At 68.6% G+C, this 57,097-nt stretch carries 54 protein-coding genes (1 of these 54 cut by a window edge); 36 read left to right on the forward strand and 18 right to left on the reverse strand.

Translation table 11 applies throughout. The annotated features are described in order from the left end of the window. The 6 genes from nusA to truB form a co-directional block, all read left to right on the forward strand. On the forward strand, positions 1–540 hold the 3' portion of the coding sequence (gene nusA, locus ACIBAG_RS30300; protein WP_399109317.1) for a transcription termination factor NusA. 447 nt of this gene lie to the left of the window's left edge; the window shows 540 of its 987 coding nt (coding positions 448–987); the start codon falls outside the window, past its left edge; it ends in the stop codon at positions 538–540. Positions 541–642: 102 nt separating this feature from the next. After that, complete coding sequence (locus ACIBAG_RS30305; protein WP_399109319.1) at positions 643–939, forward strand: YlxR family protein; 297 nt, start codon at positions 643–645, stop codon at positions 937–939. 146 nt (positions 940–1,085) lie between these two features. Then, the gene (gene infB / locus ACIBAG_RS30310; protein WP_399109320.1) at positions 1,086–4,184 is read left to right on the forward strand and encodes a translation initiation factor IF-2; all 3,099 of its coding nucleotides are present in this window, start codon (positions 1,086–1,088) and stop codon (positions 4,182–4,184) included. A gap of 283 nt (positions 4,185–4,467) precedes the next feature. Further along, a complete protein-coding gene (locus ACIBAG_RS30315) occupies positions 4,468–4,764 on the forward strand; it encodes a DUF503 family protein (protein ID WP_019755573.1) in 297 nt (98 codons plus the stop codon). A gap of 47 nt (positions 4,765–4,811) precedes the next feature. After that, positions 4,812–5,267, forward strand: a complete 456-nt coding sequence (gene rbfA, locus ACIBAG_RS30320; RefSeq protein ID WP_399109322.1) for a 30S ribosome-binding factor RbfA — start codon at positions 4,812–4,814, stop codon at positions 5,265–5,267. Further along, on the forward strand, positions 5,264–6,169 hold the full coding sequence (gene truB / locus ACIBAG_RS30325) for a tRNA pseudouridine(55) synthase TruB (RefSeq protein WP_399109324.1): 906 nt from the start codon (positions 5,264–5,266) through the stop codon (positions 6,167–6,169). The genes rbfA and truB overlap by 4 nt, the downstream gene beginning before the upstream one ends. Before the next feature lie 304 nt (positions 6,170–6,473). On the opposite strand, the gene ACIBAG_RS30330 is transcribed toward truB, so the two are convergent. Continuing rightward, entirely contained in the window at positions 6,474–6,881 is a 408-nt protein-coding gene (locus tag ACIBAG_RS30330; RefSeq protein WP_399109433.1) for a hypothetical protein, read from the reverse strand. Here ACIBAG_RS30330 and ACIBAG_RS30335 point away from each other — a divergent pair. Together ACIBAG_RS30335 and ACIBAG_RS30340 are read left to right on the forward strand one after the other, a co-directional pair. After that, entirely contained in the window at positions 6,801–10,406 is a 3,606-nt protein-coding gene (locus tag ACIBAG_RS30335) for a trypsin-like peptidase domain-containing protein (protein ID WP_399109326.1), read from the forward strand. The two genes, ACIBAG_RS30330 and ACIBAG_RS30335, sit on opposite strands and share 81 nt — an antisense overlap. 145 nt (positions 10,407–10,551) lie before the next feature. Next, a complete protein-coding gene (locus ACIBAG_RS30340; RefSeq protein WP_399109328.1) occupies positions 10,552–11,499 on the forward strand; it encodes a bifunctional riboflavin kinase/FAD synthetase in 948 nt (315 codons plus the stop codon). 65 nt (positions 11,500–11,564) lie between these two features. Here ACIBAG_RS30340 and ACIBAG_RS30345 read toward each other — a convergent pair whose 3' ends face one another. The 4 genes from ACIBAG_RS30345 to eccE all read right to left on the reverse strand — a co-directional run bounded on the left by ACIBAG_RS30345 (position 11,565) and on the right by eccE (position 17,661). After that, positions 11,565–14,582: an SCO5717 family growth-regulating ATPase gene (locus ACIBAG_RS30345; RefSeq protein ID WP_399109330.1), complete on the reverse strand. Its 3,018-nt coding sequence runs from the start codon at positions 14,580–14,582 to the stop codon at positions 11,565–11,567. Between the two features lie 223 nt (positions 14,583–14,805). Beyond that, entirely contained in the window at positions 14,806–15,123 is a 318-nt protein-coding gene (locus tag ACIBAG_RS30350; RefSeq protein WP_031484933.1) for a DUF397 domain-containing protein, read from the reverse strand. Positions 15,124–15,505: 382 nt separating this feature from the next. Next, positions 15,506–16,333: a hypothetical protein gene (locus ACIBAG_RS30355; RefSeq protein ID WP_399109332.1), complete on the reverse strand. Its 828-nt coding sequence runs from the start codon at positions 16,331–16,333 to the stop codon at positions 15,506–15,508. After that, a complete protein-coding gene (gene eccE / locus ACIBAG_RS30360; protein WP_399109334.1) occupies positions 16,333–17,661 on the reverse strand; it encodes a type VII secretion protein EccE in 1,329 nt (442 codons plus the stop codon). Before eccE ends, ACIBAG_RS30355 begins: the two co-directional genes overlap by 1 nt. A 195-nt stretch (positions 17,662–17,856) precedes the next feature. Between eccE and eccB the strand changes: the two genes are divergently transcribed. The 7 genes from eccB (at position 17,857) to mycP (ACIBAG_RS30395) (ending at position 25,051) form a co-directional block, all read left to right on the forward strand. Beyond that, a complete protein-coding gene (gene eccB / locus ACIBAG_RS30365) occupies positions 17,857–19,413 on the forward strand; it encodes a type VII secretion protein EccB (protein ID WP_399109336.1) in 1,557 nt (518 codons plus the stop codon). 246 nt (positions 19,414–19,659) lie between these two features. Then, positions 19,660–19,980, forward strand: coding sequence for a WXG100 family type VII secretion target (locus tag ACIBAG_RS30370; protein WP_031484925.1), 321 nt, complete (start codon positions 19,660–19,662; stop codon positions 19,978–19,980). A gap of 66 nt (positions 19,981–20,046) precedes the next feature. Beyond that, a complete protein-coding gene (locus tag ACIBAG_RS30375; RefSeq protein WP_399109337.1) occupies positions 20,047–20,340 on the forward strand; it encodes a WXG100 family type VII secretion target in 294 nt (97 codons plus the stop codon). 259 nt (positions 20,341–20,599) lie between these two features. After that, positions 20,600–21,895 carry a type VII secretion-associated serine protease mycosin gene (gene mycP, locus ACIBAG_RS30380; protein ID WP_399109339.1) on the forward strand — a complete coding sequence of 432 codons (1,296 nt, stop codon included), beginning with the start codon at positions 20,600–20,602 and terminating at the stop codon, positions 21,893–21,895. Between the two features lie 2 nt (positions 21,896–21,897). Continuing rightward, positions 21,898–22,212 (forward strand): WXG100 family type VII secretion target, encoded by a 315-nt coding sequence (locus ACIBAG_RS30385; protein WP_399109340.1) that lies wholly within the window; start codon positions 21,898–21,900, stop codon positions 22,210–22,212. Positions 22,213–22,250: 38 nt separating this feature from the next. Further along, positions 22,251–23,666 (forward strand): WXG100 family type VII secretion target, encoded by a 1,416-nt coding sequence (locus ACIBAG_RS30390; protein ID WP_399109341.1) that lies wholly within the window; start codon positions 22,251–22,253, stop codon positions 23,664–23,666. A gap of 86 nt (positions 23,667–23,752) precedes the next feature. Continuing rightward, complete coding sequence (mycP, locus tag ACIBAG_RS30395; RefSeq protein WP_399109342.1) at positions 23,753–25,051, forward strand: type VII secretion-associated serine protease mycosin; 1,299 nt, start codon at positions 23,753–23,755, stop codon at positions 25,049–25,051. 575 nt (positions 25,052–25,626) lie between these two features. Here the strand turns inward: mycP (ACIBAG_RS30395) and ACIBAG_RS30400 are convergent. Continuing rightward, entirely contained in the window at positions 25,627–25,917 is a 291-nt protein-coding gene (locus ACIBAG_RS30400) for a hypothetical protein (RefSeq protein WP_399109344.1), read from the reverse strand. 434 nt (positions 25,918–26,351) lie between these two features. Between ACIBAG_RS30400 and ACIBAG_RS30405 the strand changes: the two genes are divergently transcribed. The 5 genes from ACIBAG_RS30405 to ACIBAG_RS30425 all read left to right on the forward strand — a co-directional run bounded on the left by ACIBAG_RS30405 (position 26,352) and on the right by ACIBAG_RS30425 (position 31,582). Next, the gene (locus tag ACIBAG_RS30405; protein WP_399109346.1) at positions 26,352–27,218 is read left to right on the forward strand and encodes a helix-turn-helix domain-containing protein; all 867 of its coding nucleotides are present in this window, start codon (positions 26,352–26,354) and stop codon (positions 27,216–27,218) included. Beyond that, entirely contained in the window at positions 27,215–27,430 is a 216-nt protein-coding gene (locus ACIBAG_RS30410; RefSeq protein ID WP_399109347.1) for a DUF397 domain-containing protein, read from the forward strand. Before ACIBAG_RS30405 ends, ACIBAG_RS30410 begins: the two co-directional genes overlap by 4 nt. Before the next feature lie 350 nt (positions 27,431–27,780). Further along, a complete protein-coding gene (locus ACIBAG_RS30415; RefSeq protein WP_399109349.1) occupies positions 27,781–28,215 on the forward strand; it encodes a hypothetical protein in 435 nt (144 codons plus the stop codon). Positions 28,216–28,310: 95 nt separating this feature from the next. Next, a complete protein-coding gene (locus tag ACIBAG_RS30420; RefSeq protein ID WP_399109351.1) occupies positions 28,311–30,542 on the forward strand; it encodes a hypothetical protein in 2,232 nt (743 codons plus the stop codon). Positions 30,543–30,709: 167 nt separating this feature from the next. Further along, complete coding sequence (locus tag ACIBAG_RS30425) at positions 30,710–31,582, forward strand: hypothetical protein (protein WP_399109353.1); 873 nt, start codon at positions 30,710–30,712, stop codon at positions 31,580–31,582. Between the two features lie 14 nt (positions 31,583–31,596). Here ACIBAG_RS30425 and ACIBAG_RS30430 read toward each other — a convergent pair whose 3' ends face one another. Then, complete coding sequence (locus ACIBAG_RS30430; protein ID WP_399109355.1) at positions 31,597–31,773, reverse strand: hypothetical protein; 177 nt, start codon at positions 31,771–31,773, stop codon at positions 31,597–31,599. A gap of 194 nt (positions 31,774–31,967) precedes the next feature. Continuing rightward, positions 31,968–32,525, reverse strand: coding sequence for a hypothetical protein (locus tag ACIBAG_RS30435; RefSeq protein WP_399109357.1), 558 nt, complete (start codon positions 32,523–32,525; stop codon positions 31,968–31,970). Positions 32,526–32,825: 300 nt separating this feature from the next. Here ACIBAG_RS30435 and ACIBAG_RS30440 point away from each other — a divergent pair, with 300 nt between their 5' ends. The 7 genes from ACIBAG_RS30440 to ACIBAG_RS30470 all read left to right on the forward strand — a co-directional run bounded on the left by ACIBAG_RS30440 (position 32,826) and on the right by ACIBAG_RS30470 (position 38,879). Next, positions 32,826–32,951, forward strand: coding sequence for a hypothetical protein (locus ACIBAG_RS30440; protein ID WP_399109359.1), 126 nt, complete (start codon positions 32,826–32,828; stop codon positions 32,949–32,951). Positions 32,952–33,212: 261 nt separating this feature from the next. After that, on the forward strand, positions 33,213–34,499 hold the full coding sequence (locus ACIBAG_RS30445) for a hypothetical protein (RefSeq protein WP_399109360.1): 1,287 nt from the start codon (positions 33,213–33,215) through the stop codon (positions 34,497–34,499). Then, the gene (locus tag ACIBAG_RS30450) at positions 34,496–35,617 is read left to right on the forward strand and encodes a hypothetical protein (protein ID WP_399109361.1); all 1,122 of its coding nucleotides are present in this window, start codon (positions 34,496–34,498) and stop codon (positions 35,615–35,617) included. The genes ACIBAG_RS30445 and ACIBAG_RS30450 overlap by 4 nt, the downstream gene beginning before the upstream one ends. Positions 35,618–35,978: 361 nt before the next feature. Next, positions 35,979–36,251, forward strand: coding sequence for a hypothetical protein (locus ACIBAG_RS30455; RefSeq protein ID WP_399109363.1), 273 nt, complete (start codon positions 35,979–35,981; stop codon positions 36,249–36,251). Next, positions 36,251–37,537, forward strand: coding sequence for a WXG100 family type VII secretion target (locus ACIBAG_RS30460; protein WP_399109365.1), 1,287 nt, complete (start codon positions 36,251–36,253; stop codon positions 37,535–37,537). Before ACIBAG_RS30455 ends, ACIBAG_RS30460 begins: the two co-directional genes overlap by 1 nt. Beyond that, positions 37,534–38,247: a hypothetical protein gene (locus ACIBAG_RS30465; RefSeq protein WP_399109366.1), complete on the forward strand. Its 714-nt coding sequence runs from the start codon at positions 37,534–37,536 to the stop codon at positions 38,245–38,247. Before ACIBAG_RS30460 ends, ACIBAG_RS30465 begins: the two co-directional genes overlap by 4 nt. Then, positions 38,244–38,879 (forward strand): hypothetical protein, encoded by a 636-nt coding sequence (locus ACIBAG_RS30470; RefSeq protein ID WP_399109368.1) that lies wholly within the window; start codon positions 38,244–38,246, stop codon positions 38,877–38,879. The genes ACIBAG_RS30465 and ACIBAG_RS30470 overlap by 4 nt, the downstream gene beginning before the upstream one ends. Positions 38,880–38,961: 82 nt before the next feature. On the opposite strand, the gene ACIBAG_RS30475 is transcribed toward ACIBAG_RS30470, so the two are convergent. Next, positions 38,962–39,684: a dienelactone hydrolase family protein gene (locus ACIBAG_RS30475; protein WP_399109370.1), complete on the reverse strand. Its 723-nt coding sequence runs from the start codon at positions 39,682–39,684 to the stop codon at positions 38,962–38,964. A 256-nt stretch (positions 39,685–39,940) separates the two neighbouring features. Next, positions 39,941–40,414, reverse strand: a complete 474-nt coding sequence (locus ACIBAG_RS30480; RefSeq protein WP_399109371.1) for a hypothetical protein — start codon at positions 40,412–40,414, stop codon at positions 39,941–39,943. A gap of 582 nt (positions 40,415–40,996) precedes the next feature. On the opposite strand from ACIBAG_RS30480, the gene ACIBAG_RS30485 reads away from it, so the two are divergent. From ACIBAG_RS30485 to ACIBAG_RS30495, 3 genes are read left to right on the forward strand one after another with little or no spacing between them, the layout of a single operon-like run. Next, entirely contained in the window at positions 40,997–41,320 is a 324-nt protein-coding gene (locus ACIBAG_RS30485) for a type VII secretion target (RefSeq protein ID WP_399109373.1), read from the forward strand. Positions 41,321–41,322: 2 nt separating this feature from the next. After that, the gene (locus ACIBAG_RS30490; RefSeq protein WP_399109374.1) at positions 41,323–42,582 is read left to right on the forward strand and encodes an amidase domain-containing protein; all 1,260 of its coding nucleotides are present in this window, start codon (positions 41,323–41,325) and stop codon (positions 42,580–42,582) included. Beyond that, a complete protein-coding gene (locus ACIBAG_RS30495) occupies positions 42,582–43,025 on the forward strand; it encodes a hypothetical protein (protein WP_399109376.1) in 444 nt (147 codons plus the stop codon). Before ACIBAG_RS30490 ends, ACIBAG_RS30495 begins: the two co-directional genes overlap by 1 nt. Before the next feature lie 91 nt (positions 43,026–43,116). Here the strand turns inward: ACIBAG_RS30495 and ACIBAG_RS30500 are convergent, their stop codons facing one another. From ACIBAG_RS30500 to ACIBAG_RS30520, 5 genes are all read right to left on the reverse strand, one after another. Then, entirely contained in the window at positions 43,117–44,349 is a 1,233-nt protein-coding gene (locus ACIBAG_RS30500; protein ID WP_399109378.1) for a S8 family peptidase, read from the reverse strand. Next, positions 44,346–45,095 carry a hypothetical protein gene (locus ACIBAG_RS30505; RefSeq protein WP_399109380.1) on the reverse strand — a complete coding sequence of 250 codons (750 nt, stop codon included), beginning with the start codon at positions 45,093–45,095 and terminating at the stop codon, positions 44,346–44,348. The genes ACIBAG_RS30500 and ACIBAG_RS30505 overlap by 4 nt, the downstream gene beginning before the upstream one ends. 571 nt (positions 45,096–45,666) lie before the next feature. Further along, positions 45,667–46,014, reverse strand: coding sequence for a hypothetical protein (locus ACIBAG_RS30510; protein WP_399109382.1), 348 nt, complete (start codon positions 46,012–46,014; stop codon positions 45,667–45,669). Positions 46,015–46,333: 319 nt separating this feature from the next. Then, positions 46,334–48,061: a PQQ-binding-like beta-propeller repeat protein gene (locus ACIBAG_RS30515; RefSeq protein ID WP_399109384.1), complete on the reverse strand. Its 1,728-nt coding sequence runs from the start codon at positions 48,059–48,061 to the stop codon at positions 46,334–46,336. After that, positions 48,061–49,398 carry a hypothetical protein gene (locus ACIBAG_RS30520; RefSeq protein ID WP_399109386.1) on the reverse strand — a complete coding sequence of 446 codons (1,338 nt, stop codon included), beginning with the start codon at positions 49,396–49,398 and terminating at the stop codon, positions 48,061–48,063. The genes ACIBAG_RS30515 and ACIBAG_RS30520 overlap by 1 nt, the downstream gene beginning before the upstream one ends. 549 nt (positions 49,399–49,947) lie before the next feature. Between ACIBAG_RS30520 and ACIBAG_RS30525 the strand changes: the two genes are divergently transcribed. From ACIBAG_RS30525 to ACIBAG_RS30550, 6 genes are all read left to right on the forward strand, one after another. Continuing rightward, the gene (locus ACIBAG_RS30525) at positions 49,948–51,030 is read left to right on the forward strand and encodes a hypothetical protein (protein WP_399109387.1); all 1,083 of its coding nucleotides are present in this window, start codon (positions 49,948–49,950) and stop codon (positions 51,028–51,030) included. 111 nt (positions 51,031–51,141) lie between these two features. Beyond that, entirely contained in the window at positions 51,142–51,429 is a 288-nt protein-coding gene (locus ACIBAG_RS30530; protein WP_399109389.1) for a WXG100 family type VII secretion target, read from the forward strand. A gap of 63 nt (positions 51,430–51,492) precedes the next feature. Further along, on the forward strand, positions 51,493–52,710 hold the full coding sequence (locus ACIBAG_RS30535; protein WP_399109390.1) for a putative T7SS-secreted protein: 1,218 nt from the start codon (positions 51,493–51,495) through the stop codon (positions 52,708–52,710). A gap of 5 nt (positions 52,711–52,715) precedes the next feature. After that, the gene (locus tag ACIBAG_RS30540) at positions 52,716–53,837 is read left to right on the forward strand and encodes a hypothetical protein (protein ID WP_399109391.1); all 1,122 of its coding nucleotides are present in this window, start codon (positions 52,716–52,718) and stop codon (positions 53,835–53,837) included. A gap of 25 nt (positions 53,838–53,862) precedes the next feature. Next, the gene (locus ACIBAG_RS30545) at positions 53,863–54,753 is read left to right on the forward strand and encodes a hypothetical protein (protein WP_399109393.1); all 891 of its coding nucleotides are present in this window, start codon (positions 53,863–53,865) and stop codon (positions 54,751–54,753) included. 423 nt (positions 54,754–55,176) lie between these two features. Further along, positions 55,177–55,416 carry a hypothetical protein gene (locus ACIBAG_RS30550; protein ID WP_399109395.1) on the forward strand — a complete coding sequence of 80 codons (240 nt, stop codon included), beginning with the start codon at positions 55,177–55,179 and terminating at the stop codon, positions 55,414–55,416. A gap of 95 nt (positions 55,417–55,511) precedes the next feature. On the opposite strand, the gene ACIBAG_RS30555 is transcribed toward ACIBAG_RS30550, so the two are convergent. The 3 genes from ACIBAG_RS30555 to ACIBAG_RS30565 form a co-directional block, all read right to left on the reverse strand. Further along, positions 55,512–56,120: a hypothetical protein gene (locus ACIBAG_RS30555; RefSeq protein WP_399109396.1), complete on the reverse strand. Its 609-nt coding sequence runs from the start codon at positions 56,118–56,120 to the stop codon at positions 55,512–55,514. A 39-nt stretch (positions 56,121–56,159) separates the two neighbouring features. Continuing rightward, on the reverse strand, positions 56,160–56,693 hold the full coding sequence (locus tag ACIBAG_RS30560; protein ID WP_399109398.1) for a hypothetical protein: 534 nt from the start codon (positions 56,691–56,693) through the stop codon (positions 56,160–56,162). Positions 56,694–56,769: 76 nt separating this feature from the next. Continuing rightward, positions 56,770–57,084, reverse strand: coding sequence for a hypothetical protein (locus ACIBAG_RS30565; protein ID WP_399109400.1), 315 nt, complete (start codon positions 57,082–57,084; stop codon positions 56,770–56,772). Positions 57,085–57,097 lie beyond the last annotated feature (13 nt).

A 57,097-nucleotide genomic window follows, 5' to 3' on the forward strand; every position in this document is an offset into this window, starting at 1 on the left:
GGCGAGACGTACCCGCACGGGATGCGGCTTCGGTCGTACGTCGTTCGGGTGGCGAAGGGTGTGCGCGGACCGTCCGTCACCCTGTCGCGCACACACCCGAACCTGGTGAAGAAGCTCTTCGCCCTGGAGGTGCCGGAGATCGCCGACGGTTCGGTGGAGATCGCCGCCATCGCGCGTGAGGCAGGTCACCGCACCAAGATCGCCGTACGGTCCACCCGCAGCGGCCTGAACGCCAAGGGCGCCTGCATCGGCCCCATGGGTGGTCGGGTGCGCAATGTCATGGGCGAGCTGAACGGCGAGAAGATCGACATCGTCGACTGGTCGGACGACCCGGCCGAGATGGTGGCGAACGCGCTCTCCCCGGCCCGGGTCTCCAAGGTGGAGGTCGTGGACATGGCGGCCCGCTCCGCGCGCGTGACCGTGCCCGACTACCAGCTGTCGCTGGCGATCGGCAAGGAAGGGCAGAACGCCCGCCTCGCGGCCCGGCTCACCGGCTGGCGGATCGACATCCGTCCGGACACCGAGCAGGCCGGGGAATAGATCCAAGCCGCAGGGCGCTTAGATCACGTCACGTTATCGCCCGGCAACTGTTCGAATCCTGCCCCAAAGGGGTGAGGTCGGTACGGGGAGGTAGACTTAGCTGTGTCTGGCCGGACACGCGTCCGCGCATGCCCTGAACGCACCTGTGTGGGGTGCCGGGAGCGAGCGGCCAAGGCTGATCTGCTGCGGATCGTGGCGATCAAGGATGAGTGCGTCCCTGATCCTCGCGGTACGCTGCCCGGCCGGGGTGCGTACGTACACCTCGCCCTGGTCTGTCTCGATCAGGCGGAACGCCGCCGGGCGTTCACGCGGGCGCTGCGCGCCCCGGGAGCGCTCGACATTAAGGCGTTGCGCCGGTACGTCGAGCAGACAACAGTTGTCGAGCAGACAACACCGTAAGAAGCGTCGTACGGAACCCCGTGCGGCCCTGGTACCTCGCGAGTCGGAAGTAGGTCGAGATTGCGATGAGCACTCGATGAGTACGCGATGAGTACGCCCATGAAGTAGCGACGGTCCGGCCGCAACCCGGACCTAAAAGGAGCGAAGTGGCTAAGGTCCGGGTATACGAACTCGCCAAGGAGTTCGGTGTGGAGAGCAAGGTCGTCATGGCCAAGCTCCAGGAACTCGGTGAATTCGTCCGTTCGGCGTCTTCGACCATCGAAGCGCCCGTTGTCCGCAAACTGACGGACGCCCTCCAGCAGGGCAGCGGAGGCGGCAAGTCCGCCCCCGCCCGCAAGGCTGCCCCGGCGAAGCCGGCAGCCCCCTCCCCGGCGCAGGCGGCCCGTCCGGCCCCGCCGCGCCCGGCGGCCCCCAAGCCGCCGGCCGCCGAGAAGCCCGCGGCTCCGGCCGCGCCGGCTGCTCCCGGCCCCCGTCCCACTCCGGGCCCGAAGCCCGCGCCGCGGCCCGCCCCGGCGTCCCCGGCTCCGACCACGCCCGAGTTCACGGCACCCCCGTCGGCTCCCGCCGCGCCTGCCCAGGGCTCCGGCCCGCGTCCGGGCGCACCGCGTCCGGGCGGCCAGGCGCCGCGTCCCGGCGCTCCGCGTCCGGGCGGTCCCGGCCAGGGCGGCCAGGGCCGTGGTGAGCGTCCCGGCGCTCCGCGTCCGGGTGGCCAGGCGCCGCGTCCCGGCGCCCGTCCGGCCGGTCCGCGTCCGGGCAACAACCCCTTCACCTCTGGTGGCTCCACCGGCATGGCGCGCCCGCAGGCGCCCCGTCCGGGCGGCGCCCCGCGTCCGGGCGGCCCCGGTGCCCCCGGCGCTCCCGGCGGTGCTCCGCGTCCGCAGGGCCAGGGCGGTCCCCGTCCCCAGGGTGCGGCGGGCGGTCCTCGTCCGCAGGCCCCGGGCGGCCCGCGTCCCACGCCGGGCGGCATGCCCCGTCCGCAGGGCGGCGGCCCGCGTCCGGGCGGCGGTCCCGGTGGCCCGCGTCCGAACCCCGGCATGATGCCGCAGCGTCCGGCTGCCGGCCCGCGTCCCGGTGGCGGTGGCCCCGGTGGCCGTGGTCCCGGTGGCGGCGGTCGTCCCGGTGGCGGCGGTCGTCCGGGCGGTGGCGGCTTCGCCGGTCGTCCCGGTGGCGGCGGCGGTGGCGGCTTCGCCGGCCGTCCCGGCGGTCCCGGTGGCGGTGGCGGCGGCTTCGCCGGTCGTCCGGGTGGTCCCGGTGGCGGTGGCGGCGGTGGCCGTCCCGGCTTCGGCGGTCGTCCCGGCGGTCCCGGTGGCCGTGGTGGCACGCAGGGTGCCTTCGGTCGTCCCGGCGGTCCCGCGCGTCGCGGTCGCAAGTCGAAGCGGCAGAGGCGCCAGGAGTACGAGGCCATGCAGGCCCCGTCGGTCGGCGGCGTGATGCTGCCTCGCGGCAACGGCGAGTCCATTCGCCTGTCGCGCGGTGCGTCGCTCACCGACTTCGCGGAGAAGATCAACGCCAACCCGGCGTCCCTCGTCGCGGTCATGATGAACCTCGGCGAGATGGTCACCGCGACCCAGTCCGTCTCCGACGAGACGCTGGAGCTCCTGGCCAGCGAGATGAACTACACGGTTCAGATCGTCAGCCCCGAGGAGGAGGACCGCGAGCTTCTCGAGTCCTTCGACATCGAGTTCGGCGAGGACGAGGGCGACGAGGAGGACCTGGTGGTCCGTCCGCCGGTCGTCACCGTCATGGGTCACGTCGACCACGGTAAGACCCGACTGCTCGACGCCATCCGCAAGACGAACGTCATCGCGGGCGAGGCCGGCGGCATCACCCAGCACATCGGTGCCTACCAGGTCGCGACCGAGGTCAACGACGAAGAGCGCAAGATCACCTTCATCGACACCCCGGGTCACGAGGCGTTCACCGCCATGCGTGCCCGTGGTGCGAAGTCGACCGACATCGCGATCCTGGTCGTCGCGGCCAACGACGGCGTCATGCCGCAGACGGTCGAGGCGCTCAACCACGCCAAGGCGGCCGACGTCCCGATCGTCGTCGCGGTCAACAAGATCGACGTCGAGGGCGCCGACCCGACCAAGGTGCGCGGTCAGCTCACCGAGTACGGGCTGGTGGCCGAGGAGTACGGCGGCGACACGATGTTCGTCGACATCTCCGCCAAGCAGGGTCTGCACATCGACTCCCTGCTGGAGGCCGTGATCCTCACCGCCGACGCCTCGCTCGACCTGCGGGCCAACCCGGCCCAGGACGCGCAGGGCATCTCGATCGAGTCCCGCCTCGACCGCGGCCGCGGTGCCGTGGCGACGGTCCTCGTCCAGCGAGGCACGCTGCGGGTCGGCGACACGATGGTCGTGGGCGACGCCTACGGTCGTGTGCGCGCCATGCTCGACGACAACGGCAACAACGTCGCCGAGGCCGGTCCCTCGACGCCGGTCCAGGTGTTGGGTCTCACCAACGTCCCGGGCGCGGGCGACAACTTCCTCGTGGTCGAGGAGGACCGTACGGCCCGCCAGATCGCGGAGAAGCGCGCCGCTCGCGAGCGCAACGCGGCCTTCGCCAAGCGCACGCGCCGCGTGTCGCTGGAGGACCTGGACAAGGTGCTGAAGGCCGGCGAGGTCCAGCAGCTGAACCTGATCATCAAGGGCGACGCTTCTGGTTCCGTCGAGGCGCTCGAGTCCTCGCTGCTCCAGCTGGACGTCGGCGAAGAGGTCGACATCCGCGTCCTGCACCGCGGCGTCGGTGCGGTCACGGAGTCCGACATCGACCTGGCCATGGGCTCCGACGCCATCGTCATCGGCTTCAACGTCCGGGCAGCCGGCCGTGCGCAGCAGATGGCGGAGCGCGAAGGCGTGGACGTCCGGTACTACTCGGTCATCTACCAGGCGATCGAGGAGATCGAGGCGGCCCTCAAGGGCATGCTCAAGCCGGAGTTCGAGGAGGTCGAGCTCGGTACGGCGGAGATCCGCGAGGTCTTCAAGTCGTCCAAGCTGGGCAACATCGCCGGTGTCCTCATCCGGTCCGGCGAGGTCCGCCGCAACACCAAGGCGCGCCTGCTGCGCGACGGCAAGGTGGTCGCGGAGAACCTCACCATCGAGGGCCTGCGTCGCTTCAAGGACGACGTCACCGAGATCCGCGAAGGGTTCGAGGGCGGTATCAACCTCGGCAACTTCAACGACATCAAGGTCGACGACGTCATCGCGACGTACGAGATGCGCGAGAAGCCGAGGGCTTGATAGCCGACGGTTCGTGCTGGCCGGCGGGAGTTCGCTTCCGTCGGCCGGCGCGCCGTTTGCCGGGGGCAGCCGCCCCCGGGCCCCCGCTTCGGCCCTGAAGGGGCCTCGTCCTCAAACGCCGGACGGGCTGAAAATGCCCGACCGGCGTTTGAGATGTGCCCGGGTCTACGGAGCGTAATATCCGTCGATCGGCCCGGCCCCTTCGTTGTACGGTTCTGATGTCCCCGGCCGCACGGCCCACGGGACCATCGATCCCGTACCGGCGGGTGAACCGGTTACACACATGTACGTGGGGACGTTGTCCTTCGACCTCCTCCTCGGCGACGTACGGTCGCTGAAGGAGAAGCGATCCGTCGTCCGCCCGATCGTCGCCGAGCTCCAGCGCAAGTACGCGGTGAGCGCGGCCGAGGTGGACCACATGGACCTCTACCGGCGGGCCGGGATCGGCATCGCCATGGTGTCCGGCGACGCCGGTCACCTCACCGACGTACTGGACCGGTGCGAACGGCTGGTCGCCGGCCGTCCGGAAGTGGAACTGCTGTCGGTTCGGCGGCGTTTCCACGGTGACCACGACGACTGACGACCCACAGCCAAGAACGAGAAGAAGAAAGAACGGGAGACGGACCAGTGGCCGACAACGCGCGGGCGAAAAGGCTGGCGGACCTCATCCGAGAGGTGGTGGCCCAGAAGCTGCAGCGCGGGATCAAGGACCCGCGGCTCGGCTCGCACGTCACCATTACGGACACCCGCGTCACGGGTGACCTGCGGGAGGCGACCGTCTTCTACACGGTGTACGGGGACGAGGAGGAGCGGAAGGCAGCCGCGGCCGGACTGGAGAGCGCCAAGGGCGTGCTCCGCTCGGCCGTGGGGGCGGCCGCGGGCGTGAAGTTCACGCCTACCCTCACCTTCGTCGCCGACGCCCTCCCGGACACGGCACGCACCATCGAGGACCTCCTCGACAAGGCGCGCCAGTCCGACGAGAAGGTGCGCGAGGTGTCCGCGGGCGCGAAGTACGCCGGTGAGGCGGACCCGTACCGCAAGCCGGGCTCCGAGGACGAGACGGACGGCGACACCGCGGAATGACGCAGAAGCACACCACGCCCGACGGCCTTGTCATCGTCGACAAGCCGTCGGGCTTCACTTCGCACGACGTGGTCGCAAAGATGCGCGGCATCGCACGCACTCGCCGCGTCGGGCACGCCGGCACCCTCGACCCGATGGCCACGGGCGTCCTCGTCCTCGGCGTCGAGAAGGCGACCAAGCTCCTCGGTCATCTGGCCCTGACCGAGAAGGAGTACCTGGGCACCATCCGCCTGGGCCAGACCACGGTCACCGACGACGCCGAGGGCGAGATCACGGGGTCGGCCGACGCCTCCAAGGTCACCCGCGAGGCCATCGACGCCCAGATCGCCAAGCTGACCGGCGACATCATGCAGGTGCCGTCCAAGGTCAGCGCCATCAAGATCGACGGCGTGCGCTCCTACAAGCGGGCGAGGGACGGCGAGGACTTCGACATTCCGGCGCGGCCGGTCACCGTCTCGTCCTTCTCGGTGTACGACGTCCGGGACGCCGTCGCCGACGACGGCACCGCGGTCCTCGACCTGGTCGTGTCGGTGGTCTGCTCCTCCGGCACGTACATCCGGGCCCTCGCCCGTGACCTCGGCGCCGGCCTCGGCGTCGGCGGACACCTGACGGCGCTGCGCCGCACGCGCGTCGGCCCGTACAAGCTGGACGCCGCCAGGACGCTGGACCAGCTCCAGCAGGAGCTCACCGTGATGCCGATCGCCGAGGCCGCCGCGGCCGCGTTCCCGCGCTGGGACGTGGACGCCAAGCGCGCCCGGCTGCTGACGAACGGCGTCCGCCTCGACATGCCCGACGAGTACGCCGGTGCCGGTCCGGTCGCCGTCTTCGACCCCGAGGGTCACTTCCTCGCGCTCGTGGAGCTGCAGAAGGGCAAGGCGAAGAGCCTGGCAGTCTTCGGCTGAGGCTGAGGCTGAGGCTGAGGCTGGGGCGCTGGGCCGCACGGCCGCGGGTCCCGCTTTCCGGTGCCTGCCCGTGGAGCGGCGGTCACGGGGTAGTCCTCTGCCCGCCGCTCCACGGTCCCCCCTCGGTTCCCCCACCCCTAGGGTGTATCCAGCGACCCCCGTCTGTTCACCCGTCCGTGCAGGCGCTCGGAGTGAACCGAGGGAGCGGAAGGGGGCGCGTTCGCCGAGCGATCTGTCCCGCTGATCACAACGTGCCTACCGTCGAGAACACAGGGCGCGGGCGCAGGGCTATGCGCGTCCGGACCTACGGCGGGGAGGTTCGACGATGGCGGGACGGGGCCCGCGGGCGGGCGGCGACCGCCGGACGGCGGAGGCGGCGGGAGAGGCGCAGGGCACACAGGGTGCGCCGGATGACATCGGCCGGTCCGCAGAGGACACCTGCGTACGGCACGCACGCCGCTCCCAGTTCCAGGACGACGACCGGGCTCGTCACTCGCGCGGGCGCCGGCAGGGCGGCGGAGACGGCCTCGCGGGGTGGGGCGCCTCCCGGGAAAGCCGGGTCGGTGACGGGCTGGGCGGCGATGTTCGCGGCGACGGCCGAGCCGGTGGCCGTGTCCCTGCCGATGCCCAGGTGCGCGCCCCTGACGACGCCCTGGTCCGCATCCACGACCTGGCCGGGCGGCCCCGTGGCCTCGGCTTCGTGGCCGACCATCACGGCACGGTCGTCACCAGCCACGAGGTCGTCGACGGCCTGCCCCGGCTGGTGCTGAACGCCGCCGAGAGCGGCCGGAGCTGTGTGGTCCCCGCGAGTGCGGTGACGCCGTTGCCCGAGCTGGACCTGGCCCTGGTACGGACCGAGGGCCTGGGCATGGATCCGTTGCCGGTGAGCGTGCGGGAGCGGATCGAGACCGGGGCCTATGTGCGGATCGCTGCCGGCGGTTGGCGGGAAGCGCGGGTGCCGGGTGCGGCTTCGGTGACGTACACGGCGACGGACCGCTTCCATCTCCTCGAGGACGCCCTGGAGTTGGCGATCGGCACGGCCGGACGGGACGCGTTGCGGCTCGGCGGAGGCGCGGCCGGGGGGCCCGTGCTGGACGCCGGGACCGGCGCGGTGGTGGGTGTCCTCGGCACGGCACTGCAGTCCGGTGACCGCGACGCCGGGTTCGCGGTGCCGCTGCGAGCGCCTGCGGACGGCCCGCTGGCCGAGCTGCTCGCCGAGAACGCGGCGACGGTGCCGGGGTACGGCGCCGATCTGAATCTGGCGGGTGTTCTGGAACTGACGGCCACGTCGGTCGGGCAGGACGGTCCGCCGGGGACCCTGGCGGGCTGTGTCGGCCGGGTGGCGGCCGGGGGAGCGGGGGCGGCGGCCGGGGCGGTGGCGCCGGTCGAACGGGCCGCCGTGGCGCGGGAGTTCGCCGCCTTCACCCGGAGTGGGGCGGCGGTCCTGGGGCTGGTCGGGCCGCCGGGCAGTGGTCGTACGACGGAACTCGCGGCCCTCGCCGCCCGCCGCCACCGCGGCCCGGCACCGGCTCCCACGCTGTGGCTGCGCGGCGCCGACCTGAAGGACGACGACGACTCGGTGGCCGACGCCGCCCGCCGGGCGCTGACCCGGGCGGCCCGCATCGTGGCGGCCTCGACCCCGTCCGAGCCCGCTGCCCTGGGCGACACCACCCCCGACCGCCTGGCCCACCTCTCCCGCACCACCGGCCGCCCCCTCCTGCTCCTCCTCGACGGCCCCGAGGAGATGCCCCCGCTCCTGGCCCACCGCCTCCCGGACTGGACGAAGGGCACGGCCGCGTGGCTGCGGGAGACGGGGACGCGGCTGGTGGTGGCGTGCGGGGCCGAGTACTGGGAGGGGGCGGGGGCGGAGTTTCCGGAGGGGCTGCTGTACGAAGGGAGGGCTGCTGCGGACGCCGGTCGTTCAGCCCCGCTGGGGCAGTTCGAGGACGACGCCGTCCGGGCCGATGGGAGTCGGCGCTGCCCGCCCTGCGTACCGCTCGGCGACCTCACCCCCGCCGAAGCCCACCAGGCCCGCGCCCGCTACGGCATCCCGGAACACGCCCTGGCCGCCCCGGACGCCCGCCACCCCCTCACCCTCCGCCTCCTCTCCGAGGTCCGCGCCGCCCTCCCCGACACCCCCCACCCCCCGCTCGACCGCGACGACGTCCTCTCCGCCCATCTCGACCTCATGTGCCTCCGTATCGCCGTACGCCTCGCCGCCGAGAACGGCGTGCGCGGCACCGCCGTACGCCGCCTCGCCGCCAAGGTCTCCGGCCAGGTCCACGAGGCCGCCCGCCGCAGCCTCGGCCCGGGCCAGGGCGAGCTGGACCGCGCGTCCTTCGAGGCGGTGTTCCCGTGGGGCCCCGCCCCCGCGAGGCTCGGCGGCGGTACCGGCTGGGCGTCCGCCGTCCTCACCGAGGGCCTCCTGGTCCCCGCCGGCAACGGCTACCGCTTCGCCCACGAGGAACTCGCCGACTGGATCCAGGGCATGCACCTCGACCTGGACGAGGCCCTCCAGGCCCTGGTCCACCGCCGGCGCACCGACCCCGACGCCGCGCACCCGCTCCCCGTACCGCACCACCGCATCGGCCCCGTCGTGCAGGCCCTGCTCCTGCTGGCCCGCCAGCACGGCACCGACCGACTCGCCCACCGAATGGAGGAGTTGGCGCGCGCTCTCGACGCCGACCGGCACTCCTGGTGGGCCGCCCGCCTCCTCGCCGAGACCCTGCTGCGGGTCCCGGACGCGACGCCGTATCTGGACGTACTGCGCCGGCTCGCCGACCGCATCGTGGCCTGGCGGCACCGGGGCCACCCCGCGCCCCCGGACTTCCACCCCGGCTTCTGGACCGCCCTCCGCCTCCCGGACACCGACCGCTTCGACCTGTTCCGCGACCTCGTCCGCGCCGACGGCCCCCCGCACGAAGCGGACACCGCCCCGAGCGGCCCCCTCGCGCACGACACCGGCGGCGTCCCGCAAGAGCCGACCGCCTTCTCCCCGGTCTCCCTGTCGCCCTCGCCCGACTCCCGCACCCCCCGCTACCTCGACACCGCCGCCCGGCTCCTCGCCGCCGCCCCCACCGCCGTACAACCCCACTTCACCCGCTGGTTCGAGGACGACCGCCCCCTGCCCGCCACCCCCCAGGCAACCGTCGCCCGAGCAGCCCAGGCCCTCCTCTACGCCCACCGCCACCGTGCCCTCGACGACCTCACCGAGACGCTCGTCGACAGCGCGCACCGCAGGGCCGACGAACTCCTCGCCGTGCTGGCCGAGGAGGAACCGTCCGCCATCTGCCGGGCCGTCGACCGCTGGGCGCACGACGAGCGGCCCGGGCGACGGGTCGCGGCGGCGGCGTACGGACTGCGCGCCGCACCCCATGTGCGCACCGAGGCCGACCGCGAGCTGCTCCGCTACGCCGCCCTCGCCCTGCTCGCCCGCCCCACCGACTGCACCCTGCACGGCGGCGCGGTCGCCCTGCTCGTCGGGGACCCGCACACCCGCGCCCGCCATCTCCCGCAGGCGCTCGCGCTCTTCGCGGCCGACGACCCGCAGTTCCCGCCCAGCGCCCTGATCGCCGCCCTGGACACCCACACCGAACCGGTCCTGGACGCCTTCCGCGACCGCCTGAACCGGCCGGACCCCGGGCAGGCGCTGCGTACCCTCGCCGACGTCACCACGCCCGGCCTCGCCCTGCGCGTCGCCGCCCTCGTACGGGAGGCGGTCCAGCGGCACCCCGAGACCGCCGCCGACGTGGCCGCCTACGTCGACCGGCGCCTCGACCAGGGCCCCACCGCACGCGTCGTGCTCCTCCCGCTGGTCACCGGCCTGCTGGACGGCGGTACGGAACAGGTGCGGGCCGCCCTCGCCGCCGTACTCGCCACCTCCGGCACCCCCGAGTCCCGTCCGCTGCGCCGCGAACTGCGCGCCTTCCTCCTCGCCCACGAACGCGCCCCCGCCGTCCTGGACGCCTTCCTGCACGCCACCGTCCAGCGCGGCGGTGACCGGGTGGACGACGACCTGCGTGGCCTGGTCCATCACACCGGCCTGCTCCTCGTCCGCACCCCGGACGGCGCGGCCCGCTTCGACCGGGGCCTGGTCGACCTGGGCCGTCGCGTCCCGGGCTTCGCCGCCAGGGTCGCCGGATGGCTGACCGACGCCCCGCAGGAGTGGTCGGCGGTGGTCGGGCCGAGCTCCCGCCGGATGATCGAGAACCTGGCCGGCGGACGAGTCCCCGCCTGACCGGCGCGTCCGCACGTGCGCCCGGTCACAGCCCCATGCCGATGCGGGCCCGGGGCGCCCGGCATGGCACCCTTAGACCTGCGTAAGAGCGTCTGAGGCAAAGACGGACACGGGTTCGACGAGTTTGCGACAAGGAGCAGGCACAGTGCAGCGCTGGCGTGGCTTGGAGGACATCCCCCAGGACTGGGGGCGCAGCGTCGTCACCATCGGCTCCTACGACGGAGTGCACCGCGGACACCAGCTGATCATCCGGCATGCCGTGGACCGCGCCCGTGAACTGGGCGTCCCCGCAGTCGTCGTCACCTTCGACCCGCACCCCAGCGAGGTCGTCCGCCCCGGCAGCCACCCGCCCCTGCTGGCCCCGCACCATCGCCGCGCCGAGCTGATGGGCGAGCTGGGCGTGGACGCGGTGCTGATCCTGCCCTTCACGACCGAGTTCTCGAAGCTGTCGCCGGCCGAGTTCGTGGTCAAGGTCCTGGTCGACAAGCTGCACGCCAAGGCGGTCGTCGAGGGCCCGAACTTCCGCTTCGGACACCGTGCCGCGGGCAACGTCGAGTTCCTCGCCGAGCAGGGCAAGATCTACGACTTCGAGGTCGAGGTCGTCGACCTGTACGTGACCGGTGAGGCGGGCGGCGGCGAGCCCTTCTCCTCGACGCTGACCCGGCGCCTGGTCGCCGAGGGCGACGTCGGGGGCGCGGCCGAGATCCTGGGCCGTCCGCACCGGGTGGAGGGCGTGGTCGTGCGCGGCGCCCAGCGAGGGCGTGAGCTCGGCTTCCCCACGGCCAACGTCGAGACGCTGCCGCACACCGCCATCCCCGCCGACGGCGTCTACGCCGGCTGGCTGCACGCCCAGGGCGAGGCGATGCCCGCCGCGATCTCCGTCGGCACGAACCCGCAGTTCGACGGCACGGAGCGGACGGTGGAGGCGTACGCGATCGACCGCGTGGGGCTGGACCTGTACGGCCTGCACGTCGCCGTCGACTTCCTCGCCTTCGTCCGCGGCCAGGCGAAGTTCGACACGCTGGACGCCCTGCTGGAGCAGATGGCCGCGGACGTGAAGCGCTGCCGGGAGCTGATCGCGGCCGCGGGCTGAACCGTACGACGACGGAGGGCCGGCACCGTGACGGTGCCGGCCCTCTCGCCGTTTCGGCCGACGCGCTACTGCTGCGGCGGCACCTGTCCCGGAGGGAACCCCGGCTGCGGCTGCCCGCCGCCGGTCTGGTCGTACGGCTGCTGCGTGAACCCGGGCTGCGGCGCGCCCGTCTGCCACGGCTGACCGGGCTGGACCCCCGGAGGGGCCTGGTACGGCTGCCCGCCCTGGTACGGCTGCCCCGGCTGCGGCTGGCCCGGCATCGGAGGAGCCATCGTGGGCGGCTGCTGGTTGCCGTCCGACGTCCACAGCCCCTGCTCCTGCTGGGCCCGTACGAAGTCCTCGGCGACCATCGTGGCCAGGTCGAAATACGCCTCGCGCACCTTCGGCCGCATCATGTCGAGGTCGACCTCGGCACCCGCCGCCAGATGCTCGTCGAACGGCACGACGATCACGCCCCGGCAGCGCTGCTCGAAGTGGTTGACGATGTCCTCGACCTTGATCATCTTGCCGGTCTCGCGCACACCGGAGATCACGGTGATGGACCGCGACACCAGGGCCGCGTACCCGTGTGCCGACAGCCAGTCGAGCGTCGTACTGGCACTGCTCGCGCCGTCCACCGACGGCGTCGAGATGATGATCAACTGGTCGGCGAGGTCGAGCACACCACGCATGGCGCTGTAGAGCAGTCCTGTACCCGAGTCGGTGAGGATGATCGGGTACTGCCTGCCCAGCACGTCGATCGCGCGCCGGTAGTCCTCGTCGTTGAAGGTCGTGGACACGGCCGGGTCCACGTCGTTGGCGATGATCTCGAGACCCGAGGGCGCCTGCGACGTGAAACGGCGGATGTCCATGTACGAGTTGAGGTACGGGATCGCCTGGACCAGGTCACGGATGGTGGCGCCGGTCTCGCGCCGCACCCGTCGGCCGAGCGTGCCGGCGTCGGGGTTGGCGTCGATGGCGAGGATCTTGTCCTGCCGCTCGGTGGCGAGCGTGGCGCCCAGCGCGGTGGTCGTGGTCGTCTTGCCCACGCCGCCCTTGAGGCTGATGACCGCGATCCGGTAGCAGGAGAGCACCGGCGTGCGGATGAGGTCGAGCTTGCGCTGCCGCTCCTGCTCCTCCTTCTTCCCACCGAGCTTGAACTTCGACCCGCCCGGAGTGGGACGGCTGCTCTTGGCCTTCTGCTTCCGGTTGTTGACCAGCCGGTCGGAGGTCAGCTCGACGGCGGCGTTGTAGCCGAGCGGCGCGCCCGGGCCGACCTGGCTGCGCTGGTCGTGCTGCACGCTCTGCGGCCAGGCGGCACCCGTGCGGGGGTCCACCGCGGGCTGGCCGGGGGCCTGGGCGTAGGGCTGCTGGGCCTGCGGCGGCTGTCCCGGATGGGCCTGTGCCTGCGGCTGGGCCGGGGCCTGCGGCGGAGCCTGGTGCGGAGGGGCCACGGGCTGACCCGGCTGCGCCTGGGGCTGCTGCTGGGGCTGCGCGGGGCCGGGCTGCTGGGGGTAGCCGTACGCGCGGTGCGGCGGCTGGGGTGCGGGCTGCTGCGGGTAGCCGTAGCCGCCCTGGGGGTTCTGGGGAGCCGGCTGCTGGGGGTAGCCGTACGCGCCCTGCGGCGGCTGGGGCGTGGGCTGTTGCGGGTAGCCGTACGCGCCGTGCGGCGGCTGGGATGCGGGCTGCTGCGGGTAGCCGTAGCCGCCCTGCGGGTTCTGTGCGGCGGCGTGCGGCGGGAAGCCGTCGGCGCCGGGCTGGGCAGGGTTGGCCGCCGGGGCCTGGGGCTGCTGTGCGCCGGCCGGCCAGCCCGGCTGTGCGGACTGCGGTGGCTGGGGCTGAGCCGGGGCAGCCGGCTGCTGAGCGGGCGCGGCCGGGGGCTGCGGCTGCGGCTGCCCGGGTGCCGCCGACCACTCCTGCCCGGCGGCAGGGGCCCCGCCGCCCGTGGCCGCCGACGGGAACTCGGGCGGAAGCGGGGGAACGGTCCCCTGGGGAGCCGGCGGGGGAGTCCAGCCGGCCATGGCGTCCGACTGAGGAGCGGCCTGAGCGGCCGCGTCCTGCTGAGCGGGGGCCGGCGGAACAGCGGCCTGCTGCTGCCCGCCGTCCGGTGCGCTCGAGTCACCTCCCGCGGGCGCGGCGGCCTGCGGCTCGGCGGGGCCCGCTTCGGCCTCACCGGCCGGTACGGCGGCCGTACCTTCGGCGCTGTCCGAGCCTTCTGCGGCTATGTCGCCGGCGCCCGGACCCTGCGGGGCAACCTCCGAGCCGGCACCGTCAGTTGCGTCCTGCCCGGCCGTCGAGTCCGGTCCGGCGGTCGAGTTCTGCCCGGCCGCCGCGTCCTCGCCGGCGTCGGCCGTGGGCGCGGTGGTGCCGGGGGCAGGGGTGGCCGGCGCTTCGGCGTCCGCCGCCGCTCCCGTCGGCACCTGCGTGCCGTCGGCGGGAGTCGCCGACGTGGCGCCGCTGTCGTGCCCGGCGGCGGCCTCGTTCGACGCGGGGGCGGCCGGCGCGGCGGCGGGCTGCTGGACGTCACTCGTCGCGGCCGTGCCGGCGGACGGGGTGTCGGTACGGCTCCCCGTGGCCCAGCTGCCGGAATCCGTGGTGCCGGCGACGGGCGCCGCACCCTGGGAACCGCCGGCCTGGGGAGCGGACGGTGGCGGGGTGGTCGGAAGGCTGGTCGGAGGGGCGGCCGGCGCGGGCTGGCTCGGGGCGACGTTCTGGTTCGGCTGGTTCGGGGCCGTGTTGGGAGCCGCGGCCGCGCTGGGGTTCGCTGCCCAGGGTGCGGGCGGCGCGGGCGGCGTCGCGCCTGCCGCGCCGTGTGCTGTCGCGGAACCGGACGTGTCGCCGTAACCAGGATGGGGTGCCGGAGCCGGAGGGACGGGGGCAGCAGGAGGGGCAGCGGCGGGGGCCGCGGGAGGTGCGGGAGGTGCGGGAGGTGCGGGCGCTGGAGCCGCCGCCTCGGCGGCGGGTGCCGCGCCCTGTGTGTACCAGGCAGGCGCGGCGTAGTCGATGGTGAACTCACCCGTCATCTCGACGGCGGACTCCGCGTCGGACTGGTCATCGCTGGGCGTGGTCCAGCCCGCCCGCAGCCCGTCCCGATCGCTCTGCACAATTCCTCCTGGTGTGGTCGAGCACCCTCGTGCCCTGGGGGCATTCATGTGCCGGGCTGGGGCGACCGTTCCTGTTGTCCGATCCACTGGTGTCCCCTGGACGCGGACAACCCACCCGGGGGTTCCGACGTCGCACCCGCATCAAGCGTAAACGCCACAGGGGTCGGCAGGGCAGGCCCGTCCGGTGTGTGCTCGCACCCGCGGCACTGCGGTCTTCCTCGGGCTACTCCGCCGCGAGCCCGCCGTTGTGCGGTGCGGGCTCGAGGTCGAACTCGCCGTCGCGCGCGCCGAGTACGAAAGCCTGCCACTCCGCCTCCGTGTAGCGCAGTACGGTGTCCGGGTCCAGGGAGGACCGCATGGCCACGGCGCCGCCCGGCAGGTTGGCGATCTCGACGCGCTCCTCGTGCTCCTCGGTGCCGGGTGCGCTGTGCCACTCGACATCCGAGATGTCCAGGGCGTACAGCTCGTCCCGCTCCCTTTCCTTACGTGCCTTGACGTCCTCGTCCGGTGTTCCTGCGGCGCTACCGGGTGCGTCAGCCATGGTCAACGGCCCTTTCTGATGGGCGAACGACGTGCAGGGCCACCTTACTCAGACTCCGCGGGCTCGCAGGGTGCAACGATCTGGTCACGAAATGCAGTCGGACGCCGGGGTGTTCGGGAGACCACACGAGTTTCAGGTCACTAAGAGTCCTCCCACTCACGGAAAGCGGTCGTTTTCATCCGTGAGTGTGCCGTTATGGCTGGGTGGTGACGTCACCCCCCGGCAGACAAGGTGGACACGGTGGACACCGTGGACAACGTGCACACTTCGGCTGCCAGAGGTCGTAGGCCGAACTCACCGTCACGACACGCGCGTTCCCACGAACCCGGAATCAGGGTGCCCTGAACGCCGGTGCCATGAACGAGGCACTCCCGCCGCGAACTCAGTCCATACGGCGCGCGGCTCCGAGGAGCCCGGTCTCCGCGTCGGTGGGCTGTGTCATCACGTACTGCCGGTGCTTCTGCGTGCACCAGAGGGCAACACTGTCCGCAAGGGTGGGCAGCGACGTCGTGTCCTCCCGGCCCAGCCGCATCACCTTGCCCACCACGTCGGCCTCCTGCGGGGAGATCCGCTGCACACCGACGACATCGGCGTTGGCCAGCAGTCGGGGCGCGGTGGGGCCGAGATAGGGGAGCAGGGTTAGCACCGACTGCCAGGGCGCCGGGCTGAGGCGGCTCCTCGGCGGTCGGATGCCCAGGTCGCGGATGATGAGCACCGGGCTGGCGGGGGACGGACCCTGCGGGGCTATCCGCCCCACCTGGTGCACCGTCACACACTGCTGGCCGCCGCCGGCCGCCTGCGCCATCGGCGACCACAGCTGGGGACGCGCGGTCTCCACGGCAACGCGAGCACCGATCGCCGCGGCGCGCAGGGCGATGACCTGGGCCAGCCAGGTGCCGCCCACCATCAGGATGTCCAGCCGGGTGGGCCGGCAAAGGCCCAGTACCGCAGGCTGGTTGTTGGGGTCGACCCCGAGGATCAGGCCGTCGTCACCGACGGGCAGCGCCAACTGAGCCAGTACGTCGGCGTCCACGAGGTGGCGCTCACGCCGGGGGCCGAGCAGACCGAAAGCGGCGCGCAGACGTCGCTCCGGCCCCTGCCGGGCCGGTTCGGGCGTACGGGGAAGATGGCCGGGACGCTGCCCGGGCAGGCCCGGCGCCGCGGACCCGAAGCCGGGGCGGCCGGACGCGGGAACGGTGGGGGCGGACATCAGCGGGTACCTCCGAGCGGCAGGGTGGCCAGAACGCCGGGCAGCTGCTCACGGTCGAGTCGCAGCAGACCGATCTTGAACGCGGACGCGGACCGCTCCAAGTGCTGGGTCGCCTGGGCCAGTTCGTTCTCACCGCGGCCGGTGACCCGTACGTGTCCCGACAGCGCCAGGGTGTTGCCCCGCCGCTTGCTGATCGTCAGCGAGAAGGTGCTGGCGAGCGCGGGCGACGAGGTCACCGCACCGACCAGTTGGGGCAGGGCGGGGCTGCCGGGGCCGAGCTGCGGCCACCGGGAGATCCAGTACGTGGTGTGCCAGCGGTCGTCGCAGCGCCAGGCCTTGGTGCTCTCCGCGGTACGGCGGTTGGAGCGGCTGCCGTCGAGCGCGGCACCGCCGGTGGTGGCCAGCGGGTTGACACAGCTGGAGGTGGCGATGGCCGCGACGATCTCGGACTCGCTCAGCACCTTGGCCTGCAGGCCGGCACCCATGAGACGGCTGGCCAGCTGGTCGGCGACCCGCAGCAGCGCCCGCCGGGCCCCCTGCATACCGCCGCCACGGGCCTCCACGGCCTCTGGGCACAGCTCCGGGTCGAACTTGAGCGCGACCCAGGTGAGCCGCATCCCCGGAGTCATGCTCTGCGCCTGCAGCGGCCCGTAGGAGCGGACCGCCATGGCCTGCGGGGGCAGGTGCGTGGCCGGCGCGGGCTGGGTGTGCTGGACGACCTGGACGGAGGCGAGCCGGATGTCGTCCACCTCGAGCAGGCCCTGGATCAGGTCGAGGGGAATGTCCCGGGTGCCCTGCGCCGGGCGCAGCGGAATGTCCGCGGCCTCCACCTGCACCAGGGCGGTGAGGAACGTACCGTCACCGACCATGCCGATCTCGCGCTGCTCACGGTCCTGGAAGGCGTAGGTGCGCAGCGCCGGGTCGCACTCGACGGCCGGGGCGAAGCCGGGGTCCGTGCCGGGCGGTACGGGCTCGGCGTTGCGCTTGCGGCGGTCCCGCAGGGCGCGAGCGGTGGCGAACCACTCGGGCAGCGGGCGCCCGCGCCGACGCAGCAGCCCGGCCAGGACGAGCGGTACGGCCAGCACGATGCCGACGGTCAGACCGATGGGGCGCAGCAGCCAGCCGATCAGCAGCACCGCGGCGGCCAGCTCGAAGCCGACCAGCTGCTGGACCCGGATGGGACCGATGCTGCCGGGGCGTCTGGCGAGCACCGGTGCGACCGGGCTCTGGCGAGTAGGGGTTGCGGACCGCTGTGCGGGTTCCGGCCCTTGGTTCTCAGGCGTACGACGGCTGCCGTTACGGCGCCGGGACCTGGTCGCAGTGCTCATCCCCCGCTACAACCCCTTTGCATTCTCTGGCCGCGACTTGAGCTGGCGGCGCACCACCGTACCCCGTACCGTACGGTGCGATCGTCACACGGCATAGTAGAGGTCCCTGCAGGAGCAAACGCCACGGAGTACCGGGCGGCCCTGGGGAGTTCCGCATACGGAAACAAAGCGAAAAAACGGGGAGTTGACCCATCGATGGCGACACGTCGGGATGAGCTGAACGCCTACTCGTTCGCGCGCAGGCGCACGGTGGCGGCGTTCTTGCAGCCGTCCCCGCACGGCTCCGAGGAGGCCGCGCCGCGCCCCCTCAAGACCGTCCTGCCGAGTGTCGGCGTGGCGGCGCTGGTGCTCGTCGTATTCGGGGCGTGGGGCATGCTCAGCCCGACCGCGCCGAAGGGCTGGGACGCCCAGGGCAAGAACATCCTCGTCGGCAGCGAGTCGACGACGCGGTACGTACTGGTGAAGACCAAGGGCGAGGACAAGCTCAGCCTGCACCCGGTCCTCAACCTCGCGTCCGCCAAGCTTCTGCTGAACGGCGAGAACCCGCAGGTCATCAAGATCAAGGAATCGGTGCTCGACGAGAGCAAGTATCCGATGGGCGCCACGGTCGGCATCCCCTTCGCACCGGATCGGCTCCCTTCTCCCGACGACGCGGAGAAGGCGAAGGTCTGGGCGTTGTGTGAGGCGCCTGGCAAGGACGGGCAGCCGGTCAGGGCGACGTACGTACTGGATCAGGGCGATTACAACGACCTGCTGCACAAGGGCAACAAGGAGCTGAACCCGCGGCAGGCGCTGTACGTCGAGGGCCCGGCCGAGCCCGGCTCGACCGGGCCGCGATACATGGTCACCGGTGACGGGCTGGCCTATCTGATGGGTGGCGTGGAGTGGAAGCTCCGGTCCGAGTCGGCGATGACGACGCTGGAACGAGCCGTCTTCGGTGACGGCGTGCGGCCGCAGAAGGTCAGCGCGGACTTCATCAAGACGCTGAACGTGGTGGGAACCCTCGATTTCCCCACTCTCGCGGACGCGGGCACGGAGGCGAGTGTCGAAGGCCTCCTGCCCAACTACTCCAAGGTGGGCCTCGTCCTTGAGGCTGATGCCGGCACCCGGAAGCAGAAGTACATCGTGCTGAAGGACAGGGTGCTGCCCGTGTCCAACTTCACGGCGCAGATGTGGCTGCGCAGCCCGTTCATCAGCTCCGTGTACGGCAGCCAGAACCCGGCGCCGGTCGAGGTCAAGTTCAACGACATCCAGCCGTCGGACGGCACATGGATGTCACAGATGAAGTGGCCCGCGGAGCCGGTGAACCAGGCGAACGTCAATCACTGGGAAAACGGCGGCAACAGGGTCTCGTGCAGCATCTGGCACGGTCAGAAGGACCAGTACACCGGCCTGCCGCAGATGACGGTCTGGAACGGCCAGGAGTATCCGAAGGAGACTGCCGGGAACGGCTCCAGCACGTACGTCTCGCCCGGCAGCGGCCTGCTGTTCAAGAGGATCACGGGGAGCGACGCCGGCGGCGGCAGCACCTTCCTGGTGACTGACACCGGTCTGCGCTACTCGATTCCCGCCCGCAACGACAGCCAGGTCACCGGCGGCGAGAAGGCCGACGCCCAGCAGACGAACACCGCCCAGGTGAGGCTCGGCTACGGCAAGATCCGCGCGGTCCCGGTTCCGGCGGCGTGGGCGGACCTGCTCGCGGCGGGTCCGGAGCTCAGCAGCGGCAACGCCGAGCAGGCGCAGGGCTCTTAGCGGGCCGGATACGGACCTCCTACACGCATCACGAGATCAACTCATCAAACACTCAATGAACTGCCTTGTGAAAAAGATGAGTTGGCTTCATCGCGATCCTGCTACAGGATCCGTCTGATGTTCGCTCTGTCGGTGGATGCGACTAGAGTGGAAGCAGACCAGACTGGATACGCCCGTCGTTTGCACGGCGTTGGCGTACCACGTATGGATCTATCCAGAACTCCTACGTCTCATGGGGGACACAGCATGGCTGGACAGCAGTTCACCATGACCGAGGAGGAGATGGTCGCGTTCAGCGGCAAGATCTCCTCGGTCAACTCCTCGATCCAGGGCGAGATCCGCCGCCTGCAGACCGTGATCGACACGATCACGGGCGGGTGGAAGGGCTCGGCGGCCACCGCGTACAACAACCTGCAGTCGCAGGTGAACCAGGATGCGAACAAGATCAACCAGATCTTGAACGACATCAAGGAAGCCATTGACCAGAGCACCAAGGCCTACGCGGCTTCGGAAGAGGAGCAGCGGGCTTCCATCCAGAACATCGCGGCCTCGTCCCCGTTCGGATGATCGGCCCCCGTGCGCCGCGGCGCACGTCCGTGACCGACTATCCATACATCTGAGGAGACACAAGACATGTCCGGGCAGATCCTCGTCAATTTTGCCACGATCTCCCAGGCCTCCCAGGACGTCCGCTCGACGGCGAACAACATTCGCCGTCAGCTGGACGAACTTGAGGCCGGCGTCAAGCGGATCGCCGCCAGCTGGGAAGGCCAGGCCCAGGAGTCCTACCGTGCCAAGCAGGCCGAGTGGGACCAGCGCGCCAACTCCATGCAGCAGACGCTGGAGGCCATCGCGAAGGCCCTCGACGGCGCCGCTCAGAACTACCAGGCGACCGAGTCGAAGAACGCCCAGATCTGGGGCGGCTGACGTGATCGCTTGATGGGGGCGGGCGCGCGACGGCGCGCTCGCCCCCATTGGCGGTTGACGGGTCGTGCGGATGACGGGCCGTGGAGACCATTTCGGCAGGTTGCCGATCTCTGGTCTCTGGCCTTCTGAGTTCGAGTCTCGGGTCTTCGGGTCTCGGGTCTTCGGGTCTCGGGACTTCGGGTCTTCGGGCTCTGGGGCTCCGGACGTTGAACTTTTCCGCACGGCCAGTAGCAGGAACGAAACGGGAGGACGTAAGACAGTGGGATCCGGGGCATCGCGCGCCGCACGCCGGAGCGCCGCAGGCACCGCCGCCCTGGCGGTCCTCGCCTGCGGGCTGCCCTTCGCGGGCGCCGCACCGGCCGCCGCCGCTGAGCAGGTGCGGACCGCCTTGGCCGACGACGACGTGCGTTTCCAGATCGACGACACCAGTTGCTCGTTCCCGTCCGACCCGATCAAGGGAACGCCCTGGTCCCTCCAGCGCATCGTCCCCGACCAGCTGTGGGCGGACACCAAGGGCAAGGGCGTCAAGGTCGCCGTCATCGACACCGGCGTCGACATCGTCAACGCACAGCTGAGGAAGGCCGTTGTCAACGGCACGGACTTCTTGAAAAAGGGCGGCACGGGCAAGACCGACCCAACGGTGGGGCACGGCACCAAGGTGGCCGGCATCATTGCCGCGCGTAAGTCGGACGAGACCGGTTTCATCGGTATCGCCCCGGAGGCCACGATCATCCCGATCCGGCAGAACGACGATCAGGGCAGCGGCAATGTCCGCACGATGATCCAGGCCATCATGTGGGCGGCCGACCACGGCGCCGACATCATCAACATCTCGCAGGACACTGCCTCAAAGATGCCTCCGCAGGTCGACGAGGCCTTCCGGGCGGCCATCAAGTATGCCCAGGAGAGGGACGCCCTGATCGTCGCCGCCGCCGGCAACAACGGCGCAGACGGCAAGATCAAGGAGACGTACCCGGCGGCATACCCCGGCGTCCTGGCAGTCGCGGCCTCCGACCGCAACAACGCCCGCGCCCCCTTCTCTCAGTCGGGCAAGTTCGTGGGCGTCGCGGCACCCGGCATCGACATGGTCTCGACGGTCCCTGTGGGCGGCCACTGCGTCGACCAGGGCACCAGTTTCGCGGCGCCATACGTCTCGGGCGTGGCGGCGCTGATCCGCGCCAAGCACCCCAAATGGACCTACAAGCAGGTCATCACCCAGATCGAGCAGACGGCGGACCGCACCAAGCCGAACCGCGACGACTTCGTCGGCTGGGGCGTCGTCGACCCGGTCGCCGCGGTCAACGACGACACGACGGAGCCGTCCGAGGACGGCCCGACGCCGGACCAGGTCGGGGCTGGGGGCGGCTCGGCGAATGTCGAGGCTGCGACGCTGGTGCTCGGGGAGTCTCGGCAGGAGCGGACGGAGCGGTATGCGTTGTATGTGTTCGCGACCGGGTTCGCTGCGGTGCTTCTGCTGTTTGGTGGCGGCCGGGTGTTGAGTGACTGGCGGCGTAAGCAGGGGATTGGGAACAACGTGGAGTCAACGGGGAGCTGAGGATGGCTGAGCAGTACAGGGTTGATCTGAGTGAGATCGAGGGCACGATTGCGAAGCTCAATCGCGTCATCAAGGACATGACAACGTCCAAGTCGAGTTGCATGGGTCAGACGTACCTTCCGCAGGGCGCGCTTGGGACCGGCTTCGGTGAGGCTGAGGCGCTGTACAGCGCTCACGAGCAGATGAAGGAACGCCTCTACGAGATTGTCCAGCATCTGGAAGATGTGCTGGACGACTTCGGGCAGAAGACGAAGAGGACCCATGACGCGTTTGCTGACGCTGAGGCTCAGAACTACGCCGCTTTCAATGGAAAGTGACGGATGTTCTGCTACATGGAGATGAGGGGGCAGTAGTCATGGGCGACAAGCACACCGACGACTACGAGTACGTCGACCCGCAGCAGTGCTTCGCGGAAAAGCACACCACGCAGTTCGGGCTCAATTACGACATGGACCAAATGAAGGAAATGGTCCGAAACGCAGACCCGGTGGCCGTGAAGAGGGTAGCTGAGGCTTGGGGAGCCCTCAGTAAGGACCTCGTCGGAGGCGGCGGAATCAAGGAGTCCCTTGACGCCGCTGTCCAGCACGTGCTTGCCCACTGGGAGGGGGAGAGCGCGGACCTGTTCCGTCAGCGGGCTCAGGAAATCAGCCAGAAGGTCACGGACAGCGCAAAGTACGCCGACAACACCAAGCAGTCCCTCATGGGTGCTGCTGCAGTCCTGGCAAAAGTCAAGCCCACGGTTCTGGCGATGGAGAAGCCGAGTGGCTTGTCCAGTGCGGGCGACTTCATCGGTGATCTCGGTGACCGGGATGCTTCGGGTGCGGACAACGCCATCAAGAACGGGGCCGGTTCGCAGCAGGCGCTCGACAACAACGAGGGCAGCCTTTCGGCTGGGCGGGAGGCGCAGCTCAAAATGGCTGCGCAGATGGAGATTTTGGGCGCGGCTTATAACAGCCGGGCTCGGGAGATGGGGTCGTGGAAGAAAGGTACCGTTGACGACGGTAAAGAATACCCTGGGGAGCCCGGAGGCATTCCACCCGCTGCTGTAATTGTGCCTACAGGGACTGCACCTCGAAGCCCGCAGCCCGCGACCACGGGTACCGCTCGCGGTGGTCAGACTAGCTTGATCGGCTCGTCGAAGCCTGTGACTCCGCCTTCGGGTATCACGGGCGGTGCACACAAGCCGACCCCGCCACAGCCGCAGGTCGGCACTGCGATTGACGGCGTTGCTGGCGGTCGCCCCGGGACATCCACGGTTGGCGGCACCAGCACGGTCGGTGGCGGATCCACTGGCGGCTCTGGAGTCGGCGGTGGCGCCGGCGTCGTCGGCGGCGCGGCCGGCGGGGCGCTTGGGGCCGGTGCCGGTCGTGGCGGCATGGCCGGTCGTGCCGGTGGAGCGGGCATGGCGGGTCGTGCCGGCGCTGGGGGGATGGGTGGTGCCGCTGGCGCAGGTGCAGCCAAGGGCGGTGCCGCGCGTGCCGGAGGCATGGCTCGCCAGAGCGGTGGCGTAGTTGGCGGTACGCCCAGGGGCGGCGGTGCGGGCGCGGGCAGGGGTACTGCCGGTGGTTCGGGTCTTCACAGCAGCCGAGGTGCCGCTGGACGGGGAGCCGGAGCTACTCGTAGGGGTGGCATGGTCGGCGTCCCCGGCGCACGCACCGGTCGCCCTAATGACCAGGAGCAGCGCGAGGGCGAGCGCCCCGACTACTTGGTCGAGGACGAGGAGACCTGGGCCCCGCAGACCAATGCGGCGCCTCGCGTCATCGAGGAGTAGTCGGTTGGCTCTCACCGGCACGTGACAGGATGCGTGGGCGTGGCCAATGGCCACGCCCACGCTCAGTGATAGAAGAGGGAAGAGGAATGGCTTTCGCGCGAACGCTGCGTGCACTGAGTGCCACGGCATTGACTGGCGCTCTGATCCTGACGGCGGCTCCCGCTGCTTCTGCCGACCAGACCAGACGCGACCAGTGGGCGTTGAAGGCACTGCAGGCTGAGTCCGCGTGGAAGATCTCCAAGGGTAAGGGCGTCACGGTTGCTGTTATTGACACTGGCGTGAACGCTGAGCATGTAGACCTGAAGGGAAACGTCCTCAAAGGCAAAGACTTTGTCGATAATGATGACGATCCTTCTCCAGCCGATGACAGCCACGGTACAGGGATGGCTTCGCTGATCGCTGGGCACGGACATGGTCTAGGAGCAGCCGACGGTGTTATCGGGCTAGCGCCAGAAGCTAAGATCCTCCCTATTCGGGCCGATCTAGCTGGGTTCGCTGATGAGATCCGCTACGCGGTGGATAACGGGGCCTCCATTATTAACATTTCCATGGATATCCGCGACCAGTATTCTGAAATTGGCGGTTCTCCTGAAGATCTGGAGGCGATCTCGTATGCGCTAGAGCGTGACGTACTAGTAGTCGCCGGGGCTGGAAATGATGGGAAGCGCCAACTTGGTTTTCCGGCTGTGGCGCCAGGTGTCTTGGCTGTTGGAGGGGTCGATCAAAGCGGTACGATCTGGCAGGACTCCAATTATGGTCCCGAAGTCTTGCTGACCGCTCCCGCCACAGACATTGTTAGTGCATCTTGGCCTGGCAACAAGCTCCGCATTGGGGACGGCACCTCGGACTCCACTGCCTTCGTGTCTGCAGCCGCAGCCTTGTTGCGGTCGAAGTTCCCTGACCTTACGGCAGGTCAGATCGCGAACCGCCTTGTGAAGACGGCTGTCCTGCCGGCTTCCGCCAAGGGGCTTTCCCTCCCTGATGAGAAGTACGGCTACGGCAGCATTCGCCCGCTGGCGGCGCTAACGCAAGACATCCCCACGGGCTCCACGTACGGGCCGCTCAAGGTCCCAGGTTCTGAGTCTGTGAACCCCTCCGCAACTCCGAGCACCGGCAAGTCAGACGCCGACTATGCCGCAGAAACCGAAAAGGCAGACCAGAAGCAAATGCTGTTCTTCGCCGTCCTCGGTGTCATCGCCTTGGCCGTGATCGGCCTGATCGTGCTCCTGATCGTGAAGCGTTCCCGACGCAACAAGAACAACAACGGCGGCCCCGGCGGCCCTGCCGGCTACCCGCAATACGGCCAGCAGCCGTTCCCGCCCCAGCAGAACCCGTACCAGCAGCAGTCCACCCCGCCGCAGGGGCAGTGGCCGCCCCAGCAGTAGCACGGCCGCAGTACGCCGATGTATTGATGCCTGGATACAGGCATGCAAGGCCTCCCGAACAGCTCATTGGTGTCGAATCCATCGAGCATCGGGAGGCCTTATTGCTGATGTCCCGCACGCGGGTCACACAGACGAGGGAGTCGGTAGGCCCCGGGCCAGAGAGCCTGAACTACTCGCTGGGCTGTGCCGGGCCATCGGGGGCGGCGAGTGCAGTGGTCGGTCTGGGTGGCTGGTCCGAGGGCCGTCGGAGTCGTGCGCCTCGGCTTTCGGCGATGAGGAGGGCGTCGCCGAGCGCCTGGGTGAGTTGTTTGGTGAGGTGCCGGAGTTGGGTGGCCGGGGTGGTGAGCGTGGCGAGCACCTCTCACGCCTGTTCATGGAGCTGTTCTGCGAAGCCGAGTTGCATCGCCTCGACGCGGTCGGCGATCCGGGAGAGAGAGGCCCATTTCCGCTGCCGTCCTCGATGAGGTAGCAGCGCTGGCCGAGGGAACCGGTCCAAGGGAGTAGGCGGTTGCGGGGCCCGGATGCCTCGGGTACGTGGTCTCCGTCTTCTGATCCTGCCGGTTGGATGAAGATCATCAGCCGACCTCCACTCCGCGAAGGTTGCGGGCGCTGATGCCGTACTCCGCCAACCAGAGGGCTCGGCGTCGAGCGCGTTGCTCGCTGCCAAGTACGTAGGGACGCACTGGTGAGGTGGCGGTTCCGTCGAGGAGCCTGTCGGTGGCGTAGGGGCCGGGAGTTCGGTAGTGCGGGGGCTCTGGCTCTTCGCGGCATACGGCTGCGGGTGGCGCGTGTCCGGCACGGTGACGGTCACGCGGGGCGAATAGGACGGTGAGCACGTCGAGGGCATGGAGGAACAGGTTGGTCATTTCGTCAACGCTCCTTGCTCTTGGGTGACTTGTTACCCGCCTCGCAGTTGGCACAGATCTGTACCGCCCAGTCGAGTCGGCCTTCGTCGGGGTGCTGTGTGTAGGCGTGTCCTCCGGGCCGGAGCTCTTGTCCTCCGCCGCAGCGGACGCAGGCCAGGCCGTAGAGACGGCGCCAGGACTCATAGGGGAGACGGAGGGGATCGTGGGTGCCGGTGCGTAGGTCCGTATGGCTGGCTCTCATGGCCGCTCCAGCGAGGGATGAAGGCAGGCGTGGCGGTAGTCAACTCGCCTCGGAGAGTGACTAGACAGGGCATGATGCCGAGAAAGGTTTCTCGGCAAGTTGGTTGAGGGGGTTCCCGTCCAGGTCGCTGAACTGGCATATGCCGAGCCACTCAAGCTGTGTAGAGTCCACGCCGGAGAGGGGTGATCGATGCATGGCCGATGCCCGGCCCAACCTGATGCGGCGAAGGCTCGGTCTGGCGCTCCGTACGCTGCGGCAGCGCGCCGGCCTCAACCTGCCTGATGCGGTGGAGAAGTTGGGGCTCTCAGGGCCGTCCGCGCTCAGCAAGATCGAGAATGGCAAGCAGCGCGTGCCGTCGTCGGGCTTGAACAAGTACTTCCAGGTGTATGGCCTGGCGGACGAACAGCGCATACAGGAAATCAGACGCCTCGCAGCCATGGCGTCTTCGTCCCGCAGCACCAACCTGTTCAACCAGTACCGTGACGCGGTCCGCGATCCGTTCGCCGACTACCTCGAACTCGAAGAACTGGCTGTGCACGCCGACTGGTACGCCGTCCAGCTCGTTCCTGGGCTCCTGCAGACGCCCGAGTACGCACATGCTGTCGTCGAAGGAAGCGGCAAGTGGAGGACTGCGAGGGAGGTGCGCACCTTCGTAGAGCTGCGGATGAAGCGCCAGTACGTGTTGCGCCGCGACAACCCGTTGTCCATGTGGTGTGTGCTGGACGAGGCGGTTCTGCGCCGGGAAATGGGCGGATCCAGGGTCATGGCCGACCAGTTGCGTCATCTGCTGGCGATGTCGGAGGAACTGCCCGGAGTGGAGTTGCAGGTGCTCCCCTTCAAAGCCGGAGTCCATGCTGGCATCGACGGGGCCTTCACCGTCTTCCGCTTCGATGCCGGTGACCCTCTTGCGGTGGTCGAGCCACTGACAACTTCCCTGTATCTGGAGGAGGATGTGCATGTCGGCCGCTACGACGTCGCCTTCAATCACCTGCGTGCCAGGGCACTTGATGTCCCGGCTTCGCGCGAGTTTCTGCAGAACCTCATCAAGGAGGAAGAGTGACCGGCCAGGCTGATCTGGGTGCCGCCGAGTGGGTCAAGAGCAGCTTCAGTTCAGGCGGCGACAACTGTGTCGAGGTGGCCTTCGGGGCTGGTGAGACAGTCGGCGTGCGTGACTCGAAGGTACTCCCGGGTCCGCTCCTGGCTGTCGCCGGCGAAGCGTTTGTGGCCTTCCTAAACGGGATCAAGGACGGTCGGCTGGATAGTACGGCCTGATCCCAGCCTCATGCGTGTATGCAGGGGAGCTGCGCCCGGATCGCCTGGGCCTATCGGCGAGCCGGTGTGCTTTGTGGCCAGTTCTTGGAGATCGTTGGCGACGAATTCAGGTTGCTCGGCCAGCGGCTCCACCACGCGACGCATCAGTTTGTCGGGCCGTCTGCTGAGTGGTGGGTCACCCAGAGGAAGATCCGGTATGTTCGGGCATTGGCATGTCCGCGCTCATATGTCGAGCGAGGTGCTTGTCCGGCACGAGCCCTTCACGGCGTACGGATGAGGTGAAGGGCCTGTAGTTGAGCGGGCGCCGGGGGGCATGCCGACCTAATTGTCAACGGGGATGGGACACGGGGATGAGCACTCCCTTCGATTCGCCACAACCCAGCGGAACCGCCCAGATGCGTTTGAACTCCCTGCCCGCGGAAGGCAGCGGGGGGAGCGCCAGTGGCACCGCCAAGGTCGACACCCAGCGCCTGGACCAGGCCGCCAACGCCTTGGTCGAACTGCGCGGTGACACCGAGAACGTGGACAACGCTGCGGATGAGGACACGCTGAGCGCTGTCAGGGGCTTGAACGAGCACACCCGTTCGGGCCTGCCCGAGGCGGGTTCCTGGGCCACGGCCGGGTCCTTGATGACCATGGACGTTCGTTGGGGCTCCCAGGTTATGAATCTCAAGCGCATGCTGCAGGACATCAGCGACAAGCTCCACACCACTTCCGGCCACTACACCCGTACCGAGCAGGAGGAAACGGCACGGCAGGCGACGATAAGCACTCCCTTCGGATGAGTCGGGCCCGGGCTGGCAGAACGTCGCCCGGGAGAATCCACCAAGCCGGACCGGAATCCCATAGCCGTCCACCGGACGGATAGGAGCTGTCGCACATGGTGTCCATCCCCTACCTCGATAAAGCCAAGCTTGGCTCACTCGCCGACGCTGCCGCTTCCTGGAAGGCGCTGCCGGCCAAGTACGAAGGCTTGCAGCGCGAGTTCGAGCAGCGCGTCATTAACCACCTCAAGGGTCACTGGGAGGGCGATGCGGCCGAAGCGGCCTTCGCCACCATGGCCAAGGCCCGTACGGAGTACGAGAATGCCGCTACCGAGGCGGAACGTATAGGCAAGCTTCTGGATGACGCGCACCACGAGTTCGCGGCCTTCCAAAAGCAGCTCCACGCCCTCCTCGACGAGGCGCGCAGCGACCAGTACAAGGTCCACGACGACGGCAGGATCGAAGACGTCGACTCGCGGTGGGACAGCCCGACTGCTTCCGCGGCCCCGGGCTTCGCCACCGAGCGCAAGGAGAAGTTGGACTCGCTCGTGTCCCGGCTGACGCGGATCCTCGAGCAGGCCACCGCAGCCGACGAAGCTGCCAGTGCCGCTCTGGAACGCGACGCCAACGGGGACAGCCAGTCTTTCAACACCAGCGTCTACACCAGCCTCGATGCGGTCGAGGTCGACCAGGCGTCTGCCTTGATGAAGAAAGACGGACGTCTCACCGACACTGAGATCACCAAGCTGAACCTGCTCCTGTCGGTGAACAAGAACGACCCGGAGTTCTCCCGCGATTTCGCGGTCAAGACCGGCGCGGAGAACGTCCTGAGTAAGTACAACGAGCTCATGAGCCCGCCCGCCGGGACCACACTCTCCAAAGAGCAACTGGCTCAGCTCAAGGAACTCAAGGCGAACCTGGGCACCACCATCGGCACGGCGACTACCTCGGACGACAAGCTTGCTAAGGGCGAAAAATCCGATCGAGGAATTACGAAGTTCCAGAATGAGCTACTTGCCGCGGGTCAGCGCGACTTCAACGCCAATCCCACCGAGTCCGCCTACGGTCTCAGTGGTTACCAGCTCACCAGCAGCCTGATGAGCGAGGGTAAGTGGGACAAGGACTTCCTCCAGGACTACGGCGACGCTCTCATCACTGCGGAGAAGAATGGCGCCAACGCCGGGCAGAACCCTGACGCTTACTGGGGCTACCCGCGCACGCTTGGGTCGACGAACATTGGTGCGCTCGATCCCATGACGGGATTTATGGAGGCTCTGGGGCACAACCCCGAGGCTTCCACCGAGTTCCTCACCTCTGGGTCAACGATCAACGGTGAAAAGGTCGACCACCTCGATTATCTGCTGAAGGACCGGCACTGGCCCGAAGGTGCTGGCTACACAGGCGACGTCAAGAACCCCAGCGGCTACAACAACCTCGGCCATGCCCTGGAATCCGCTGTGACTGGCCACGCGTACGACACCAGCCCCTCGCCGGACACGCCGGCTCACACCGAGGCACAGGCCAACCTCATGGAGGAGATCGTTGCGTCTGTCTCCAAGGACTCGGAGTTGGCGCACGACGGGATGCAGGACAGCCTGGGCAGAATGACAGCCGAGTACATGCCAGACGTCTATCGTGGCCTGCGCCCAGATGGACAGAGTGAGACGGACTTCCTTCCCCTCGGGGACAATGCCTCTGCGGAGTTCCTCGAACAGGACATCACGCGTTTCATGTACACCGTGGGTCAGGACCCGGATGGATACGCGGCAATAAGCTACGGCCAGACGCAGTACTCCAGTGAATTGATGAACTATCACCTTTCGCATCCGGGTGCATACGGGCTGTCTGACAAGGAAACCATTTACGAGATCTCCGAAACCGCGGCACAGGTTGATGGGATTCTTGCTCTTGGTCGGCAGGATTCAGATATCCAGGAGTCCGCCGAGGGTGACAAGGCCTTCAACGACAGACTTGCATCAGCCGGGGAGTGGGGTAAGAGCATCACCTCCATCGGGATCGGTGTCGGGACCACAGCCATCGCATCTCCTGTGGGTGGGGCGATTGCAGGTGGAGTTGCAGGAACCATCAGTGGGCAGCTAATCGACATGGTGGTCTCAGACCTTGAACGCGACTCCTCCGACGAAGTGTTGTACGCCTCCGGGGCCGAACTGGAAGACAGTAAGAAGGCTGTTCAAGCCCAGCTCAGAGAAGCGGCGACCATCTCCGTCTCCGAAAACTCGAGCGGGCTGAACCAGGCTGAAGTGGATGCAGCTGTCAACAACGGAGCGGAAGCGGGCAACGGATACGCTAACGACAAGTCGAGAAGCTATATCGAGGATAGGGGATAGGGCGAGTAATGGGCACCTCATCTGGCCAACCTTCAGGATGGCAGAAACGACTCCGCCGTATGTTGACCGTTGTCGTGGCGCTCCTTGTGGCGCTTAGCGGGTGCTACGGTTTTTGGCGCCAATATCCGGCGGCCAAGGCGGCAAGGGCGTGTGCTGGCTTGCTTCCTGTGAACTCGATCCTCGATTTGTCTGGAAAGTCCCGTTTTAGTTTTTTCGGGTCCGGGTTCGAGAGCTCCGGGGGATCTGATGAGGTGACCGGTCCGTCGGATGTAGAGGAGCACTGCAGGGCCGGTAACGCACAGATCCACATTGAGCTCGCCACTGAAGCGACCACGCAATACGGGATCTACACCTTCCAGAAGCAAGAGGATGCCCTCCCTGTTCCGTTGGAGGCAGGGTGGCAGGGGTTTACTGCCGGGTCCAGTGCATCCGTACTCCTGAATTGCTCGAATTGGACGTCTCGAGAGGGCAGTGGAATCCTTGCTGCGATAAGCGTATGGGATTTCGAGAACACGTCCGACATGCGTCTTAAGTTGGCGCGCGCTGTCACCGAGACTGCCAAGAATGCTGCGGAACGATCTGGCTGTGAGGCGCGATTCGGTAGTGTGAGCAAGCTGACGAGTCCCGACGCTGCAGCCAAAACCAAACCTGCGGGCGACGCTTCCGGGACGTGTGCGGGGTTGTCCTCGACGGAAACGGTACGGGAAACCGATGCTGGGACGTCGCCCGTCGAAGAGTGCGTTCTGGTCGGTGGGCTGCAACTGACTGCTGAATATGGCCCGTACAGTGCTGTCTCTTCGGAGGGCGGAGGGAAGTACGGTGGCCACGAGACCCCTTCGGGCACGGACGCCTACACCACGTGGACATCGGCCACATGCAAGGGCGCGCTCGGCGTTGGATATTACGAGGCCAGCGCGGTGGAAGGCAGTGATCGCAGGTTCACATCGGATCCGCTCACCAAGGAAGAGCGTGAGGATCTACAGCACTTCGCCGAGCAGTCAGCGGCCCGCCATGGGTGCGGCGCGCCGGGGGCGTTCTGAACGAGCCACAGCAGTCACGGCACACATGCCGCCACACCGTCCCGCTTCGGGATGGCCGCGTCGAGGTCGATGACAGCTATTTCCGACAGCTGGACGCCGGGCGTGCACTGCAGATCGCGCAGGAGTACGGGTGGATGCCGGACACGGAAGCCGGCACGCGGGATCTGCCCAGGTGGTTGGTGCTGCGCCATGGTGCCCAATGAGAGCCCGGGCTCGGCGCGCCCTCGACGTCGTACACCCTGATCCCGGTCTTCAGGCACTTCATCGAAGGCGAGATCGGCCAGCGGATCCACCTCTGGGGCACGGGCGCCAGGAGGGCGGCCTCGCTTGGATCGTCTCGCGTCGGGTGTGACAGAGAAGGCCGACGAGTCGTCCTACCCTCTGCTCACGATCCACGGTTGCCCGGACGGCGGGTTGCTGTGCTCTGAAGTCGGCGCTTCCGGTGGCCCCGGATGTCGGGCCGGCCGATGTGGCCCGTCGCGCGCTCGGATTCGCCGAGCCACAGCTGCGGGACGTACTGCTGGATAGCCGCGACAACCTCCTGTCGGCAGGCGGCCGGGAAGGGAAGGCGGTAGCGCAGGCGGGGAAGCTCGGGGCGCAGTGGCTCCTCGTCGCGGACCAGGCCCCACAGGACCGGGTCGTCCCGGTCGATGGGACCGGTGGGGAACAGCTCCAGGGAGTAGAGCTTCTGGCTGCGGCCGAGCTTGCTCCAGTAGAGGCCGACTCCGGCGAGGGTCTGCCACGGGATGACGTTCCGAAGCTTTCCGGTGTCGACCCACAGGCCTGTGTGATCGAGGAGGACCCTGTTGCGGCGGTTCGCCCAGTTGCCGATGAAGAGGAACACGCCGAGTACGCCGAGCGCCAGCATGAACCCGATGCCTGCGAAGCCGGCGACGGATGACTCGCCCCGCTGATTCCCGGAGGCAACCACAATCGCGCCCAAGACGCCGACGGCACCTAGCGCGATGAGGACGACAGAGCAAGGCAACCCGGTCGTGGCGGCACGGCGGCCGGTACGGATGACCGTGGCGTCGGGTGCGGGGGAAGGTGTGTGCGGCGGCAACATAGTGCGTGAGCCTAGCGAAGTCCCTCAGGACGTCAGCGGGCCGCTTGTCGGCTCGTAGACGACTCCTCCCTCTTCAGGTGGTCGTGCCTGCGCGCTCGTGCGCGGCTCCCTAGAGGACCGGAAGGGACCCGGCGCGGCCAGCATCTTCTGTTCTTCTGGTGGATCGGCGGGCCGGCGGTGACCGCCATCGTCTGGAGCGAGGGTGACAAGCCCCTCGCGATCCAGTTCCTGGCGGCCTGGGCGATCGTCACCGCGCTGTACTTCGCCGCGTCCTGGTTGATCCGCCGCGCCCGGCGTGCTTGAGTCCTCCCGCTCGGACTGCGTCCCCCACCCTCCATCACGGCCCCGCCGATCGTCCAGGTCGTACGCGGCCAGCAGATCGTCGGTGACTCGAAGCACATTTCCTGCGGCAGGTTTTCCTGGGACACCCGGGTGCGATGGGGACGTGGGTCGAGTGGGCGTGGAGCGCCGCCTTGCCTCCTGACGTGTTCACGCCGATATTCTCGTGAGTCTTGATTCACCGACGGTGCTCCGCATCCGTCGGCACTACCGGGGGTTGGATTCGTGGTCGAAGTGCCGCAGCGGTTGCGCAAGCCACTGCTCATAGTGCTGCCGCTTGTGTTGCTCCTCAGCGGAGCGGTTGTTGTCGTTTTCGTGGACGGTGCCATGGGCGGTGGCCACGCGGCAGCGAATCGGGCGCAGTTGAAGCGTGCTTGCGCCGGGCTGCTGCCGTACGAGGAGCTCAGCAGCCTTGTACCCGACGAGGTCGAGGGCGAAGTGAGCCAGTACGGCACCGTGCTGCAGCCCGATGAGCAGAGCCGTTCATTGGTGAACTGTGCCGTCACATGGCCGGGTTACGGATCGGTGCGCGTGCGTGCCGCGGCGCTTGTGCCGACCATGCCGATGTCGGTGAAGCTCGAGGACATCGCGGCGGGCGCTCCGGATGGGGAGGGGTCGTACGAGGTGCCCGGGCTGACTGGCAGGGTCGATGAGGACGGGCGGGCGTGGATTGTCGCCGAGTGCGCGGGCGGACTCGACGGCCAGGTGCGCGACGTATCCGCGATGTACGTCACCGCCGATGTCGATCTGCCCGCTCCGGGCAAGGGGAAGCCGGCCGAGCACCTCGTGGACTTCACCACCGCCGTTCAGGTCGCCAACGGGATCACCGAGATGCAGGACTGCGGTGGCACCCCGCTGGCAAAGCCCAGGCAGCTCATCGACACCTATGAGGCCGAGGTCACCGCGGATCCGGATGGCGGCAACATCAGGACCGTTCGGATCGACGAGCCGGGCCTGGGCCTGAAGAAGTGCCGTGGGCTCGGCAAACGCGCGGGCTTTCCTGGCAACTGGACAGCGAGCGGGGACATGCAGGACTCCCGGCTGCTGAGCGTCTGCACGGCCACCGTCTGGGACCGCGAGGACCCGACGGAGACTGATCCGATGCCGGAGGCCGACGCAGTCGTCGATGTCTCGGCTGTGAGTTGGGCCGGGCCGCTCGGCCGGTCCGCCATCGACCAGTACGACCGCGAGGGTGACAGCGTCGCCTTCCAGGAGGGGCGGCGTACGAAGGTCATACGGGAGGGCGAGCCGGCCGAGCTGGCTCTGTGGGCCAGGTCGACGTGCGCCGCGGGCAGCACCTACCACCGTGTCACCGTGCAGATGGAGGCCTCCGACTTCTACGACTATTCCGAGGACGGTGAGCTGCCCACGCTCAGCGAAGGACAGCGGACCGCGTACTCCCAGAACGCCCGCAAGCTCCTGGACAGTTATCTCACCGACCCAGACGGCTGGCCCCGGCAGCAGCGGTGCCACGACACCGAGATCCTTGGAGAGGTGGAGGGATGGCGGTGAGGCGAATCATCCTCTGGGCGGTAACTGCCCTCGTTGCTGCAGCCGTTGGTGTCGTCGTTTACCTGGAGCTGCACGGAGACTTCCAGCGCTGGAGGGACGAGGCGGCGCTCGACAGCGCCTGCGACGGGCTCCTCGACCGGAACGTGGTACGCGGCGTTCTCGGGCCGGGATCGGTCGAGGTCGAGGAGGAAGACGAAGACCGGGGCGGTGAGGGCTTGGTGGCGGCCTGCGAGGTGCGCGTCGACGGCAGTGGCACCGTCGACATCCGTATCCTCGACACCGCTTACGCCGGGCGGACTCTGGATTCCTTCTATGCGGGCCCGCCTGGAGCGCACGCACTCCCCGTTCCGGTCGGCCATGGATGGACAGGACTCTTCGGGGCCGACCCGGTACTCGTCGGTGACGGCGAGGACCCCTTCAGAGCCGACGATGCCGAAGACGTGACCACGAGTCTGGTCCTCGAATGCGCCAAGGGAAGCAGCGTGAAGGGCTTTTCTGTCACCGTCGAGACCACGCTCGGCAAGACGCTGGACGACCCGGCCAACCGGCCGGAATTCGCAAAGATCGCCACTTCCACTGCGGCGAAGGCGTCGAAGGCCCGAGACTGCGGCGCCGAGCTGGGAAAGCCCGTGCGCAGGCTCGGCCTGCCGGTGAACGAGGACGAGTACAAGCCGCTCGACACAGCGGACGGGACGTGCTCCGGCATTCCCACCGGACAGGGTGTGTCCATCGCCACCGAGACCAAGCGCGGACACGCGCCGTACGAGATCTGCCGACTGGCCGGCGCCGACCTCAATAAGCGCTATTCCCTTTTGGCCGAGTACGGTCCATATGCGCAAGAGGCGTTCATCGACTATCAGGAGTACGGAGCGGAGGAGGAGTTTCCGTCCCCTGACGTCCCCGCCCGTGATCGCGATGCCGATGGCCGGAGCAGCTGGACGACCGCCAAGTGCCCTGACGGCCTGGCCCTCTTCACCCTGCAGCTCACCTCCGAGCAGGACGACAACCCGAAGAAGAGGGTGAGCAGTCCGGGCCTCGCTTACGAGCGCGCCGCCCTCAGGGCTTTCGCCGAGCGCTCGGCCAAGGCCCACGGCTGTTCAGCTCCCGTGCAGCCCTGAGCCTGGCCCGCCCCGTCGGTGTACTGCCGCTGCGGCTGTGCACCGACGGGGCGGGCCCCACCGTGATCGTCCATGTTGTCGTTCGAGGACATGGATGTGATGAGCGCCGACCAGTTAATGGCTGGCCGTGCGAGCACATGTGCGCATGTGCTCCCCAGTTGGTCACTCGCCCAACGGGACACCCCCGCCGTCACAGAATCTCCAAAACTCATGGATACTCTGTCGCGCGTCGACGCCACGGGGGTACTGCCCGAATTGCCCCCTGCGTCCAGCTGATCGCTTCGTCGGAACCAACAGGGGGTCCTCAGTGGCTGGGGAATTCAAGGTCGATCTCGACCATCTGAAGTCATTCGGTGACACATTGAAGCGATCAGTCGAGGAACTGGAGGGAGCCCGCAAGGCTCTCGCGGACGTCCGCGCCGACCAGATCGGTACGGCCCGGCTGGACGAGGCTTGCGACACCTTCCAGGACCGGTGGGCGTACGGCACGGATCAGCTGAAGGAGCTGATCAAGGCGGTCGGTGAGGGCGTCGAGACGACCATGCTGAGCTACAAGACGTTCGAAGAAGAGCTGTCGAAGGCCTTGAAGCAGATGAACGACACGGCCGCCGCGAACGCAGGGGGGACCCGCTGATGGCCGCCAACCCGTATCCGAACCTCGGCTGGAACCCCGTTCCCGGGGTACCCGAAGCGGTTTCGACGCTGCAGAAGAAGGTGAAGTCCGCGGCGGAGACCCTGGACAACTGCCATCGGCAGATCGAGAGGCTGATCGCGGCCAGTTCCTCCTGGGAGGGGGACGCGGCGAGCGCGTTCCGGGACGCCCTCGACGGCGACCTCAAGGAGTACATGAGGAACGCCGGGAACTCCCTCGGGAAGGCGGCCAACTGGCTGGGGACCTGGGACGGCGACCTGGCGTCCCACCGGGACCTGGCGAAGAAGTACGACGACGCCGCGCGCGAGAAGAAGTCCGCCATGGACTCGGCCAAGCAGCGTCGTGACGAGGCCAACCAGCACCCGGACCTCAAGCTCGCCGGGAAGGAGTTCCCCACCCAGGCGGAGGCCGATGCCGCCACGACCCGGCTGCGGGCCGCCGAGAGCGCGTTGAACGAGGCCACCACCCAGCTCAACAACGCCACCACGGCGTACAACGACGTCATCAAGAAGGCGAAGGAGCTGGAGGAGGACCACACCAAGCGGGCCGAGTTCATCGCCGGCAAGCTCGACGAGGCCGACGACAAGCTGGCGCCGAAGGAGCCGGGGTGGCTCAGCAAGACCGTGTCGGCCATTGGTGAGGGCATCGCCTGGGTCGGCAAGCAGATCTACGAGCACGCCGGAACCATCAGCGCGATCGCCGGTCTCCTCGCTCTCCTCCCGACGCCGGCCGCGCCGATCTTCGCGGCGATCGCCGTGGGCGCCAGCGCGCTCGCCATGACCAAGAACCTCTCCAGCGAGGACTTCAGGGATTCCCTGATGGGCAAGTACGGGTGGAAGGAAGGGGCGTTCGCCTGGGGCGCGATGGTCGGTGACACACTCGGCATGGTGCCCGGCGTCGGAGCGCTCGCCAGGGCCGGGAGTGAGGTGGGGCTCGCGGCGGCGGTTGCCCGGGAGGGCGGAGATGCCCTGTCACTCGGCTCGAAGATGGCCAACTTCGGCAGCGAAATCGTGCCGGCCTTCAAGTTCAAGGCGCTCGAGGCCGCGACGGATCCGGCGGTCGGTGCGCTCCAGTACTCCATCCAAGGTGCGAACGTGCTCGCGAACGGGGCTTCGTCGCTGGAAACCGCCGGCGTCCTTCCGAAGAACGGCTACGGACATGACGCCGCCGAGGTGACGAAGATCGGCGCGGCCTCCACCGGGCTGAAGAGCGGCGCCATCGGCATCCTGACGGACATGGGCGAAATGATGAGGGGCATCCGACTGTGAACGGCTTCCTTGACATCGCGCCGCCCGAGCCGAAGCCGGACTACTGGTACGGACTCCCGTACGGCTACCTCAGGTTGGACCTCCAGCCGACGGCTGAGGGACTCCTGGAGATGGCCCGGCAGATCAATGAACTTCCCGCGGAGGCTCGTGATCGTGCCGATCAGGTGTTCCGCCTCTACGCCGTCGTCGTGAGCATGCTGCGGAGTCAGCAGGTGCAGGGGTGCGCACTCGGAATGCACCCCGACGACAGCACCGGTGATCCCGTGATGTCCGTCCTGACCGTCTCCACGCTCTCGACGCCCAAGGGCAACCCCAAGGCGGCGCTCACGCAGATGCTGGCGGCCGGCGGCGGGACCGGTGCGGACAACGGCATCGTTCCGGTGGAACTGCCCATCGGTACGGGCTTCCTGATCGAGTCGGAACGGCGCACCGTCTCTCCGGGCGCACCGCCCGAGGGGCAGGACGAGCCCCTGGAAGAGACGGTCTGGCAGGGCACGGTGGCCATTCCGGACACACGCTCCTCGTCGGTCATCACCGTGCAGCTGGTGACGCCGTCCGTGCATCTGGCCGACGACTACCGTGGAGTGCTGCTGGGCGTCGCCCGGACGGTGACCTTCACCGACCCGAACGCGCCGACGGAAGCGAACGGCGCATCCGGACCGTTCGGAGCTCCTGGGGCCGGCCCCGCGGAAAAGAGCCCCTTCGGATGAGCACGGGCCAGACTGGAGGATCCGCTGTGTCAGAGACGGTGCAGGCGCCTTACGCGACGGACGGCACGGACTTCAAGGGGGCGCTGTGGTATTACTACCGCTCCGCCCTGACGCGGTTCGCGAAACTCGGCCTGCCCAGTGCGGCTCTGTTTGTGCAGATGTTCGCGTGGCCGATGGACTCCCGCGGATACGCGCTGCCGTTCGCCATCGCGGGAATGTTCGGCCTCCTCACCGCGTTTTTCCTCGCTTACGGCCGACTGTTCCTGACCTGGCGATGCGCGCGCGTCTTCCGTACGTACCCTCTGGAATTCCGTACGCCCGTCGAGAAGGTCAAACTGGAGCGGCCCCTGCGGCTCCACATGCGGTTGGGCGACAAGACCGGCCAGCCGGTGACCCTGCTTGCCAAGGATCCCTTGGGTCGTTCCCGCTGGCCTGACGGCATCGCCAACGGCGTGTGGTTCGCCGGAGACGATCCGTTCGGCGGCGCGGCCATCGTGCCGGGCAGCGGTGAGCTGCTCTTCATGCAGCCCAGTGAATGGCCGCTGTCGGCGAAGGAACGCGAGAGCGCGGGGGAAGTTCGCATCCAGCAGGCCAAGCGTGCGGGGATCGCGAAGGCCGTCTCCTACCGGTAGTTCGACCAAGACCGTGTCCTGTCCCCTGCGGTGAGGCGTCCTTGGCCGCGGAGCCGCGGAGCCGCGGATCCACGGCCCGGCCTCACTTCAGGTGTCGGTCCAGGAACCGGCACCCGTCCTCCAGTTCGAACCACGGGGTGCCGGTGTGCCCGCCCGGATTGGCGTGCAGCGTCTTCTCCTTGCTGCCGAAGGCGTCGAACAGGTCCAGGGCCCGTTGCCGGGGGTTGCCTTCGTCGTCCCCCTGCAGCAGGAACAGCAGCGGAATGGTGATCTGCCGGGCCTCTTCGCGCTGGGCACGGGGCACGTAACCCCCGGCGAAGAAGCCGGCGGCCGCGATGCGCGGCTCGGCCACCGCCAGCCGGATCCCAAGGGCGGCCCACCCCCCGGAGTACCCGACCGGGCCGCCGATCTCGGGCAGCGAAAGGAGGGCGTCCAGAGTGGTCTGCCATTCCGGGACCGCGTTTTCGACCAGCGGGCCGATGAAGGACTCCAAGATCTCGTCGACCGGCTCGCCGGCCTGCATCGCCCGCCGGAGGTCGGCGCGGGCCTGTTCGTCGGCGGCGGAACGGGGACGGTCACCGCACCCGGCGGCGTCGATGGTGGCCACCGCGTAGCCGCGCGCCGCGGTGTACCGGGCCCGGGCCACCAGCCGGGGGTCCGCCTTGGGCAGGCCGTTGTTGTGGGCCATCAGGACCAGCGGGGCCGGTGCGGATCCGGGCGTCCACAGGGTGCCGGGGATCTCGCCGAGGGTGAATTCACGTTCGAGGACGCCGTCGTCGAGGCGTTGTTCGGAAGTGAAGTGCACGGTCGTGCCTTTCGGGAGGGCTCAGAGACGGCGCTCCCGGACGATTTATCGCCCGACCGTGACCCCGGAGGGGAGCACCCATGTCGATACTGCGTTCACGGGTACCACCTCCTCGTTCTCTCGCACGGCCTCCGGGAGATCAGCAAGGGTCGCCGTCGTCGGCCAGCGAGTTTTCGCGGAGGCCCGGTGGCCGGATGCCGCCTCTACGCACAGGGCACGGTCTGAGCCCCACGCCTGCCGCGCGCAAACGGGACGGTCAGGGACGGGGCTGGACCTCCATGAGATCCGTGCCACCCGGCAACCCGAGGACACCGTGGCCCTCGACGTCCCCCGCGTACCAGGCGCCCTGCTCCATCGCTTCCGGCCAGCGGCGGCGGTGGACCGTACCGCGGGCCGACATGAAGCCGTCCGACTTCGTCGAGTCTGCTGCGGCGCTCAACTGCAGCCGGATGGGTACGCCACTCGCGTCTTTGAGGGCGCGGTGCCTGTGAGCGCCGGGGATCGGTCGCCACGGATGCGCCTCCAGGACGCGTCGGACGCGCTTCAGGGAGCGCAGGGAGCCGACGTAGAGGTAGAGGAAAGTGAGGTAGACGAAAAGCAGCAGAGTCAGGATCAGGCCGAGGAGTCCGCCGTCCCTTTTCTCGTTGCCTGGCAGAGTGATGACCTCGAACTCCTGCAGCACGCTGAGCGTGATGAACGACGCCACGAAGAGGAAGGTCGCCAGTGACACGCGTGTGATCGTCGCGCGTCTTGCCCTGGCCCAGGCGGCCCGAGTCCCTGGGTGGTCGAAGGCGGCCTTCTCCAGGGGGACTTGAGTGTCTCGTTCCTGCATGGCTGGTTCTCGCATTACGTCCTTCCGCGGGTCCCTCGCGCTCAGGCCCCCGTCCCTGCCATGTGGCTCTGGACGCTGAGGTTGCCGTCCGACCTTACTGGTACCCAGGGCGTCGTCGAGCACGGTCCATGACGGACGTGGCGTCCGGGATTGCCCGTCATGGCCCGCAGTCCGACGCGGGGTTTCCGCTATGCGGTGTGCGTGTGGAGGTTAGGGGAGAACCCTGTGATCGATGGTCAAGGCCTGCTCAAGGGTGAGGAGTTGGAAGTCGGGGGAGGTCTGGGGGCCCCTAGCATCACCGCTGTCATCGAACGGGTTCGAGTCCTGTCCTGAACCGGGGGATCGTCTCGCAGCGGATGCGTACTCGTCGAGCTAGTCGATCTCGTCTGTCTCGTCGACCTCATCGACGTCGTCGACCTCGTCGGTCTCCTCGATCTCGTCGATGCGACAACAGCCAGTTCACATCGGGGGAGTTGTCCCATGGGCGACATCAACATCAACGCCGCACGCGTACGCTCCGCGGCCAATGACACCGAGTCCCTGTCCCACCAGGTCATGAAACGCCTCAGCCACGCCCTCGACACCAGCGACGAGGTGTACGGATCCCACTACGGCAACGGCTGGGAGAGCCCGGTGCGGCTCAAGGTCTGTGCCGAGAAGTGGGAGGAGCACATGGTCTCCCTCGCCAAGCGGATGGGGGAGCTCAGCCGGCGGCTCAGGGAATCCGCCGACGGTTACGACCGTGCGGACGCCGAGGCCGAGTCGCGGTTGCGTGCCGGGCTGAACGATCTCGGGAGGGCCTGACCATGGTGTCGTACGAGGGAATCAACAACGCCAATCCCAGGACATGGGCGACCGCGGCCGACGAATGGCACGCCCTTGCCAAGTACGCCCTGGACGCGGCGAAGGACCTGCGCGAGTACGGTGCCAAGCCGCTCGCCGACAACTGGACCGACGAGGTCGGCGCCACGGCGGCCGCCGAGTTCGGGCGGCTCGCCGATCAGCTGGAGGCGGCGTACGACATCCTCCTCGCCGTCAACATGGTCGCCGACGGGATGACGACCACCATCGAGACCGCGCACAGCACCATGCGGGCGGCGGTGGACCTCGCCGGCCGGTACGGGCTGGAGATCGGCGTCGACGGGACCGTCACCGGGCCGTCCCCGCGCAACCGCATGGAGGCCGAGGAGATGGGGCCGTACCGCGCCGAGGTGCAGGACCTCATCGACCAGGCGGTCGAACAGGTCACCACCGCCGACAAGCTGGCCGCGGCCGAGTTCGCGAAGCTCGGCGACCAGACCGGCGTCACCGATCCCGCCAAGGCGCTGAGCGACCTCCAGACGCACGCCTCGCACGTCCAGATGCAGATGCTCGCCGCCGACATCCCGACCGACGAGGACCCGACCACCGTCCGCCAGTGGTGGAACGGCCTGACCCCGCAGCAGCGCAAGGACATGATGCTCGCGCAGCCGGTCGCCATCGCCAACCTCGACGGCATCCCGGCCGACGTACGGCAGGACCTGCGCGGGAACGGCAAGTACGACCGTGTGAAGCTCGTCGAGTACGCTCTCGCCAACTGGGACAAGGAAGACCCCACCGACTTCGGCAACAACTGCACGAACTTCGTCTCCAACGCCCTGCTGCACGCGGGAATGAAGGAGAAGACGAGTATCTGGGGGACGTCCGACGACGACTCCTGGATGATCGGGAACCGCACCGGTGTCGACGCGGTCGACAAGCGGCTCGCCTACTCCGACACCTGGGCCGCGGCCGAGAACCAACAGAACTTCATGCTCGAGCACGGCGGCACCGAGGTCCCTCGCTCGGACGTCAAGCCAGGCGACATCATCTATTACGAGCAGGCCGGGCCCAACGACTCCATCGAGAAGGGCAACACGCACCACGCGGCGATCGTCACCGCGGTCATGCCGGACGGCGAGATCAAGTACACCCAGCACAGCGACTCGTACCAGAACGTCAGCCTGGAAGGCCGGCTCCCTGCGACCGAGAAGCACGAGGGACAGCAGAACATGCGGATCGTCCGCCCCAACCCGGACTGGTACTGATGAGCACAGACACCCACCCGAGCCCTGCTACCGCCGCCCCGGCCGCCTCCTGGCGCCGCTGGTCCCTCCTGGTGCCCGCCCTCGTCGTCGCTTCGGCCGGGCTGGTGGCGGCCCACTTCTCGTTCGAGGGCGACGTCTACCAGAACTGCCGGTACCTGGGTCCGTCCACCCGGATGTACGTCACCGCCTGGGCCGCCCCGCTCTGCGCACTGGCCGCGCTGCTGCTCCTGACGGCTCTGCGCCGCGGAGCGCGCCGGCGAGGGCAGCGGCCGGGGACGGTGTGGCAGGGCCGCGTGGCCATGGTGGCCGCGTGCCTCGCCCCCGTACTGCTGCTGGTGCAACTCGCGGCCCTGGCCTGGGTGTACGAGCCGGACCCGTCGGGTGGGCACGACTGCTCGGGGCTGGCGCCGGTCCATGAGCGGAGTGCCGCCGCACCTGCCTGAACGAGGCATGCGAAAGCTCCCGTCGGCCGGGAAAGAGGGCACCCTCTCTCCCGGCCGACGGGAGCTTCTCAGTGAGCAGAGGTCGAGTGACTCAGCCCGAATACGGTCCCTGAGGCGGCGCCATTCCCGCCTGTCCCACCGGGGTTGGCGCGGGCCGAGGCGTGGGCACCGGCCCCCTGCCGCGGCCCGACCGCACCAGCAGGACCCCGCCGATCACCGCCACCAGCCCCACTCCGGCGGCGACCCCGCCCGGCATCACCAGCTCCTGCTCCAGCGCGGGGTGCGTGGACTTCGGGGTGCCGTCCGGAGTCGCCAGGTGCTCCTTGCCCTCGTACGCCACCGGGGCCGTCTCGTCCTTGGGGGGCGAGGTGGAGGCCCTGACCGCCGCGTTCGCGTTGATCGGCCCGTAGCCGAGCAGGGCACTGCCACCCCCCGCGGGGCGCTGTGCGGTGGCGATCAGGACGTCGTTCACCTGGGCCGGGCTCAGCTTCGGGTTCTTCGCCTTCATGAGGGCAACGACGCCCGCGGCCAGCGCGCAGGCCGGTGAGGTGCCGTTGACCGGCTTGTAGCCGCCGGTGTTCGTCGCGCTGGTGATGGCGACGCCCGGCGCGGCGATGTCGTTGTAGGTGTGCACCGTCGAGAACTCGGCGCGGGTGCCGTTCTGCTGGGTGGCGGCCACCGCGATCACGCCGGCGTAACCGGCCGGGTACGAAACGCTGTTGAGCCCGTCACCCGAGTTGCCGGCCGAGGCGAGCACCGGCACGCCTGCCACCAGGGCGTAGTCCACGGCCGAGGACTCCTCGGCGGAGTACGTGTTGAACCAGTCGCTGCTGCCGAGCGACATGGAGATCACGTCGGCCCCGTGATCGACCGCGTAACGGATGCCTTCCTCGATGGGGCTCTTGCCCTGGTTCCGAAGGTTCTCCAGGTCCTTGACGTCGGGGACGTCGTCCTTCTCGTCGTCGATCACGCGCACAGAGAGGATCTTGGCCTTCGGAGCCACCTTGAGGACGTCCGAGGCCATGGCGGTGCCGTGCTGCCCCCACTTCGGGTCCCCCGGCTCCAGGCCGTCCTTGAGGAAATCGGGGCCGGTGGTCACCTTGCCCTGGAGGGCGGGATGGTTCTCCATCACACCCGAGTCGAGAACGGCGACCGTCACCCCCTCGCCCTGGCTCTGCTGCTGCGCCGCGGACAGGCCGAGCGCCTGCCCTTCCCAGCCGACCGGCGTGGCCGCCAGCGCGGGCGTCGTGGCCAGCGTGCACAGCAGCCCGGTGAGGGCGAGCGCGGTGCCGGTCGCGCGTATGCGTATGGTCCGGAGCTTCACTCTGAGGTCCACCTCGCCAGATTCCTGATGTGGATGCCGAACGTCCTGGCGAGGGCCTCGGCCTCGTCCATCCACGGCTTTCGGTCCTCTTCGTTGTAGTCGGCGAAGTCGCCGGGCAGGTTGGCGGAGGCGCGTCCGTCGACCGCGCCGGTGGTGACAGCGACGGCGTACGTTCCGACGGGGTCCCCGCCCATGCCGTTGCGCCTGCTCTCCTGCCACTTCGCCGCGAGCGTCCCGGGAACCGTCAGCGGGACGACCGCGGCGTCGGGGACGTCCTCGTTCGACTGTTCCCTGAGGTACTCGCCCAGTTCCGACCCGGCTTCGCTGTCCTTGGGCATCACGACGATCGCGACCGTGGCGACCATCTCACCGGTGAGATCGACGTACGTCGCACGCAGCACGGCCTCGCATCCGAGACCCAGCGCCTTCTCCTTGGTCTCTCCGCTGAGTCCCTCGGAGCACGAGGTGTCCTCGGAGATACCCATCCGGTTCCACTGCGCGATCTTCTTGTCCGACGCCTCGTACGTGTAGTTGGGCGGGTCGCCGATGGTCTCCGGGAAGATCGACTCCGTGGTCTCGTTGCGCCACATCACCGAGTCATAGGCCGGGTTGGGGATCGTCTGCTGCGCGTTGCTGTACGCGTGGGCCACCAGCGCCCCGCCGCCGAGCATGCCGAGCACGCCGAAGACGGTGAGCACGATGCCGAAGGCCTTACGGCCGGTCCGACCACCGCCCGAGGGGGGCACCGGCGCCCCGGGCACCGGGCCGCCGGGCGCGGCGTACCCCGGAACAGGGCCGCCGGGTACAGACCCTCCGGGTACGGGACCCCCAGGGACAGGGCCTCCAGGGACAGGGCCTCCAGGGACAGGGCCTCCAGGGACAGGGCCCCCAGGGACAGGGCCCCCGGGCGGAGCGTACCCCCCGTACGGAGACGGCGGTCCCGGCTGAGCCGGAGCGGCCGCAGGGGGAGGCCCGGGGGGTGCCGCCGGCATGGGCGGCGGCGCCGGGGCCGCCCCCTGCCCTTGCGGTTGCCAACCACTCTGCGGGGGCGGTTGCCCATACGGATTACCGCCGCCGGGCGGCGTGGGATAAGACATGGTTCCCTCTCACACGTCCTTCTGCGAGGGAGCACCATGCGTGGTCCGGGCTCATGCGAAAGGGAGCCCGCGTCTCCACCGACCCGTATCCCAAGTCGCCGCGAGGCTCGACTCGATCGAGCCACTCGCGCACCTTTCGGCGCCCCCGTGAGTCTCCCAACACCCTATGACCTTCGCAGACGCAAGGTGCGACCGGTCCCGTGGAGGTCCCATAACGATCTTATCGACGGACTTGTCCGCGGTAGAGCTCGATGGCCGCCTCCACCGGGTAGTTGGGGACGGTGACCGTCTCGCCGGTGTCCTTCGCGACGACGACCTTGCTGCCCCCGGGTGCCGCGGGCTGCGGGCGGCCCGAGGCGTCGGTGGTGGGCGGGAACGTCGCGTACACCAGGTAGCCGATGTCGAATTCGTGGACGTGCATCGGGGCCGGCGTGCCGTCCGGCAGCGTGGGCTGGGCGTACCGGCTGCGGACGATGGCCAGGGCCTGCTCGGGGGTTGCCGGTGGGGTGGGGGTGTCGGGCGGCATGAGGCCGGCGGTCTCCTCGGTGCGAGTGGTCGGGGTCGTCATACGGCCGGTGCCGCCCGATCCTCGTGGAAGTCGGGCGGCAGCCGGCCGTTGCCCGTGTCGCCGCTAGGGCCTGTCCGGCGGATCAGGCCGGCTGCAAGACACGGCAACCTCGTCGACGCAGGTGAGCGGGGCCTGGTGCGTCCAGCTGCAAGGCGGAGGAGGGCGGCGACGCGATGGGGGTGCCCCCGCGCGAGGTTGTTCGAGCGTGGGGGAGTCGGCAACCGACGACAACGCCGCTGGGGGCACCTCCCACGCCCTTAAGGCAGTGGGGGAGGGCGTGCCAGGCCCCGCGGCGCCGGCATGATTCGCCGGACAGGCCCTAGTCGGTGGTGGGGAGTGCGACCAGGGTGTACGCCTTCTTCGCCAGGCCGTCGAGGGGATCCGCCAAGGCCATGTAGAGCCGGTCCTCGTGCCAGAACGGCGTGCCGCTGGTGCCCATCGCCTTGCCGACTTCGACCGGGTACTCCACGACCGTCTTCATCGAGCCGTCCTCGGCTCCGAATTCGACCAGCTCGGGCCCCTTGTCGTTGTCAACGCTGGTCACGTAGGCCAGGATGCGATCGCTTCCGGCCGCCGGCAGCGGGTAGTACGTCTTGAACTCGGCCGGCTCCGTCTTCCACAGCTGCTTACCGCTGTCGAGGTCGTACGCGGCCATGAGACCCATGCTCTTCTCGCCGGTCACGCCCATGACGAACGTGTCACCGAAGACACCGGCCTCCGGCCAGCGACCGCCGTCCGAGCCGGCGGTGTGGAGGTATTCGGCAGGCTTGGCGGGCGAGAACTCGCTGCGTACCTTCCCTGTCTTGTCGTCAAGAGAGAAGAGCGCTTCTCCGTTGTCGCCCTCCCGGATCATGACGATGGGAGACGTCGAGAGGACGTTGCCGCTGGAGAGCTCGCCGAAGCTGTCCTCGGGGATCTCGTGGCGGTAGGTCCAGCGGGCCTGCCCGGTGGCCGGGTCGACCAGCGAGACCTCGTCCCAGCCGTCGAGCCAGTCGGGGTCGTCGGGGTCGTTGATCTGGCAGTGACGGACCCTGAGCAGTGCCTCGCCACCGCTGAATCCGCCGGGGCCGCAGTCCGCCGTCGCGAACCGCTTCGGATTCCAGGCCGGCGTACCGTCGGCCGCCTTCAGGGCAAGCGCCGTGTCTCCGCCATTGATGACGACGACATCGCCGGCACGAGCGACCGACGCACCGTCCGAGGAGTCACCGAGGGTGATCTTCTTGTCCCAGAGCTCCTTGCCGGTGTTGAGGTCGTATGCCACGACGTGGTCGCAGGCGCGGCCCTCGCCATAGGTGACGACTCCGATGTCGCCCGAGGAGTTCTCGGGCGCGATGCACGACTGGTTGGTGCCACCGGGCAGGGACGTGGCCCACAACTGCTTACCGGTATCGAGGTCGTATGCCTTCAAGCCGCCGGTCAGGGCCTGGACCACCGCCTTGTCGGTGAACCAGGTGCCGCGATTGGTTTCGAGGTTCGAGTCGACGGACGATCCCGCCGGCTTGGGGGCGGCCACGCTCCACAGCACGTTGTTGCTCGGCGAGCCGACGAACATGTACCAGGCCCCGTAACCGGCGCCGCTCAGTACGAGTACGGCCATGACGAGCAGCACGATCATCCCGACCGGCTTCTTGCGCGCGTTCCCCTGGTGAGGCGGGCCGCCGGGGCCGGCGTAGCCGTACCCCTGCGGGGGCTGTTGGGGATAGCCGTGGCCCGGCTGGGGCTGTTGCGGGTAGCCGTGGCCCGGCTGCGGTTGCTGCGGATAGCCATGACCTGGCTGAGGTTGTTGCGGGTAGCCGTAGCCTTGCGGGGGCTGTTGGGGATAGCCGTATCCCGGCGGGGGCGCCTGCGGCGGCACCGGCTGAGGGGCCTGCTGCGGCGCACCGTACCCGTACTGCTGGGGAGGCTGGGGAGGCTGCGGCGGCTGTTGCGGGCTCTGCGGCGGCGCCGGAGGCTGCTGGGGGTAGCCGTATCCCGGCGGGGGCACGGGCGGTGGAGGCTGTTGGCCGCCGTACCCGCCGCCGGCTCCCTGCATACCGTCTGTGGACATCAGCTGTTGCTCCTCACGTAACTGGCCCAGGCGGCCTCGAACTCGCTCTCGCCCATGCCCGTGGCCTCGCGCAGCTGCTGGTCGAGCTGGTCGGGGTTGTCGTAGTGGTCGGTGACGAACTTCAACGCCGCGGCCTCGCCGCCCTTTTCGGCGATGAATCGGATGGCCATGTAGCTGAGCGTGTAATTCGTGGAGACCTCGTCGTCGAATCCGGCCTCATTGGGCAGCGAGCCCCCGAACGGCTTACCGGTGACGTCGTTCCGGATGTTCCATTCGCCGAGCTCACGGTCGAAACGGAACGCCACGTAATCGGCGAAGCCTTCCACGACCCACCAGCTCGGGTAGGTCTCGGAGTCGAAGCCGGAGGCGGCCTCGAGCGGCTGGACGATGGCGTGCGCGAACTCGTGGTGGGAGATCTCCTGGACGAGCTTCGGCCAGTACGTCGCGTTGGTGAAGCGCTTCCCGGACATGTCCATCTTCACTCGGGCGCCGCCGTACTCCAGATCCTTCTCGTCACCGCTGGAATCGGCGTCGAAGCTGGGCATTGGCACGCTCTGGCCGGCTTCCCACTCGACGGATTCCGAGCCGTACAGGGAGGAATACGTCTTGCGGTCGCGTTCGAGAACGGCCACGAATCCGGTGGGAGTCTCGGTTCCCGCGGGCCCCTTCGACTTCCACAGCTCGATGTCGTCCTTCGCGGCCTTCTCGATGTACGGCGCGAAACGGTCCGTGTCCGAGGCGTACTTCTTGTCCGAGATCGTGAGCGAGTGGTCCTGCTTCACGACGTGCATGTCCTCGTAGAGGTCCCAGGGGGCCGGGTAGTACACATAGCTCGCGGAGCCGTAGGCGCCGGGCGAGGGTCCCACCTTGGTGATCTGCGGCTCGGCGTCCTTCGATTCCCGCTTGATGATCCATCGGTACCACTCGGACACCGGCCGGACGTCCACGTTCTGGATCTTGTGGACGAAGGCGACGTCGAGGGCGACCGTCGCCCCGTCGCCGTATTCGTCGGTGGTGTTGCCGCTCTGGTTGAGGATGGCGTACTCGGCCTGCGAGAAGGGTATTTTGCGCAGGTTCTGGAAGAGGTTCTGCTGGGTGTCCTTGGCCTTGCCGGTGAAGGGCGCGAGATACGCGTCTTGGTCACCGCTCTGCAACGCCTGGCTACGGCCGTCGAGCAACTCCTCGATGTCCTCCTGGCTGAGCAGCTGCTCGCTCTGCGTATCGCCCGACGTCGTGGGCAACGGGCCCCCGCCGACGGCCTGGTACGCCGCGAGCCCGCCGACTCCCAGGACCGCCAGCACGGCGAGGACGACGACGCCGATGACCGCCCGCTTCATGCCCTTGCCCTGATCGCCACCGCCGCGGCCCGGGGGCGGCTGTTGCGGGTAGGTCGGGTGCGGCGGGTACGACTGGTGCGACGGGTACGACGGGTACGACGGCTGACCCCCGGGCCAACCGTCGGCCGCGCCGGGCTGAGGCGGCGGTGGGTGGCCGACGTGCCCCGGTGCGCCTTGGGGCGGGTACGGCGCACCGCCCTGCTGCGGCACCCACCCTCCCTGCCCCTGCGGATACGCGCCGCCCGGCCCTCCGGGCGGCGGAGGGTACGACATGAACTGCCTCTCCCGTGAATCTCGATGGAGCGCGGGACAGGCAGTGCCCGCGCATGCATCGGAGAGCTCGTGGCCGCGAAGCCGCAGAGAAATGGAGTGTCACTCGAGCGCTCGACCCCGTCTGTCGAACCGATGGGTCGAGCCGGATCACCTCGGCGTGATCAACTTCAGCGTTCGCACGGGCGATGACTCGCCGCTCATGCCTCAGCTTCCCCGTTAATGCTCATGACACCCTACAAGCAGGTGCGTTGCTGGTCAGGGCGGTTCCCTATCCATGTGGTAAAGCTCGTGAAGATGTTGTGCGTGCTGCAGGGTGATGGCGTGCCTGTCCTTCTCCCCTGGCTGGAGAAGGAGCGCCCGAACTGCCACTTCGAGGCGGGCCAGGAAACGCCGAGCCCAGGGTGGGATGCCGCGAATTCGGGCCAGGCCAACAAGTCCCGGTACTACACCTGTGGTCCTTTCGTGGAGGCGCGGTCTCATGGGACCGCTCTGTCCCACCCTCCCCACACTGCACGACTGAACTCTGAGATCCTGAAACTCGTCATCGTCAACGACAGTTGGGCGGCCATGAACCACAGCAGCCAGGGATGGGCTTCGGAGGGGCAGCCGCCGGGGCAGCCGCAGTATCAATCGCAGGCTCCGGAACAGTACGGGCAGGCCCCGGCCGCGACGCCGTATCCGAACCCTGCGCCATTGACCATGGTCGAGATCCAGAATTATTGGCTGGGCAGGCACGACCGGGTCACGTCGGGGGAGCCGACCGTCACCATCCGCTCGGCGGATCCGGCGACGAAGGGCAACGCGATCGCGTACGTCCACGTGCCGCAGGACGCTCCCAAGGGAGGGCGCACAGCGCGGCCGCCGTTCACCGTCAGCGGCCTCCAGGGTGAGTTGCTCTGCTCGGTCCGGTCCATCGGCGAAGGCACTTACGACGTTTACGGCGGCGACGGCACACCCCTCGGGCGGATCACGCGGCGCGGCGGACGTGTGCTGCCCTGGCCGCGCCGTGCGCACTGGACCCTGCAGCCGGCGACCGGGGCCGAGCCGTTGACCGCGAAGCGGGGAACGGTGGGGGGCTGGATGGCGTGGTCGATCCTCGGGTTCCCGATCTACTTCGTCGCTTGGGCGCTCTCGGCCGTCCAGGGGCTGCTTCTGCTGCTGCTCGGGGACAAGGACGAGGCGAAGAAGGAATCGGCCTGGGAGCTGGAACCTCCAAGCCGCGCCCTGTGGCATCCGTCCGGTGGCTCCGACGCCGTCGTCGACTACCGGGGCGGGAGCATCTTTCACATCGAGTCGCACCGGCTGGACCTCCGGCTCGCCTACGCACAGGCCGTGCTGCATGTGTGGGACGGCATCTGAGGGGCAGCAGCGCCATGTTGGCAACCGCGAACCTCCTCGTGTACCACGGAGGTTGGCGCTCCGATAATCTGTGCGGCGATCGCTGGATCACAACTACGGGGAGACACGGGGATGGCGGACTTCCAGATCGATGTCGATCGCATGAAGACCCTGATCAACAGGTTGGACCAGGTGGACGACCGCATGCGCGGCGCCCAGGAGCGGCTCAACAAGGTGGGTCCCAAGGGGCTGGGCACGGACGGTCTCGACAACGCCTGCGACGACTTCCAGGACGACTGGGGCGACGGCATCAAGCGGATCGCGGACGCCGCCAAGCAACTACACGAGGGGCTCAAGAAGACGGTCGAGTCGTACGAGACGACCGACAGGGACCTGCAGAAGGGCTTCAGTCAGAAGTAGTCCACGCCACCCGCCACCGCCGGTCCGAAAACTGCACAACCTGCACATAACGGGGAGAAGACGATGGGAATTTTCGACGATCCCAACTGGCCCGGTCTGACGTTCAACCCGGCCAAGGGTGATCTGCACACGATCGAGTCGCTGGCGTACGACGTCAAGACGGTCGGTGACGAGCTCGACGAGATGCGCGAGATGCTGGTCAGCATCGGCAAGACGGACGGGGTGTGGGACGGCGAGGCCGCCAAGAAGTTCCAGGACAAGGTCGGCGAGCTGCCCAAGTACCTGAAGCAGGGCCACGAGTCGATGGCCGCATGCTCCAGGGCGCTCCGCAGCTGGCATGACGAACTCCAGACCATGCAGCAGCGGGCCAAGAGCCTCGAGGAACAGGCGCTCGAGGCACGCAACCGGCTTGACCAGAAGAACGAAGCGGTCGACCGGGTCAACGTCAAGATCGCAGGTGCGCAGTTCCGCCAGCTCACCGAGCAGGAGGCCAAGGCCCTTTCGGAGGAGGCCGACTCCGCCTCGGCAGCGGCCAAGGACGCCGCGGCCGACCTGAAGTCGCTCATCGACAAGGGCGAGGAGCTGCGCAAGAACTGGGAGGCGCAGGCCGAGAAGGCGGAGAAGGCCATCCGCGAGGCCGCGGAGAACCGGCCGCCGGACATCAGCATCTGGGACAAGATCACGGGCGGACTGAAGGGCGCCTGGGACGGTTTCAAGAACTTCCTGATCGACAACGCCGACCTGTTCTCCACGATCTCCAGCGCACTGGCCGCGGCCGCGATCGTGGTGAACGTCCTCCCGATCGGTGGCCAGGTCGCCTCGGCGATTCTAGGCGCGGGCGCCATGGCGTTCGCGGGTGCGGCCATGGCAGGCCACTGGATGGGTGGGGCCTCGCCCTTCAAGATCGGCATGGATGCCGTCGGCCTGCTTCCTGGCCTCGGGGCGGCCAAGGGGTTGATCACCGGAATCAGGGGAGCGGCGAAGGGGGCGAAGCTCGCCGGTGCCATCCGCGGGACCGGCTCCGGCCTGATGGGCGGCATCAAGAACGGGTTCGTCTCGAATCAGCTCAACAAGCACCTCATGCCCAGGATCATCGGCAAGTCTCTGCCCGAGTCCGAGGTCTGGAAGATCTCGCTTCCCACGAAGGCGGGCGGCGCCCTCTTCGGCGCCGGAAAACTTCTCTTCGGGGGAGACGAGGGCGGTAGCAGCACACCACAGCCGGTGGAGACGAAGCCGTGGCCGGCCACGGGTGACAAGTTCCACCAGACTCTGGCGGCCTGAGCGAGATGACCGAAGTCACCACGGCCTCCGCCGACTCCAAGGCGCCGAACCGCAAGTTCCACGTCGGCTGGATCATGCCGCCGTTCTTCCACGAGCTTCCCGTGGACGCCGTGGAGGTCGACGAGGCCGGCGACCGGCTCGGCGAACTGGTCACGACGATCCTCGCGAACGGCAGCCAGGACGACCAGATCATGATGTTCGTCCTCTACCTGGAGATCACCGCCCAGTTGCAGGAAGCCGGCGCCGAGTACGCCGGCTTCTGCCTCATGGACATGGACGGCCGCCCGAGCACCGCCAGCGTCGCGGTCTACCGGATGCCGCTGGAGAACACCACGGCCGACGACGTGCTGTCGGAGACCTTGTCCACTCTGCGCCGGGCCTATCCCGACGACGACGTCCAGATCAGCGCCCTGCCCGCCGGCAGGGGGGACAGCCAGGCCGTGGTGAGGATCGGGAGCGCGCCGTTCACGCTCTCCGCCGAGGCATCTCCCACCGGGGAGCCTCTGGAGGTGCCCCGCGGGCAGATCCAGGTGTACATTCCGCTGCCCGGCGACACCGACATGTTGGTCTTCGAGCTCTCCACGCCCTGCATGGAGGACTGGGACCTTTATTCCGAGCTCTTCGCGACGATTGTCCGGACGCTGGACTGGGCAACGGAGGAGGAGGCCGAGATGGCCGCAGCGCTCTCCCTGGCCGAGCCCGTCCCGGACGTAGCGCCCGACCCGGCCGTGGTCCAGGAGCTCTACGTCCAGTCCAGTCGGATTCTGGACGGTCTCGCTGTCCGCGGCCGTATGGACGAGGGCAACGTGGTGTCCGCGATCACCTGCGACGACTGCTGGTCCAAGGGCCTGCGATCGGCGTGCACGGCACGCCACACCTGGCAGATCGACGACGTCGAGGACGCACTGCTGGCGGCAGCCGTCGGGCGGCTCGGCGACGCCTTCCAGGGCCAGGGCTGGCTCAAGCTCGCGGAGACGCCAGGCCATAGCGTGTCCCTGGCCGCGGACGGTGGCTCCGGAAGCCGAGTCAAAGCCACGCTGATCCCCGGCCGGCTCCGGCTCGTCGTCGAGGTCACCGCACCCTGCAGGCGGACGGTGAGTGGACCGGCCGGCTCCGTCTTCGGATAGGCCGGCCAGAGGAGGCGGCCGCACAATGAACGACAACACCGGTGATCTGCTGCCGGTCAGCGCAGAGGCGCTGTCCGGGGACCCTCTCCTCGCCCACGCTGTCCGGGGGTTCAGCGACACCTACGGCTACGACTACTTCGACGACAGTGCGGTCAGGCGGATGCTGGCCAAGCATGAGGCGTCCCTGCGCGGGGCCTCGATGGGGGGACCGGTCTGGCTCGCCGGCGTCGCGAGCACCGTCGGGCTTGCCTGGCTGGTGTGGGCGGCGGCCGGCAAGCCGGAGAACGCTGTGCTCGCCTTCGTACCCCCGGCGGTCCTGCTCGTGCTGGCGGTCGTGGTCTTCGTACGTCTCAACCTCGACGGCAGGCGGAAGCTGCGCCATCCCTTCCTTGAGGGCTATCGGTACGTCCTCGCCGCCGCACGCGCGCACGGTGTGCCCGTGACCTTCGTCCCAGCCTGGCTGACCGGCCGCGGTGGTGGGGAGTTGGAGGCGGCCCCGCTGCCGAAATACACCGCACCGCCCGGCGGCCCAGCCACCTCCGCACAAGCGCAGGCAGCCCAGGGCGCAGGGGCGGCTGCGCCGCTGCCGGCCAAACCCGCGGCGGTCGCGGAGTACGAGCGGATCGTGGAGCAGGGCGGTTGGCATGACGAGGCGGGCTGGATCCTTGTCGTCGCCGGCGCCATCGGCGTGGCGTACGCCGTGGCCAAGGACATGCCCGCGGCGTTCGCGGGCGCACTGCTCGTCCCCCTCGGCATCTGGACGTGGTTGGCAGGGCACCGGCTCGGCAAGCGGCAGCGGGAGCTTGCCGACGAGGCCCGGCGCTACGTCGACCAGTTGACCCGGGCCCAGGCAGCCGGCGCGATCGTACCCGAGCTCTCCCCGCAACTGCGCAAGCTCCTCGACTCGCCCCTCTGACGGCGACGTTCACCCCATGACCACCAGGACCAGGACTCGTGAGCGCCACCGTCTTTAAGCTGCACGCGCCATCGGCGCAGGAGAAGGACCAAGCCGCCTACCGCCTTGAGCACATCATCAAGGTCCGCGGTGGAAAACCCGTCTTTGTCGGACGAGGACTGCCGAACGAACGCGCGGCAGCCGGAATGCCCTCCGGATTCACCCTCTACGAGGACCTGACAGGCCACACGCCGCTGTGTTCTGTCGGGCGGGCGGCGCCGGAGGCGGGTCCGGACGATCGGCTGGTCGTGACGACGCCTGACGGAGCCGAACTGGGTGTGCTGAGGCAGCCTGCCCGGACGAGACGGTGGCGGCCGTCGTACGAGATGAAACTGCAGGACAGTACGTGCCTGGTCGGCCGCGGCGGAACCGTCCCGTCGGGTCGTGTACGTCGTGCTCTCGCCGCTGTTGCTGATCTACAACGTGTTGGGCCTGCTCGGTGGATACGGCGGACCCGACTGGCATCTGCCTGCACGGGTGGCGTGGCGGACCAGGAGCGGCCTCGGCCTGGGTCTCGCGCCCTTGAAGTTCTATGGAACGACGGACAAGTACAAGGTCCGCGTGGAGCGTTTGGACCCTCGCCTCGCCTACGCCCAGGCTGTTGTGCACCACTCAGTATGCTGAGCCGGCCGAGTCGGCTTCGGCAGTGTCTGATGGCTGTGTGAATGCGGCGGCGGTGGCACCCAGCAGGGGGCCACCGCCGTCTGTCGCTCAGGCCCTCAACCGACCCGCGCACCTGCCGCCCTGGCCCGCTCCCGTGCCTCGGGACTTACTCCACGCTTGCGGGCCGACATCTGACTGTCGACCGCCTCGCGCTGGGCCACGCCCATCAGCCGTCGCGGTCCGGGTACGGCCACGACGCCCAGGAAGCGTGGGTCGCCCGCGAACCAGACCTCGTCGACCGCGCCGGCCTTCACCTGCCGTACCCAGAAGGTGTATCCGCTGCCGAGGAAGCTGCCGTAAGCGAGCGAGACGCGCTTGCCCGGATCCGGGTGCTCGGGATCGGCGAAGGAGAACCGGGTGGTGCCGTTCTTCGCGATCGAGGCGGCTCCCGAGACCGACTGCCACGGATAGACGCGCAGGACGCGGCGCAGCGACAGCACGCCCGAGACCCGCGCGGTGTTGAGCATGGCCACGTAGATCAGCACAAAGAGCACCGGCATGAGAACCCAGAGGGTCCACACCGGCGTCAGGAGCACCGCGTACAGCCAGGCCACGAAGGATGCGAGCGAGAGCAGGAATGCGCACAGCCGGAAGGAGGCGCTGCGGCGCCATGCCCGGCGGGTGGCCGCATCGTCGTAAGCCGTCTTCGTCAGAGGAACGTCCACTGCATTTCACTCCGTAGGGGCGGTCAGGGGTAATCAGGGTCAGCCGAAGACCGCACGTACGGACGCCTCGACCTCTGACTCGGGAATCTGGGCCTTGAACTCCTCAGGGAGCGGGTTGTCGAAGCTCACCATCTCCGCCATGCCACGGTGGATGTCACGGCACTGCTCGCGCGCGTCCACGGCCGTCGTGGTCAGAGTGAGGATCGCGAGGTTCCGTCCGTCCGGGAACGGCAGATACGCGGTCGCCTCGTAAAGGGAACGCCGCTGGGCGTCGGCTTCCTCGGGCAGCTCCACCAGGGCCTCGGTGAACGCAGCGGGCCCACACGGCAGGTCTGCCACGGCGACGGGTAGCGCGTTCTTGCGCGTGGTCGCCGCCTGCACCGCCGCCAACTTCGGCGGACTCCAGGGGATCTCGCGCCGGGCCAGCGTGACGACCGACTCCAGCATGGCGCCGTCGTTCGCTTCGTGCGCGCCGATGGAGAAGTTCACGACGCCTTCGCGCTGCATCTCCAGGGTCAGCCCCCTGGCCTGGGCGAGCTGGTCCAGGAAGCCGGTCTGCTTCTCCTCCGGCACCAGCTCCAGGAGCGAGACACGACCGAGATGTTGCCCGGTACGGGGTTGAAGCCCAGGTGCGTGTAGGGATTCGTGCTCACTTCGCGCCTCCCTCGGCAGCGGCCTTGCGGAAGCCTTCCTCCAGTGCCCGGTCGACTTCTTCGTAGTTGGCCTTGCTCTGGTTGACGCTCTCTGCGAACTTGCCGGTCAGCTCCGCGATCTGCTCGGAGCCGTACTTCCAGTGCTCGTGGAACTCGGCGCACGCGGCGTCAAGGTCCTTGGTGCCGATGCCTTCCGCGGTCACGTCCTGCATCCACTTGCGGACGTTGTCGAGTTCCGTTTTCGCGTCTTCCAGGGTCTTTCGGAAGCGCCCCAGTTCTTCGGTGTCGGTGTTGAAATAGTCGGCTGCCACAGGCTTTCTCCCC

Source organism: Streptomyces sp. NPDC051243 (assembly GCF_044455405.1).
Taxonomy (GTDB): Bacteria; Actinomycetota; Actinomycetes; order Streptomycetales; family Streptomycetaceae; genus Streptomyces.

Bases quoted from the DNA above. Each gene is read 5' to 3' on its own strand.
- ACIBAG_RS30535 (WP_399109390.1), top strand. From the start codon at position 51,493: ATGGGAATTTTCGACGATCCCAACTGGCCCGGTCTGACGTTCAACCCG.
- ACIBAG_RS30370 (WP_031484925.1), top strand. From the start codon at position 19,660: ATGGCTGGACAGCAGTTCACCATGACCGAGGAGGAGATGGTCGCGTTC.
- truB (WP_399109324.1), top strand. From the start codon at position 5,264: ATGACGCAGAAGCACACCACGCCCGACGGCCTTGTCATCGTCGACAAG.
- ACIBAG_RS30540 (WP_399109391.1), top strand. From the start codon at position 52,716: ATGACCGAAGTCACCACGGCCTCCGCCGACTCCAAGGCGCCGAACCGC.
- ACIBAG_RS30485 (WP_399109373.1), top strand. From the start codon at position 40,997: ATGGGCGACATCAACATCAACGCCGCACGCGTACGCTCCGCGGCCAAT.
- ACIBAG_RS30385 (WP_399109340.1), top strand. From the start codon at position 21,898: ATGGCTGAGCAGTACAGGGTTGATCTGAGTGAGATCGAGGGCACGATT.
- ACIBAG_RS30495 (WP_399109376.1), top strand. From the start codon at position 42,582: ATGAGCACAGACACCCACCCGAGCCCTGCTACCGCCGCCCCGGCCGCC.
- eccB (WP_399109336.1), top strand. From the start codon at position 17,857: ATGGCGACACGTCGGGATGAGCTGAACGCCTACTCGTTCGCGCGCAGG.
- ACIBAG_RS30375 (WP_399109337.1), top strand. From the start codon at position 20,047: ATGTCCGGGCAGATCCTCGTCAATTTTGCCACGATCTCCCAGGCCTCC.
- ACIBAG_RS30510 (WP_399109382.1), bottom strand. From the start codon at position 46,014: ATGACGACCCCGACCACTCGCACCGAGGAGACCGCCGGCCTCATGCCG.
- ACIBAG_RS30355 (WP_399109332.1), bottom strand. From the start codon at position 16,333: ATGTCCGCCCCCACCGTTCCCGCGTCCGGCCGCCCCGGCTTCGGGTCC.
- ACIBAG_RS30490 (WP_399109374.1), top strand. From the start codon at position 41,323: ATGGTGTCGTACGAGGGAATCAACAACGCCAATCCCAGGACATGGGCG.
- ACIBAG_RS30415 (WP_399109349.1), top strand. From the start codon at position 27,781: ATGAGCACTCCCTTCGATTCGCCACAACCCAGCGGAACCGCCCAGATG.
- ACIBAG_RS30420 (WP_399109351.1), top strand. From the start codon at position 28,311: ATGGTGTCCATCCCCTACCTCGATAAAGCCAAGCTTGGCTCACTCGCC.
- ACIBAG_RS30515 (WP_399109384.1), bottom strand. From the start codon at position 48,061: ATGTCCACAGACGGTATGCAGGGAGCCGGCGGCGGGTACGGCGGCCAA.
- ACIBAG_RS30520 (WP_399109386.1), bottom strand. From the start codon at position 49,398: ATGAAGCGGGCGGTCATCGGCGTCGTCGTCCTCGCCGTGCTGGCGGTC.
- ACIBAG_RS30545 (WP_399109393.1), top strand. From the start codon at position 53,863: ATGAACGACAACACCGGTGATCTGCTGCCGGTCAGCGCAGAGGCGCTG.
- ACIBAG_RS30315 (WP_019755573.1), top strand. From the start codon at position 4,468: ATGTACGTGGGGACGTTGTCCTTCGACCTCCTCCTCGGCGACGTACGG.
- ACIBAG_RS30405 (WP_399109346.1), top strand. From the start codon at position 26,352: ATGGCCGATGCCCGGCCCAACCTGATGCGGCGAAGGCTCGGTCTGGCG.
- ACIBAG_RS30350 (WP_031484933.1), bottom strand. From the start codon at position 15,123: ATGGCTGACGCACCCGGTAGCGCCGCAGGAACACCGGACGAGGACGTC.
- ACIBAG_RS30530 (WP_399109389.1), top strand. From the start codon at position 51,142: ATGGCGGACTTCCAGATCGATGTCGATCGCATGAAGACCCTGATCAAC.
- mycP (WP_399109342.1), top strand. From the start codon at position 23,753: ATGGCTTTCGCGCGAACGCTGCGTGCACTGAGTGCCACGGCATTGACT.
- ACIBAG_RS30470 (WP_399109368.1), top strand. From the start codon at position 38,244: ATGAGCACGGGCCAGACTGGAGGATCCGCTGTGTCAGAGACGGTGCAG.
- eccE (WP_399109334.1), bottom strand. From the start codon at position 17,661: ATGAGCACTGCGACCAGGTCCCGGCGCCGTAACGGCAGCCGTCGTACG.
- ACIBAG_RS30390 (WP_399109341.1), top strand. From the start codon at position 22,251: ATGGGCGACAAGCACACCGACGACTACGAGTACGTCGACCCGCAGCAG.
- ACIBAG_RS30430 (WP_399109355.1), bottom strand. From the start codon at position 31,773: ATGGCGCAGCACCAACCACCTGGGCAGATCCCGCGTGCCGGCTTCCGT.
- ACIBAG_RS30460 (WP_399109365.1), top strand. From the start codon at position 36,251: ATGGCCGCCAACCCGTATCCGAACCTCGGCTGGAACCCCGTTCCCGGG.
- ACIBAG_RS30400 (WP_399109344.1), bottom strand. From the start codon at position 25,917: ATGACCAACCTGTTCCTCCATGCCCTCGACGTGCTCACCGTCCTATTC.
- ACIBAG_RS30330 (WP_399109433.1), bottom strand. From the start codon at position 6,881: ATGGTCGGCCACGAAGCCGAGGCCACGGGGCCGCCCGGCCAGGTCGTG.